At 35.2% G+C, this 57,671-nt stretch carries 49 protein-coding genes, 1 tRNA gene, 1 rRNA gene and 2 pseudogenes (1 of these 53 running past the window's edge); 38 read left to right on the forward strand and 15 right to left on the reverse strand.

Going from position 1 to position 57,671, the window contains the following annotated elements:
• From rrf to csdE, 6 genes and pseudogenes are all read left to right on the forward strand, one after another.
• Positions 1–82: ribosomal RNA gene (gene rrf, locus A9G48_RS12030) — 5S ribosomal RNA — on the forward strand; the annotation flags it as partial.
• A 126-nt stretch (positions 83–208) separates the two neighbouring features.
• A pseudogene (locus tag A9G48_RS12035) lies at positions 209–304 on the forward strand (pseudouridine synthase); the annotation flags it as partial.
• Between the two features lie 482 nt (positions 305–786).
• Complete coding sequence (gene ubiU, locus A9G48_RS00050) at positions 787–1,782, forward strand: ubiquinone anaerobic biosynthesis protein UbiU (protein ID WP_034947751.1); 996 nt, start codon at positions 787–789, stop codon at positions 1,780–1,782.
• Between the two features lie 83 nt (positions 1,783–1,865).
• Positions 1,866–2,744 carry a U32 family peptidase gene (locus A9G48_RS00055; RefSeq protein WP_034947753.1) on the forward strand — a complete coding sequence of 293 codons (879 nt, stop codon included), beginning with the start codon at positions 1,866–1,868 and terminating at the stop codon, positions 2,742–2,744.
• Positions 2,713–3,924, forward strand: a complete 1,212-nt coding sequence (csdA, locus tag A9G48_RS00060; RefSeq protein WP_034947756.1) for a cysteine desulfurase CsdA — start codon at positions 2,713–2,715, stop codon at positions 3,922–3,924. Before A9G48_RS00055 ends, csdA begins: the two co-directional genes overlap by 32 nt.
• Before the next feature lie 68 nt (positions 3,925–3,992).
• Entirely contained in the window at positions 3,993–4,388 is a 396-nt protein-coding gene (gene csdE, locus A9G48_RS00065) for a cysteine desulfurase sulfur acceptor subunit CsdE (RefSeq protein WP_065574133.1), read from the forward strand.
• A gap of 3 nt (positions 4,389–4,391) precedes the next feature.
• Here csdE and dolP read toward each other — a convergent pair whose 3' ends face one another.
• From dolP to xthA, 3 genes are all read right to left on the reverse strand, one after another.
• Complete coding sequence (dolP, locus tag A9G48_RS00070; protein WP_034947761.1) at positions 4,392–4,970, reverse strand: division/outer membrane stress-associated lipid-binding lipoprotein; 579 nt, start codon at positions 4,968–4,970, stop codon at positions 4,392–4,394.
• Between the two features lie 928 nt (positions 4,971–5,898).
• Positions 5,899–7,233: an exodeoxyribonuclease VII large subunit gene (gene xseA / locus A9G48_RS00075; RefSeq protein WP_065575618.1), complete on the reverse strand. Its 1,335-nt coding sequence runs from the start codon at positions 7,231–7,233 to the stop codon at positions 5,899–5,901.
• A 30-nt stretch (positions 7,234–7,263) separates the two neighbouring features.
• Positions 7,264–8,070, reverse strand: coding sequence for an exodeoxyribonuclease III (gene xthA, locus A9G48_RS00080; protein ID WP_034947767.1), 807 nt, complete (start codon positions 8,068–8,070; stop codon positions 7,264–7,266).
• 114 nt (positions 8,071–8,184) lie between these two features.
• Between xthA and tyrA the strand changes: the two genes are divergently transcribed.
• The 24 genes from tyrA to lysS all read left to right on the forward strand — a co-directional run bounded on the left by tyrA (position 8,185) and on the right by lysS (position 34,329).
• Positions 8,185–9,306, forward strand: coding sequence for a bifunctional chorismate mutase/prephenate dehydrogenase (tyrA, locus tag A9G48_RS00085; protein ID WP_034947774.1), 1,122 nt, complete (start codon positions 8,185–8,187; stop codon positions 9,304–9,306).
• 88 nt (positions 9,307–9,394) lie between these two features.
• Positions 9,395–10,726, forward strand: coding sequence for a phosphoglucosamine mutase (glmM, locus tag A9G48_RS00090; protein ID WP_065569297.1), 1,332 nt, complete (start codon positions 9,395–9,397; stop codon positions 10,724–10,726).
• Positions 10,727–10,983: 257 nt separating this feature from the next.
• Entirely contained in the window at positions 10,984–11,766 is a 783-nt protein-coding gene (gene atpB, locus A9G48_RS00095) for a F0F1 ATP synthase subunit A (RefSeq protein ID WP_034947779.1), read from the forward strand.
• A gap of 34 nt (positions 11,767–11,800) precedes the next feature.
• A complete protein-coding gene (gene atpE, locus A9G48_RS00100; RefSeq protein ID WP_442903327.1) occupies positions 11,801–12,028 on the forward strand; it encodes a F0F1 ATP synthase subunit C in 228 nt (75 codons plus the stop codon).
• Positions 12,029–12,052: 24 nt separating this feature from the next.
• A complete protein-coding gene (gene atpF, locus A9G48_RS00105; RefSeq protein ID WP_034911222.1) occupies positions 12,053–12,523 on the forward strand; it encodes a F0F1 ATP synthase subunit B in 471 nt (156 codons plus the stop codon).
• Between the two features lie 13 nt (positions 12,524–12,536).
• Positions 12,537–13,070, forward strand: a complete 534-nt coding sequence (gene atpH, locus A9G48_RS00110) for a F0F1 ATP synthase subunit delta (protein WP_065575620.1) — start codon at positions 12,537–12,539, stop codon at positions 13,068–13,070.
• Positions 13,071–13,081: 11 nt separating this feature from the next.
• A complete protein-coding gene (atpA, locus tag A9G48_RS00115) occupies positions 13,082–14,623 on the forward strand; it encodes a F0F1 ATP synthase subunit alpha (protein WP_034947791.1) in 1,542 nt (513 codons plus the stop codon).
• 14 nt (positions 14,624–14,637) lie between these two features.
• The gene (atpG, locus tag A9G48_RS00120; RefSeq protein WP_034947795.1) at positions 14,638–15,507 is read left to right on the forward strand and encodes a F0F1 ATP synthase subunit gamma; all 870 of its coding nucleotides are present in this window, start codon (positions 14,638–14,640) and stop codon (positions 15,505–15,507) included.
• Between the two features lie 49 nt (positions 15,508–15,556).
• Complete coding sequence (atpD, locus tag A9G48_RS00125) at positions 15,557–16,939, forward strand: F0F1 ATP synthase subunit beta (protein WP_034947797.1); 1,383 nt, start codon at positions 15,557–15,559, stop codon at positions 16,937–16,939.
• Positions 16,940–16,980: 41 nt separating this feature from the next.
• The gene (locus tag A9G48_RS00130) at positions 16,981–17,406 is read left to right on the forward strand and encodes a F0F1 ATP synthase subunit epsilon (RefSeq protein WP_034948095.1); all 426 of its coding nucleotides are present in this window, start codon (positions 16,981–16,983) and stop codon (positions 17,404–17,406) included.
• A gap of 252 nt (positions 17,407–17,658) precedes the next feature.
• The gene (gene recC, locus A9G48_RS00135) at positions 17,659–20,868 is read left to right on the forward strand and encodes an exodeoxyribonuclease V subunit gamma (RefSeq protein WP_065575621.1); all 3,210 of its coding nucleotides are present in this window, start codon (positions 17,659–17,661) and stop codon (positions 20,866–20,868) included.
• A gap of 8 nt (positions 20,869–20,876) precedes the next feature.
• Positions 20,877–21,665: a TatD family hydrolase gene (locus A9G48_RS00140; RefSeq protein WP_065574129.1), complete on the forward strand. Its 789-nt coding sequence runs from the start codon at positions 20,877–20,879 to the stop codon at positions 21,663–21,665.
• Positions 21,666–21,955: 290 nt separating this feature from the next.
• Positions 21,956–23,359 (forward strand): DHA2 family efflux MFS transporter permease subunit, encoded by a 1,404-nt coding sequence (locus A9G48_RS00145; protein WP_051825422.1) that lies wholly within the window; start codon positions 21,956–21,958, stop codon positions 23,357–23,359.
• A gap of 4 nt (positions 23,360–23,363) precedes the next feature.
• Positions 23,364–23,996: an MBL fold metallo-hydrolase gene (locus tag A9G48_RS00150; protein ID WP_065575622.1), complete on the forward strand. Its 633-nt coding sequence runs from the start codon at positions 23,364–23,366 to the stop codon at positions 23,994–23,996.
• Positions 23,997–24,158: 162 nt separating this feature from the next.
• Complete coding sequence (locus A9G48_RS00155) at positions 24,159–24,746, forward strand: biotin transporter BioY (RefSeq protein WP_051825423.1); 588 nt, start codon at positions 24,159–24,161, stop codon at positions 24,744–24,746.
• Entirely contained in the window at positions 24,730–25,311 is a 582-nt protein-coding gene (locus A9G48_RS00160; RefSeq protein WP_034947809.1) for a YiiX/YebB-like N1pC/P60 family cysteine hydrolase, read from the forward strand. The genes A9G48_RS00155 and A9G48_RS00160 overlap by 17 nt, the downstream gene beginning before the upstream one ends.
• Before the next feature lie 80 nt (positions 25,312–25,391).
• Positions 25,392–25,467: transfer RNA gene (locus A9G48_RS00165), tRNA-Asn, on the forward strand.
• Positions 25,468–25,790: 323 nt separating this feature from the next.
• Positions 25,791–27,827, forward strand: a complete 2,037-nt coding sequence (locus A9G48_RS00170; RefSeq protein ID WP_034947812.1) for an HsdM family class I SAM-dependent methyltransferase — start codon at positions 25,791–25,793, stop codon at positions 27,825–27,827.
• A complete protein-coding gene (locus A9G48_RS00175; protein WP_081299214.1) occupies positions 27,767–28,990 on the forward strand; it encodes a restriction endonuclease subunit S in 1,224 nt (407 codons plus the stop codon). Before A9G48_RS00170 ends, A9G48_RS00175 begins: the two co-directional genes overlap by 61 nt.
• Before the next feature lie 172 nt (positions 28,991–29,162).
• A complete protein-coding gene (locus tag A9G48_RS00180; protein WP_065575623.1) occupies positions 29,163–29,891 on the forward strand; it encodes a type 1 glutamine amidotransferase in 729 nt (242 codons plus the stop codon).
• Between the two features lie 34 nt (positions 29,892–29,925).
• Entirely contained in the window at positions 29,926–30,705 is a 780-nt protein-coding gene (locus tag A9G48_RS00185; RefSeq protein ID WP_218057750.1) for a VanW family protein, read from the forward strand.
• Positions 30,706–30,876: 171 nt separating this feature from the next.
• On the forward strand, positions 30,877–31,503 hold the full coding sequence (locus A9G48_RS00190; protein WP_065575624.1) for a Fe-Mn family superoxide dismutase: 627 nt from the start codon (positions 30,877–30,879) through the stop codon (positions 31,501–31,503).
• A 178-nt stretch (positions 31,504–31,681) separates the two neighbouring features.
• Positions 31,682–32,780, forward strand: a protein-coding gene (gene prfB / locus A9G48_RS00195) for a peptide chain release factor 2 (protein ID WP_141672922.1) whose coding sequence is annotated in 2 segments (ribosomal slippage) — positions 31,682–31,756 and positions 31,758–32,780 — 1,098 coding nt in all. Because the reading frame shifts where the segments join, the coding sequence is not laid out codon by codon here.
• A gap of 31 nt (positions 32,781–32,811) precedes the next feature.
• Complete coding sequence (gene lysS / locus A9G48_RS00200) at positions 32,812–34,329, forward strand: lysine--tRNA ligase (protein ID WP_065575625.1); 1,518 nt, start codon at positions 32,812–32,814, stop codon at positions 34,327–34,329.
• Positions 34,330–34,646: 317 nt separating this feature from the next.
• Here lysS and A9G48_RS00205 read toward each other — a convergent pair whose 3' ends face one another.
• Both A9G48_RS00205 and upp read right to left on the reverse strand, forming a co-directional pair.
• Entirely contained in the window at positions 34,647–35,882 is a 1,236-nt protein-coding gene (locus tag A9G48_RS00205) for a uracil-xanthine permease family protein (protein ID WP_065575632.1), read from the reverse strand.
• Between the two features lie 126 nt (positions 35,883–36,008).
• Positions 36,009–36,635: a uracil phosphoribosyltransferase gene (gene upp / locus A9G48_RS00210; protein WP_034947829.1), complete on the reverse strand. Its 627-nt coding sequence runs from the start codon at positions 36,633–36,635 to the stop codon at positions 36,009–36,011.
• 321 nt (positions 36,636–36,956) lie between these two features.
• Here upp and A9G48_RS00215 point away from each other — a divergent pair, with 321 nt between their 5' ends.
• Positions 36,957–37,214, forward strand: coding sequence for a DUF805 domain-containing protein (locus tag A9G48_RS00215; protein ID WP_051825424.1), 258 nt, complete (start codon positions 36,957–36,959; stop codon positions 37,212–37,214).
• Here the strand turns inward: A9G48_RS00215 and A9G48_RS11030 are convergent.
• Positions 37,182–37,439 (reverse strand): annotated as a pseudogene (locus tag A9G48_RS11030) (LacI family DNA-binding transcriptional regulator); the annotation flags it as partial. The gene A9G48_RS00215 and the pseudogene A9G48_RS11030 sit on opposite strands and share 33 nt — an antisense overlap.
• On the reverse strand, positions 37,436–38,125 hold the full coding sequence (gene ung, locus A9G48_RS00220; RefSeq protein ID WP_065575627.1) for a uracil-DNA glycosylase: 690 nt from the start codon (positions 38,123–38,125) through the stop codon (positions 37,436–37,438). The gene ung and the pseudogene A9G48_RS11030, both read right to left, overlap by 4 nt.
• A 432-nt stretch (positions 38,126–38,557) precedes the next feature.
• On the opposite strand from ung, the gene grcA reads away from it, so the two are divergent.
• Positions 38,558–38,941 carry an autonomous glycyl radical cofactor GrcA gene (gene grcA / locus A9G48_RS00225; protein WP_034947838.1) on the forward strand — a complete coding sequence of 128 codons (384 nt, stop codon included), beginning with the start codon at positions 38,558–38,560 and terminating at the stop codon, positions 38,939–38,941.
• 252 nt (positions 38,942–39,193) lie between these two features.
• Here the strand turns inward: grcA and dnaJ are convergent, their stop codons facing one another.
• Positions 39,194–40,327, reverse strand: a complete 1,134-nt coding sequence (gene dnaJ, locus A9G48_RS00230) for a molecular chaperone DnaJ (RefSeq protein ID WP_034947841.1) — start codon at positions 40,325–40,327, stop codon at positions 39,194–39,196.
• Positions 40,328–40,452: 125 nt separating this feature from the next.
• Positions 40,453–42,369, reverse strand: coding sequence for a molecular chaperone DnaK (dnaK, locus tag A9G48_RS00235; RefSeq protein WP_034947844.1), 1,917 nt, complete (start codon positions 42,367–42,369; stop codon positions 40,453–40,455).
• A 232-nt stretch (positions 42,370–42,601) separates the two neighbouring features.
• Here dnaK and satP point away from each other — a divergent pair, with 232 nt between their 5' ends.
• Positions 42,602–43,180: an acetate uptake transporter gene (gene satP / locus A9G48_RS00240; RefSeq protein ID WP_065575628.1), complete on the forward strand. Its 579-nt coding sequence runs from the start codon at positions 42,602–42,604 to the stop codon at positions 43,178–43,180.
• An 80-nt stretch (positions 43,181–43,260) separates the two neighbouring features.
• Here satP and asnB read toward each other — a convergent pair whose 3' ends face one another.
• The 6 genes from asnB to polA all read right to left on the reverse strand — a co-directional run bounded on the left by asnB (position 43,261) and on the right by polA (position 51,943).
• Positions 43,261–44,934, reverse strand: a complete 1,674-nt coding sequence (asnB, locus tag A9G48_RS00245; protein WP_065575629.1) for an asparagine synthase B — start codon at positions 44,932–44,934, stop codon at positions 43,261–43,263.
• A 177-nt stretch (positions 44,935–45,111) separates the two neighbouring features.
• Positions 45,112–45,456 (reverse strand): YdbL family protein, encoded by a 345-nt coding sequence (locus A9G48_RS00250; RefSeq protein ID WP_034947852.1) that lies wholly within the window; start codon positions 45,454–45,456, stop codon positions 45,112–45,114.
• Positions 45,457–45,558: 102 nt separating this feature from the next.
• A complete protein-coding gene (locus A9G48_RS00255; protein ID WP_034947855.1) occupies positions 45,559–45,744 on the reverse strand; it encodes a YnbE family lipoprotein in 186 nt (61 codons plus the stop codon).
• A gap of 11 nt (positions 45,745–45,755) precedes the next feature.
• Positions 45,756–47,381, reverse strand: a complete 1,626-nt coding sequence (locus A9G48_RS00260; protein WP_034947858.1) for an intermembrane phospholipid transport protein YdbH family protein — start codon at positions 47,379–47,381, stop codon at positions 45,756–45,758.
• 78 nt (positions 47,382–47,459) lie between these two features.
• Positions 47,460–48,884, reverse strand: a complete 1,425-nt coding sequence (gltX, locus tag A9G48_RS00265; RefSeq protein WP_034947861.1) for a glutamate--tRNA ligase — start codon at positions 48,882–48,884, stop codon at positions 47,460–47,462.
• A 278-nt stretch (positions 48,885–49,162) separates the two neighbouring features.
• Positions 49,163–51,943: a DNA polymerase I gene (gene polA, locus A9G48_RS00270; protein WP_034948105.1), complete on the reverse strand. Its 2,781-nt coding sequence runs from the start codon at positions 51,941–51,943 to the stop codon at positions 49,163–49,165.
• A 202-nt stretch (positions 51,944–52,145) separates the two neighbouring features.
• Between polA and folE the strand changes: the two genes are divergently transcribed.
• The 5 genes from folE to ispH form a co-directional block, all read left to right on the forward strand.
• On the forward strand, positions 52,146–52,805 hold the full coding sequence (gene folE / locus A9G48_RS00275) for a GTP cyclohydrolase I FolE (protein WP_034947864.1): 660 nt from the start codon (positions 52,146–52,148) through the stop codon (positions 52,803–52,805).
• A gap of 179 nt (positions 52,806–52,984) precedes the next feature.
• Positions 52,985–53,923 carry a bifunctional riboflavin kinase/FAD synthetase gene (gene ribF, locus A9G48_RS00280; RefSeq protein ID WP_065569320.1) on the forward strand — a complete coding sequence of 313 codons (939 nt, stop codon included), beginning with the start codon at positions 52,985–52,987 and terminating at the stop codon, positions 53,921–53,923.
• 37 nt (positions 53,924–53,960) lie between these two features.
• Positions 53,961–56,768, forward strand: a complete 2,808-nt coding sequence (gene ileS, locus A9G48_RS00285; RefSeq protein WP_065575630.1) for an isoleucine--tRNA ligase — start codon at positions 53,961–53,963, stop codon at positions 56,766–56,768.
• 103 nt (positions 56,769–56,871) lie between these two features.
• Positions 56,872–57,342 carry a signal peptidase II gene (lspA, locus tag A9G48_RS00290; RefSeq protein WP_034947870.1) on the forward strand — a complete coding sequence of 157 codons (471 nt, stop codon included), beginning with the start codon at positions 56,872–56,874 and terminating at the stop codon, positions 57,340–57,342.
• A 1-nt stretch (position 57,343) separates the two neighbouring features.
• Positions 57,344–57,671, forward strand: partial view of a 4-hydroxy-3-methylbut-2-enyl diphosphate reductase gene (gene ispH, locus A9G48_RS00295; protein WP_034947872.1) — the 5' end (the start) only. Its footprint extends 620 nt past the window's final position; the window shows 328 of its 948 coding nt (coding positions 1–328); the start codon lies at positions 57,344–57,346; the stop codon falls past the right edge of the window.

Consider the following 57,671-nt stretch of genomic DNA (forward strand, 5'->3'; position numbering starts at 1 on the left):
CCATGCCGAACTCAGAAGTGAAACGCCGTAGTGCCGATGGTAGTGTGGGTATTACCCATGTGAGAGTAGGGTGCCGCCAGACTTTTTAAATTATAGAGAGCCCAGCAGAGATGCTGGGCTTTTTTACGTCTATTAAATAAATTATATAAATGTATGTTAAATAGAATTTATTTAATGTGTAATATGATAAAATCAGTATAGGAATATAATGAAAACATTAATAGCTTTTAATAAACCGTTTAATGTTGTCACTCAATTTTCGCCTCATGAAAAATATCAGACACTAAAAGACTTTATTCCTTTACATAAGTACATGCAATTTCTATTTCTTAGACCTCACCATTAAAGTCATATATTTCATTAATCGTTTTAAAGGTTTACGGTTGCACTCTAAACATTGCAACATCTTATTGAAAATAGAGTTTTATAAAGATTAGATTTCAAAATTCATTTAGTAGAATCTTTTCAAACTACTTTAGTTATTTTTATTAGTTAATATCTGAAGTTTTTAGTCCATTCACTTTTTTCCTCATTTATAAATAGTTGAGTTAGCTATATATGTATGGAATAATTGTTTAATTCTATTCCACTCTTGCTGTTTTTTATATGAATACAATTAATATTCTACATTTTCATATTTAAGTTCTTTTTTATTTTTATTGTGCTATATAATAGAAATTTTCTTATTCATTTTTTAGCATTATCACGGCTTTCTATTCGCATTACACGGTAAATTATTGCATAATACACAATGTATAAAATACTGATTGTAAATTAGGAATAAATATGGAACTTCTTTGTCCTGCTGGTTCATTGCCATCACTTAAAATTGCTATTGATAACGGAGCTGACGCTGTTTATATTGGTTTAAAGGATGATACCAATGCTCGGCATTTTGCTGGTTTAAATTTTAATGAAAAACGATTGATCGAAGCTTCTGATTATGTGCATAAACGGGGTAAAAAACTTCATATTGCGATTAATACTTTCGCACATCCTAATAATTTTCATCGGTGGCAACATGCGGTAGATATAGCAGCCAATATTGGTGCTGATGCCCTTATTATTGCTGATTTAGCTATCCTAGATTATGCTGCTGAAAAGTATCCTAATATCGAGCGCCATGTTTCTGTGCAAGCTTCATCGACCAATGAGGAGTCAATTAAGTTTTACTATAATAATTTTCAGGTACATCGCATTGTTTTACCGCGTGTACTTTCGATGCATCAAGTTAAACAGTTATCACAAGTTTCACCCGTTCCGCTTGAAGTGTTTGCTTTTGGTAGTTTGTGTATTATGGCGGAAGGTCGATGTTATTTGTCATCTTACTTAACTGGCGAATCACCTAATACTGTTGGCGCTTGTTCGCCTGCCAAATTTGTTCGTTGGGAGGAAACAGAGAAAGGACTGGAATCAAGATTGAATAATGTGTTAATTGATTGTCATAAGAAAGGCGAAAATGCAGGCTATCCAACACTATGTAAAGGTCGTTATTTTGTTGGAGATGAGCTTTATCATCCGATCGAGGAGCCAACAAGTTTAAATACCATTGAGCTATTGCCTGAACTGTTTGCCGCAAATATCGCATCGGTTAAAATAGAAGGTCGTCAGCGTAGCCCAGCTTATGTCGAGCAAGTGACAAAAGTATGGAGACAAGCTATCGATCGCTATAAAGCCAATCCGCAATCGTTCCAAGCAGAACAACGTTGGATAGATACGCTAGGTTCGGTGTCAGAAGGCACACAAACAACATTAGGCGCTTATCATCGTAAATGGCAATAAGGTGAGTTAGCTATAGATAATGTGCTAACAGCATCAAGGTAAATCATTGAAAAAGATCTAACATAAATATAGTGAGCAAAACCATGAAATACGCATTAGGACCAGTGCTTTATTATTGGCCTAAAACTGAAACAGAAGCTTTTTATTACTCTGCTAAAGAGAGTCAGGCGGATATTATTTATATGGGTGAAACCGTTTGTACTAAACGTCGTGAAATGAAAGTCGCTAATTGGCTTGAGCTGGCAAAAGAGATCGCAAAATCAGGCAAGCAAGTTGTGCTGTCAACATTGGCTTTGCTTGAGGCTCCATCGGAACTTAATGAGTTGCGGCAATTAATAAATAATGGTGATTTTTTGGTTGAAGCCAACGATTTGGCGGCAATTAACATTGCACAAGAACATAAGTTGCCGTTTGTTGCTGGCCCAGCTATTAACTGTTATAACGCTTTAACTTTAAAATTATTACAAAAACAAGGTATGGTTCGCTGGTGTATGCCGGTTGAGCTTTCTCGTGATTGGTTGAGCAATGTTCTTAAACAGCTTGAGAGTTTAAATATCGCACGAAATTTTGAAATTGAAGTCTTCAGCTATGGTTATTTACCTTTGGCTTATTCCGCTCGCTGTTTCACTGCAAGATCGGAAGATAAGCCTAAAGATAAATGCGAAACTTGTTGTATTAAGTATCCTGTTGGACGTGAGGTGTTTTCGCAAGAACAACAGAAAGTATTTGTGTTAAACGGCATTCAGACTCAAAGCGGTTATTGTTACAATTTGGGAAATAATTTAAAAGAGATGAAAGAATTGGTCGATATTATTAGAATTTCACCGCTTGGTATTGAAACACTTGATATTATTAAGCTGTTCAAAGCTAACGAAGATGGATTAAATCCACTGCAAATTGAACATAACCGAGATTGTAATGGTTACTGGAATGGGATTGCTGGACTTGAACTTACCCAATAAGCATTTTCTGCCTGAACAGTTTCGGGAAAATTTTTCTGCGCTTAGTCATGATAGCGTATATCTTGATTCGGCAGCAACAGCACTTAAACCGCAAGCCTTGGTCGATGCAACACTGGCGTATTATGCTCAAAACACAGCGACAGCAAAACGCAGTTTACACCAAGATGCTTTGCAAGTAACTGCAACAATTGATAAGGCTAGACAAAATGTTGCTGATTTAATTCATGCTAATAGTAGTGCTGAAATTATCTGGACACGGGGTGCAACCGAGTCAATTAATTTAATTACACAAAGCTATGCCCGCTCGTTGTTACAACCTGGTGATGAAATTATTGTGAGTGAATTAGAGCATCATAGTAATTTATTACCTTGGTTGATTGTGGCTAAGCAAACAAGGGCTAAAGTCATAAAATGGTCGTCCGATGTTAATGAATTATCGTCGTTAATGTCAGAGAAGACGAAAATTGTTGCAATCACCCAAATGTCAAATGTAACAGGTTTTTGTCCTGATTTGTCTGCAATTAGTTGTATTGTTCATCAATATGATGCTGTTTTAGTGGTGGATGGTGCGCAAGGTGTTGTTCATCATGCAATTAATGTTAACCAGTTAGATATCGATTTTTATGTCTTTTCTGCCCATAAATTGTATGGTCCAACGGGGCTTGGCGTTTTATATGGTAAAAAGGCATTACTTGAGCACATGTCGGTTTGGCATGGTGGTGGTAAAATGCTAAAAAGCGCTTCGTTTGATGATTTTATTCAAGAAGATATTCCTTATAAATTTGAAGCTGGCACACCTAATATTGCAGGTATTGTTGGTTTTGATGCCGTACTTGAGTGGTTAAAAAGTTGGGATAATAAGCAAACAGAAAACTACACAAAACAGCTAGCTTATTACGCAAAATCAAAACTAAACCAATTTGCAGGTATTCAATTTTATAGTGTGGATGATAGCTCGATAATCACTTTTAATATCAATAATATTTATCATAATGATATTGCTATTTTGTTAAGTGAACAAAATATTGCCATCCGTACTGGTCAGCTTTGTGCACAGCCTTTGATGAATAAATTAGGATGCCACGGAGTGGTTCGTGTTTCATTGATGCCATATAATAATCAGCAAGATGTGGATAAACTTATTTCAGTATTGCAAAATGCAATTGAAATATTAGAGTAATTTTATACTGAAACGTATAGTTTCCTGAAACTTTTTTACAAACAGTTAACCGTAAATAGGTCAATATTATGCTATCACAGCAAAACTTAACCGAATTATTCGCAAAGCAACATAATTGGCAAGATCGTTATCGACAGTTAGTGATGTTAGCAAAGCAATTGCCTGATTTTCCTGAAGAGCAAAAGACAGCGCAAAATCAAGTCAATGGCTGTGAAAACCGAGTTTGGTTGACTTATCAAAAACAGACAGATAATACCTATGTTTTTAGTGGTGATAGTGAGGGGCGAATTGTAAAAGGTTTAATGGCAATTTTAGTGATTATTGCTAATAATAAAACTGCCAAAGAAATTCTCTCAATCAATTTTCAATCCATATTAAATGAATTTAAAATAACAGCTGAACTCAGCCAATCACGATTGCATGGGTTGGTGAAATTAATCGAGCGCATTCAATCTATAGTATAATAATTAATCTTCTGGATAAGTAAATAGCATTATTACTTTTTTAACACCGCTGACTTTGCTTGCAACTTCAGCGGCAACCCTACCTTCTTCTTGCGTGACGATGCCCATTAAAAAAACTTCACTGTTTTCGGTAACTACTTTGATTTTTCTTGCTTTCGTATCTGCATTTAGTATAAGTTGCGATTTAACTTTTGTTGTTATCCATGTGTCATTTGTGATTGTGCCCGCACCAATAATTTTTCCAATACGGATTTGATTAAATATTTTTTTTATACCGTCTACTTCAGCGACTAGACTTTCAGCCTTCATACTTTGCTCATTATTTCCTTGACCAGTTAAAAGGACATTGCTGTCATAAACACTTGTTGAAATCCGTGAACCAACAAATTCTGAGGCATTATCTTTTAGTTTCATACCAATTTTGGAATTAAGTGTCGTATCGTCAACTTGTGTTCCAGCTGTTCGAGGATCGCTAGCAACCTTTGCTGTGGCTGTGGCACCAGCACCAATTACTGCTGCAACACAGCCTTGTAACATTAATGCACTTGACATTAAAATTACTGTTAAGGCAAATTTTTTCATTATAACTCCTTCAATTTATGGCTAAGCAATATGTAGACAAAGATAGAATTACATTTCATTATGCCTTGGGGAAAGTAATTTGCAAAATAATTTTATTGTTATTTTAATGATAATAATTTAATTTCTACCAAAATAAATAGCTTAGAAAATAATGGCACAATTTCTCTTTACAACTACAATATGCTATCTTCTTATATTAAACAATATAGTTGTGTTTATTAGTTTAAGTATGGATCAAGATTTTATTTATTGGCTTTATGGTTTATCTGCACCAATGGCGCAAGCTAGGGAATTGATTCTTGAGAGGCATGCGCCTTTGATATGATTGCTGATGGACATGCTCTCTAGATATTATCTAATGTATTGTCGATTTACTGAATTAGACAGGTATAAATACAAGATAATCATCAAAAAGTGTTACTAGAATTAGTTGAACAAACTTTTTATGTATGTGGCTATAGTGGCTTCGTAACTGGGGTTATGTGCGTATAGGATATGTGTTAAGTATTGGTATTACCAATAAATATATTACCGAATAAAAAACACTATGGATTTTCTTAAGAATTGCTGTTGGTTCTCAATATTTTTATTAATCGTGGATAACTATTTTACTGGTTAGTCGATTGGATTTGAATTTTGGGAAACACTCAATAATAAAGAAAATCTTGAAGCATTATGCGGTGAATTAAGCCGAGTATCATAAACACATACCATGAAAATATTAATTAGAGACAAGGATTCATCTTGATAAACACAAATTAATTGTTTGTGGTGCCTAAATCAATATCGATTGAATAATGCATAAATTCTCTGAATAATATAATAATTGTCTATTGTTTAGATTATATACTAGCGATTACCAGAATTGCAAAAATGATACTAAAGATTAGTAAAATAGGTTTATCTATAATCTTTAAATATAATTATTTTATTCGTTAATTTTTGTAATTTGACTAATAAGTTTACCTTTTTTCAGCCTTGTTACGATAATGTCACCAATAGCAACTTGCTCAGAGCGACGAACTACTGTGTTGTCTTGGTTCGTGGTAACTGAATAACCTCGTTCAAGTGTAGCTAGAGGACTAACATTATTAAGTTGAGAGGTTTGTAAAATAAATTGATGTTGTGATATTGTTAACCTTTGTTTAATTAAATTGATTAGTTGCTGTTTTTTTTGCCATGTAACTTGCCCTAGATAAACAATATTATTTTGTGGAGATACTCGTAATAATCGTTTATCAAGTGCATTATAGCGATTTGACAGTCTGATCAAATATTGCTGAATATTTTTAGATAATGAATGGCGATAAGTTAAGAGTTGACTCAATTGTTTTTCTAGCTTTGTTTGTGGATGTTGAGTTTGCAATTGATGTCGCCATTTATTGAGTTTTTCTCGACACTGCATTAAATAATAATCCATTGCCATGGATAAATGCTGTTCTTGAGTCTGCAAACGTTTCTCTTGTTCTAAGCTATCTTGGCTAACAAGCTCTGCTGCCGCAGATGGCGTTGCTGCTCTTACATCAGCCACAAAATCGGCAATCGTAAAATCAATTTCATGCCCAATGGCACTGACAATAGGTAATTGACTTGCAAAAATAGCTCTTGCCACCACTTCTTCATTAAATGACCATAAATCTTCAATCGACCCCCCACCCCGACCAACTATTAAGATGTCACATTCTTGACGAATGTTGGCAATGTGAATCATTTTAGCAATTTGCTCGGCTGCTTCGATACCTTGTACTTGCGTTGGGTAAATAATTAAATGCAAACTCGGATCTCGGCGTTTTAATATCTGACAAATATCATGTAATGCCGCACCTGTTGATGAAGTGATAATTCCAACTGTGCGAATATTTTTAGGGAGTGGCTTTTTGTAAATAGCATCAAACATTCCCTCATCAGAAAGCCGTTTTTTTAACTGTTCAAATTTTTGTTGTAATAGCCCGGCACCTGCTGGCTGAATTTTATCAATAACCAGTTGATATTCACCACGAGCTTCGTACAAGGTTACTGTTGCTCTAACTAAAACCTGTTGTCCATTTTGTGGAGCAAAACCTACCCGAAAATTACTGTTGCGAAACATCGCACAACGAACTTGTGCGCTATCGTCTTTTAACGAAAAATACCAATGACCTGATGATGGACGTGAAAAGTTAGAAACTTCGCCCACTAACCAGATCTGTCCAATTGCATCAGACAGTAAATCTTTAACGATTTGATTAAGATCTTTGACCGATAAAACCGAGCTGTTTTGCATGTGATGATCCCTTATTGCGATGATACAGATTTATACTAAATCAAATTTAGCCCAAATTGGAGCATGGTCAGAGGGTTTTTCCATTGCTCGAATAGCATAATCAATCCCTGTTTGTTGACAGTGTGCTAGCAATTTTTGACTAGCTAAAATTAAATCAATCCTAAGACCAGTATCTGTTTCAAACCCTTTTGAGCGGTAATCGAACCATGAATATTCTTGCTTTGTTGGATGTTCGTTACGGTAAGTATCAATAAAGCCAAGTGACATTAAATTGTTGATCCATTCACGCTCTTGCGGCAAAAATGAACATTTACCTGTACGAAGCCAACGTTTACGGCTTTCTTCTGAAATACCAATATCTAAATCAGTTGGACTGATGTTCATATCCCCCATAATTAAAGTTAATTGATTATTTAATTGATATTCTTGTAAATAATTATTCAGATCTTGATAAAATTTACGTTTAGCTGGGTATTTAGTTTCATGATGTAAACTTTCACCTTGCGGAAAATAACCATTAATTACGGTTAAATTCCCTTTACTAGTAGGTAATTCGGCCATAATTAAACGGCATTGTGCTTCATCCCCATCGGTTGGAAAACCGCATTGTACCGACAGAGGTTTTTGCTTTGTTAGTAAAGCAACTCCGTAATGTCCTTTTTGCCCATGGTAGTTTAGGTAATAACCAAATGGTTCAAGCTCAGCAATAGGAAACTGGTTGTTATGGACTTTCGTTTCTTGTAAACCAATTACATCAGGCTGGTATTTATCAATAATAGCTGCTAATTGGTGAATTCGGGCACGAAGGCTGTTAATATTAAATGAGATAACATTCATGTTGATTTATTGTCTTGTATTTGATGTTCTAAATACGCATCGTACCAAAAATACGTTATACTGTTAAGCTATTACAGAAAAACAACTCTTTGTGATAATAAGGAACTATCCAATATGTTTAAGGAACTACTTGCCTTACGCGATAAAATTGATGAAGTTGATCAATCTATTTTATCTTTAATTATAAAACGATTAGCGTTAGTTGCCGAAGTTGGCGAAGTAAAAAGCAAGTACGGTATTCCCATCTATGATCCTCAACGCGAAGCCGATATGCTAGCTAAAAGACGGCAAGAGGCTAAAGAGCAAGGTGTTTCTCCTGCTTTAATGGAAGATATTTTACGTCGTTTGATGCGTGAATCTTATATTAGCGAAAATGATAAAGGTTTTAAAAAAGTCTATAGTGGTCAAGGAGCAATAGTGATTGTTGGTGGTGATGGGCAAATGGGGCGATTGTTTGCTCGTTTATTTACCTTATCTGGGTATCAAGTTAAAACATTAGGTTCAAAAACGATGCATCAAGCAGCCGAAGTGGTTACTGATGCAGCGGCAGTTATCATGACGGTACCTATTAACAAAACTTGTGAAATTATTAAACAACTACCGCCATTACCCAAAGATTGTATTTTAACGGATTTTACATCCATAAAGGCTAAACCTCTCCAAGAAATGCTTGATAAGCATCAAGGTCCTGTCGTTGGTTTACATCCAATGTTTGGTCCGGATGTTCCGAATTTAGCAAAACAAATTATTGTTTATTGCCAAGGGCGTGATCCCGCCAAATATCAATGGTTAATTGAGCAAATGCGAATTTGGGGTGCTAATTTATGTGCAATTGATGCTAAAGAACATGACAAATGTATGTCGTTCATCCAAGCATTACGTCATTTCACTTCGTTCTCATATGGTGTCAATTTACAACGAGAACAAGCTGATTTAGAGCAATTGATCGCACTTTCTTCTCCTATTTATCGACTTGAGCTGATGATGATTGGGCGATTGTTTGCTCAAGATCCTGAGCTGTATGCCGATATCATTATGGCATCAGATGATAATATCGAATTAATCAAACGTTATTATGATTGCTTTGGAAAAATGGTTGAGGTTATTGAAGAGCGCGATAAAGCTAAATTTGTTGATAATTTTAATGAAGTTTCCAAATGGTTTGGTAATTATGCCAAGCATTTTATAAAAGAAAGCCAAGCTTTATTGAAATTGGCTAATGATAATCGTGAATAATTCGTATGAAATTTTTTTGAAGGATAATGAAAAAAACTAATTATTGATAAGAGCTGCCTAAAAAGTAGGTCTGAGTATGAGGAAAAAAATGTCTAATCGAAAATATTTTGGTACAGATGGAATTAGAGGTAAAGTTGGGCAGTATCCTATTACGCCTGACTTTGCGCTCAAATTAGGTTGGGCAGCTGGACGAGTTCTTGCTAAAGATGGTGTAAAAAAAGTATTAATCGGTAAAGATACCCGTATTTCTGGCTATATGCTTGAATCAGCACTAGAGGCAGGTTTTGCTTCAGCTGGTGTTGCCGCCGCCTTTACTGGACCAATGCCGACTCCTGCTATCGCTTATTTAACGCGAACATTTAGGGCTGATGCCGGCGTTGTTATTTCTGCATCACACAATCCTTTTTATGATAATGGTATTAAATTTTTTTCAACGGAAGGGAAAAAACTTGATGATGCCATTGAATTAGAAATCGAAGCTCAGCTTGAAAAAGAGATTGACTGCGTCGAATCTAAACAACTTGGACGAGCAAGTCGCATAACCGATGCAGCAGGTCGTTATATCGAATTTTGTAAAAGTACTTTTAATCACGATTTAAGTTTAGCAGGGCTTAAAATAGTTGTTGATTGTGCAAATGGTGCTACCTATCATATTGCGCCAAAAGTATTACGAGAGCTTGGCGCAAAAGTCATTAAAATTGGTTGCGAACCTGATGGTGTAAATATTAATGAAAATTGTGGTGCTACTGATATAAGAGCTCTTGCTAAATGTGTTATTGATGAAAAAGCAGATTTAGGTTTCGCCTTAGATGGTGATGGAGATCGCATCATTATGGTTGACCACAAAGGGAGAAAAATTGATGGTGATTTAATTATTTATATCATTGCACGAGAAGCATTAAGACAAGGACAATTAAAAGGTGGTGTCGTCGGAACGTTGATGAGCAATATGGGGCTTGAAATAGCACTTAAAAATCTTGGTATTCCATTTGTTAGATCAAACGTTGGTGATCGTTATGTCCTTGAAAAATTAATTGAAAAAAATTGGCGCTTAGGTGCTGAAAATTCTGGTCATGTATTATTATTAGATAAAACCACAACCGGTGATGGCATTATAGCTGGTTTACAAGTTTTAACCGCTATGATCCGTAATGATATGTCTTTAGCTGATTTATGCAGTGGCATGACCATGCTGCCTCAAATATTAATTAATGTGCGATTTTCAGCAAAAGATGATCCTTTGATTAAACCAACGGTAAAATCAGCTATTGAACAAGCAGAAAAACAATTAGGTAACCAGGGGCGCGTTTTAATCCGTAAATCGGGAACAGAGCCTCTTATACGTGTTATGGTTGAAGGTATCGATGAACTTGAAGTACAAAAATTAGCTGAATTTATCGCTACTGCTGTTAAAGCTTAAAAAAGGATATATTTCTATCAGCTCATTGAGTGATTAATGGACTTTTTTTTCATAACGTAATGGGGTAAGTTATGTACTCTTAACAAAAAATTAGTAAAAAGTGTCTAAATTCTTAATTTAGTTAATCAAAGGTTGACTTACTATAGGGATTTGGGTTTAAAATAGAAGCTTATGGTTATTACAGCGATTGTTTATACCTTTTAAAGGTATAAAACATAAGTAATATTTTTATATTTAAGAATAGGTAAGAAGGTTATATGGCAGTCTCCTCTCCAGCTTCACCGCAGGCTTATATAAAACACCATCTTGAAAATTTACAAGTGGGGTCAGGATTTTGGACATTTAATCTTGATTCATTATTTTTTTCAATAATACTTGGTGTTATTTTTCTATGGATTTTCCGTTGCGTTGCAAAGAAAGCCACCAGTGGTGTTCCAAGTAAATTGCAATGCGCTGTTGAAATGATTTTCGAGTTTGTTAATAATACAGTAAAAGACATGTTTACAGGGCAAAATAAACTTATTGCGCCTTTAGCTTTAACAGTGTTTATCTGGATCTTCTTAATGAACTTAATGGATCTTATACCCGTTGATTTTCTACCTTATGCGAGTCAATACTTGGGTCTTTCTCATTTAAGAGTAGTACCAACAGCTGATGTCAGCATTACCATGTCAATGGCTTTAGGTGTTTTTTTCTTAATTATCATTTATTCTATCAAGTACAAAGGGATTTCAGGGTTTATTAAAGATTACACACTTCATCCATTTAATCATTGGGCCTTTGCGCCAGTAAACCTTGTACTTGAATTAGTTGGTCTTTTAGCTAAACCGTTATCTTTAGGACTTCGACTTTTCGGTAATATGTATGCAGGTGAACTTATTTTCATTCTAATTGCTGCATTGATACCATGGTGGTCACAGTGGGTATTATCATTACCTTGGGCTATCTTCCATATTTTAATTATTACATTACAAGCATTTATTTTTATGGTGTTGACGATTGTCTATTTAGCAATGGCATCGGCGACGGAAGAACATTAATTTCAATATTTTTTATAGTTAACTGGAGTATATAATGGAAATTTTATATGTAGCCGCAGGCATAATGATGGGGTTAGCTGCTGTTGGTGGTGCAATTGGTATTGGTATTCTAGGTGGTAAATTTTTAGAAGGCGCCGCTCGCCAACCAGAATTAATACCTATGTTACGAACCCAATTTTTCATCGTTATGGGATTAGTTGATGCAATCCCAATGATCTGTGTAGGTATTGCACTTTACGTTATCTTTGCTGTTGCAGGTTAATAAAAATTTAAGAGGAATCGTGTCATGAATATGAACGCAACTCTCCTCGGCCAAGCAATTACATTTGTATTGTTTGTTTGGTTCTGTATGAAGTTTGTTTGGCCTCCTGTTATTGGCGCGATTGAAAAACGCCAAAAAGAGATAGCCGAAGGACTTGCTTCAGCAGAAACAGCAAAAAAAGATTTGGAATTAGCCAAAGCAAATACATCTGACATAATGCAACAGGCTAAGGTTGAGGCTAATGCAATTATTGAGCAAGCGAATAAACGCAAAGCAATCATTCTTGAAGAAGCAAAGCAAGAAGCTTCTCGCGAAAAAGAACGAATTGTTGCTCAAGGGCTTGCCGAAGTAGAAGCTGAACGCAAACGAGCAAGAGAAGAGCTTAAACAGCAAGTCGCTACACTCGCTATTGCTGGTGCAGAAAAAATTATTGAACGTTCTGTTAATGAAGCCGCAAATAGCGACATCATTGATAAACTCGTAGCTGAACTATAAGGAGAATAGAGCAATGGCTGACTTAATTACGATTGCTCGCCCTTATGCTAAAGCCGCTTTCGAATTTGCGATAGAAAAAAATAACATCGAATCATGGCATAAAATGTTAGTGTTAGCATCTAAAGTGAGCAAAGATGCTCAAATAAGAAGTGTTTTAACATCTGACATGAAAGCTGATTCAGTGGCTAACTTACTCATCAACATCTGTAAAGATGTGTTAGATGAGTTTAGCACTAACTTTATTAGGATTATGGCTGAAAACAAACGGTTATCGCTTCTTCCCGAAGTATTAATTTTGTTTGAGCAATATTGTTTAGAAAAAGAGGCCCAAGCAGATGTTGATGTTATTTCTGCCAATGAGCTAACCAATGAACAACTTAATAAAATTTCTGTCGCTGTCGAAAAACGTTTATCACGAAAAGTAAAACTAAAATGTTATATAGATAAATCGCTCATTTCTGGTTTTATTATTCGTACGGGCGATATGGTTATTGATAGTAGTATCAGAGGGCGTTTAAATCGTTTAAATGACGCTCTACAGTCTTAAGGGGACTGATAATGCAGCTAAATTCAACTGAAATAAGTGAACTAATTAAAGAGCGAATAGCTCAGTTCAATATTGTGAGTGATGCTCACAATGAAGGAACTATCATATCTGTAAGTGATGGTATTCTTCGAATTTACGGATTAACCGATGTAATGCAAGGCGAAATGATTGCATTACCAGGGGGCCGATATGCAATGGCATTAAATCTTGAAAGAGATTCAGTCGGTGCAGTGGTCATGGGACCATACGAAGATTTGTCTGAAGGAATGAAAGTGCAATGTACTGGTCGTATTTTACAAGTTCCAGTCGGCGAAGGTTTATTAGGTCGTGTTATTAACACATTAGGTGAGCCAATTGATGGTAAGGGTTCGATTCAGCATGATGGCTTTTCACCAGTTGAAGTCGTTGCCCCTGGTGTTATCGAACGAAAATCTGTTGACCAAGCATTACAAACTGGTTATAAAGCCGTTGACTCAATGATTCCAATTGGACGTGGTCAGCGTGAACTTATCATTGGTGACCGCCAAACGGGTAAAACAGCACTTGCTGTCGATGCAATTATCAACCAACGTGATTCAGGTGTAAAATGTATCTATGTCGCCATTGGTCAAAAACAATCGACCATTGCCAATGTTGTACGCAAACTTGAAGAGCATGGGGCACTTAAAAACACGATTGTGGTTGTGGCATCAGCGTCTGAATCAGCTGCACTACAATACTTAGCACCCTATGCTGGTTGTGCAATGGGTGAGTACTTCCGTGACCGTGGTCAAGATGCGTTAATTGTTTATGATGATTTATCTAAACAAGCTGTTGCTTATCGCCAAATTTCGTTATTACTTCGTCGCCCACCTGGACGTGAAGCTTATCCTGGCGATGTATTTTATCTTCATTCTCGTTTACTTGAACGTGCAGCTCGTGTTAATGAGACCTATGTTGAAGAGTACACTAAAGGTGAAGTTAAAGGGAAAACTGGCTCATTAACAGCATTACCAATTATTGAAACGCAGGCTGGTGACGTTTCAGCATTCGTACCAACTAACGTAATTTCGATTACTGATGGTCAGATTTTCCTTGAAACTAGCCTATTTAATTCAGGTATCCGCCCTGCGGTTAACCCTGGTATTTCGGTTTCACGTGTAGGTGGTGCAGCACAAACTAAGATAATGAAAAAATTATCAGGTGGTATTCGTACTGCGCTTGCTCAGTATCGTGAATTAGCTGCGTTTTCTCAGTTTGCATCAGATTTAGATGAAGCAACAAGAAACCAATTAAGTCACGGCGAAAAAGTAACAGAATTGTTAAAACAAAAACAATACTCACCTATGACTGTTGCTGAGCAATCTATTGTACTTTATGCTGCTGAGCGAGGTTACCTTGAAGATGTAGAATTGGCTAAAGTATTACCGTTTGAAACAGCACTACTTGCTTATGCTCATAGTCAATATGCTGATTTTATCAAATTAATCGATGAAACTGGCAATTACAATGATGAGATTGAAACTAAGCTAAAAGAATTACTTGAAAGCTTTAAATCAACTCAAACATGGTAAGGGTGAGGTAGAAAATGGCTAATGCAAAAGAGATTAGAACAAAAATTGCCAGTATCCAAAGTACGCAAAAAATCACTAAAGCAATGGAAATGGTTGCTAATTCTAAAATGCGTAAAACGCAAGATAGAATGGCTGCTAGTCGACCATATGCTGAAATGATTCGTGAAGTAATTGGACATTTAGCGTTAGCTCAGATAGGAACCAGACATTCTTATTTAGAAGAAAGAGATGTGAAAAGAGTTGGCTATCTTATTATTTCAACCGATCGTGGTTTATGTGGTGGTTTAAATATTAATCTTTTTAAAACTGTCGTTGCTGATATGTCAACATGGCAGGAAGAGGGTGTTGAAACTGATGTGGCTTTAATTGGTTCTCGAGGTGTTTCATTCTTTTCATCTGTAAAAACGAACATCTTAACTCAAGTAACTAACTTAGGGGACGAACCAAATTTATCTGATTTAATTGGTCCAGTAAAAACAATGCTTGAAGCATATGACAACGGAAAAATTGATAGATTATATATTGTTACCAATAGATTTATTAATACCATGTCACAAAAGCCAACAATACAGCAGTTATTACCATTACCACATTCAGAAGATAAAAAACTTAATGCTTCATCATGGGATTATATTTATGAGCCGGATGCTAAATCACTATTAGATGTAATTTTACGTCGCTATATTGAATCACAAGTTTATCAAGCTGTGGTTGAAAATCTAGCGAGTGAACAAGCAGCAAGAATGGTGGCTATGAAAGCGGCAACCGATAACGGTGCAAACTTAATCAATGAATTACAAATTGTGTATAACAAAGCACGTCAAGGTGCAATTACCAATGAGTTGATTGATATTGTATCTGGTGCAGCCGCTGTTTCTGGTTAATGCTAAATATATTGGCTTATAGTTAAGAAAAAGACGTAGAGGAATAAAAATGGCTACTGGAAAGATTGTCCAGATCATCGGTGCGGTGGTTGATGTCGAATTCCCAGAAGATGCAGTACCAAAGGTATATGATGCATTAGAAGTGGAAACTGGCACCGAGAAATTAGTTCTGGAAGTTCAGCAACAATTAGGTGGTGGTGTTGTTTGTTGTATTGCAATGGGATCATCTGATGGCTTAAGACGAGGGCTTAAAGTTGTAAACACTGGTCACGGTATTGAAGTACCTGTAGGTACTAAAACGCTAGGGCGTATTATGAACGTGCTTGGTGAACCTGTTGATAAAGCAGGTCCTATTGGTGAAGAAGAACGTTGGGCGATTCACCGTGCTGCCCCAACCTATGAAGAGCTTGCAAACTCAACTGAATTACTTGAAACAGGTATTAAAGTTATCGACCTAATTTGTCCATTTGCTAAAGGTGGTAAAGTTGGTCTATTTGGTGGTGCTGGTGTAGGTAAAACCGTTAATATGATGGAGTTGATCCGTAATATCGCTATTGAACACTCAGGTTACTCAGTGTTTACTGGTGTGGGTGAACGCACTCGTGAAGGCAATGACTTTTACCACGAAATGAAAGAATCAAACGTGCTTGATAAAGTATCATTAGTTTACGGCCAAATGAATGAGCCACCAGGAAACCGTTTACGTGTTGCGTTAACTGGTTTGACTATGGCTGAAAAATTCCGTGACGAAGGTAAAGATGTTTTATTATTCATCGATAATATTTATCGTTATACCTTAGCTGGTACCGAAGTATCAGCGTTATTAGGTCGTATGCCATCGGCAGTAGGTTATCAACCAACATTAGCTGAAGAAATGGGGTTACTACAAGAACGTATTACTTCAACTAAGACTGGTTCGATTACTTCAATCCAAGCGGTGTATGTGCCAGCAGATGACTTGACTGACCCATCACCAGCAACAACCTTTGCTCACTTAGATGCGACAATCGTATTAAGTCGACAAATTGCTTCTTTAGGTATCTATCCGGCAGTGGATCCATTAGATTCAACTAGTCGTCAATTAGATCCTTTAGTTGTTGGTCAAGAGCACTATGATTGTGCCCGTGGTGTTCAGTCAATTCTACAACGCTACCAAGAATTAAAAGATATTATTGCTATTCTTGGTATGGATGAGTTATCTGAAGATGATAAATTGATTGTTGCTCGTGCACGTAAAATTCAGCGCTTCTTATCTCAACCATTCTTTGTTGCAGAAGTATTTACTGGTTCACCAGGAAAATATGTACCTTTAAAAGATACGATCAGTGCATTTAAAGGAATCATGAATGGTGATTATGACCATATCCCTGAACAAGCATTCTATATGGTTGGTTCAATTGATGAAGCGATTGAGAAGGCAAAATCTCTCTAAGAGATTCATTGAACGAAGATCGTATTAATGGAGATCGTATTATGGCACTAACTTCCTATCAATTAGAAGTTGTTAGTGCTGAATCTCACCTGTTTTCGGGTGATGTTCAGCGAATCAGAGTCACAGGTAAGGAAGGTGAACTTGGGATTTATCCTGGCCATACCCCTTTACTCACAACCATAAAACCAGGCATGGTCGGCATTGTGAAAGCGGATGGTGAAGAAGAGTTTATCTATCTATCTGGTGGCATCTTAGAAGTACAACCTAACATCGTAACTATCTTGGCAGATACTGCAATTCGTGGTGAAGATTTAGATGAAGCAAGAGCACAAGAAGCAGTAAGACAAGCACAAGAACATATTAATCACCCAAGCGATGATATGTCATTTGCACAAGCGTCTGCCGAATTATCTAAAGCCTTGGCAAAAATTCGCGTTATCGAATTAACACGCCGTATTGGTCAATAATCGACTGTTTTTCAAGAGCAGAAAAATTACCGGGCTACAAAGTTTGTTTTGTAGCCTTTTTTAATTCAAATGAACTATTATTAAAATTAATAAATAGTTGGTCTTGTTTGTTACTTAACTATTACAAATCAAACATAAATTCTTCGATACTATTAATATGAGCTATACTTTTTTATTTAAAATAAGAGTCACTAGATTTATTCATGAGTATTAGAGATAATTTTAGATAATTTTATCGTAATTAATGTTGCTATGTTTACTATTTATCATTCAAATCAAATCGAGCTTCTTAAATCATTAGTGAGTGAATTGATGCAAAGACAGCCATTAGAAGATGTATTTACATCGGATATGGTGATTGTACAAAGCCAAGGTATGGCACAATGGTTGCAAATTGCGTTGGCTGATGAAATAGGCATTTCTGCAAATATTAATTTCCCTTTTCCTACACAATTTATTTGGCAACTTTATCAAGTCTTGTTACCTAATGCACCAATTGAAAATAATTATAGTGTTGAAACAATGAGTTGGCGCTTGTATTATCTGCTTCCACAGCTTATTGAACAAAAAGAATTTAGTTCACTCAAGTTTTATTTGAATGTTGACAAAACAGATAGAAAACTATATCAACTGGCAACACGTATTGCCCGTTTATTTGACCAATATTTAGTTTATCGCTCCGATTGGTTAGTAAGATGGGAAGCTAATCAAACAGTAGCTGAGTTAAATCATCATTCTGATGAAACGTGGCAAGCGGAGTTGTGGCGTAAACTTATATCAATTAGCCAACCTTATCATCGAGCAAATATTTATCAACAAATGCTTAAAATTTTACAAGATGATAGATTGGATCGTACGCAATTAAAGCACTTACCAAAGCGTGTTTTTATTTTCGGTATATCTTCACTCCCTCCTATTTATTTATCATTGCTTGCGGCTCTTGGAAAACATATTGATGTTCATTTGATGTTTAATAACCCCTGTAAATGGTATTGGGGAGATATTATTGAAAAGCAATTATCAGATTTACAAAGTACGCCTGATAAAATTCCCAATCCGCTATTAACATCGTGGGGAAAATTAGGTCGAGATAATCTATTTTTACTACAAGACGTTAGCCATAAGCAAGATATTGAAGCCTTTGTTGATCAAGATCGCTTTTGCCTGTTACATGCAATTCAACAAGATATTTTGGAACTTTATCAAAGTGATTCTTGTAATAAACAAATTTTACCTGCGGATCAATCGATTTCATTTCATGCTTGCCATAGTGAACTACGTGAAGTTGAAGTATTATATGATTATCTGTTGTCCATTTTTGATGCCAACTCTGAGCTTGAATTACGTGATTGTATTGTAATGGTTTCAGATATAGACCGTTACGTACCTTATATTCGCGCTGTTTTTGGTAATGCAACTGGCCAACGTTATTTACCTTTTACCATTTCTGACCAAAAAGCACGGAATATTGATCCTATTGTGCAAGGATTCTTCGCTATTTTAAACTTTCCGTACAGTAGATTTACGTCAGAAGAGCTATTTAATTTGTTAGAAATTCCAGCTATTGCTGAAAAGTTTGCCATTAATGAATCACAGTTAACTCTTTTACGAACTTGGATTATTGAATCGGGTATTCGTTTTGGGCTTGAAAGTACGCATAGCTGGTTATTTGGCTTAGAGCGCTTATTGCTTGGTTATACGATGAGCAGTGAGCAAGGAGCTTGGCAACAAATATTACCATATGATGGTGCAACAGGTTTAGATGCCGAATTAATTGGTAAGTTAGCTGAGTTTGTTAGTGTTGTGAGCAAATGGTTAGCAATCTTAAGTGAAGAAAAACCATTAATTGAATGGCAAAGTTGTGTCTTTGAATTAATGAATGATTTTTTTGCGAGTAATCCACAGCGTGAATCTATTTTGTTAATGCTCGAAGAAGAGTGGCAAAAATTGATTAATAGTGGGATGGTGGCCAATTATACGGATAATATCTCTATCACTATTTTGCATGATGCTATGCAATCACGCTTAGAACAAAATCATTTAGTACACCGTTTTTTAATCGGTAAAATAAACTTTTGTACTATGATGCCAATGCGCTCTATTCCATTTAAAGTTGTTTGTTTATTAGGTATGAATGATGGCGATTATCCAAGAACATCACTACCACTTGATTTTGATCTTATTGCCCATCATCCAAGGCGAGGCGATCGTAGCCGTCGTAATGATGATCGCTACCTTTTTTTAGAAGCCATTTTATCGGCGCAAAACCTGCTTTATATTAGCTATATTGGTCGAGATATAAAAGATAATAGTGAACGTTATCCGTCAATACTCGTTGATGAACTTTGGGAATATATTGCTCAATATTATAACATTCCTGTAAACCAGGTTGATAACATTAATAACAACTTAGATTTTTTACGGATAAACCATACACGCACACCATTTAATCCCCTAAACTTTTTACAAAATCCAAAAAGTTATGCCGATGAATGGTTACCAGCTGCATTACAACAAGGAAAAGAGCAAGACTTTATTAGTAAAATACCCGCTATCAGTGTCGATAATATCAGTCTTGATGAATTAAAACGATTTTACCAACATCCAATTAGACTATTTTTACAAAAGCGTTTTAATTTTTATCTTAACTATCTTGACGATACGTTACCAGATGCGGAGAACTTTAATCTTGATAGTTTACAGCGTTACCAATTGAATTTGCAGATTTTAAATCAACTTATTGCCAAAGATCCTCAACAATCAGATGATTTATATCAACGCTTAGCACTAACTGGTGACTTACCTGACGGTGCATTTGGTCAGATTATTTACCATGAGCAAAATGAAACAATGCAATCATTAGCTAATAAAATCTGCCAAGAACGCTTGGATATGACAACACAAGAAGTTAATTTAACCATTTCATCCAATGATCAACATTACCAATTACAAGGTTGGTTAACTCACATTCAAGACGATGGTATATTGACATGGCGACCATCAAAGCTTTCGATTCGCAATGGTATTTCGTTGTGGATTGATCATTTGGTTTATTGCATTTTAAATCCTGATAAAATTGACAGTCAAAGTCGTATGTATGGTCGGGAAGATAATGAATGGCGATTTTCACATTTAAATGCAGATCTAGCCTTAACTATATTAACTAATTTAGTTGAAGGCTATTTGCAGGGTATCAATGAACCATTATTAATGCCATTAAAAAGTTCGTGGAGTTGGCTAATTGCAGCTTATGACAAGAAAACAGGTCAGATTATCGCTAGTGAAAGAGCTATCAATCGACTTTTAAATTCATGGCAAGGCGGATTTAACCAATCCGCCGAGTGTGACAGTTATTATACTCGTCTTTATCCTGAGTTAACCGATACACTGATTGAACAAATTATATTTACCGCTGAGCGATTTTTATTACCAATTTTATTACATCAAACAACAGTAGAATAAGAGGCATTATGTTTATTGATACACATTGTCATTTTGATTTTCCGCCTTTTACTGAATTTTTGGTTGATTCAATAAATAAGATTCGCCAAGCGGGTATTGTTGGGTTAATTATACCCACAGTTAGTGCTAACTATTTTGATACTGTTTTACAACTTACGAATAATTACCATGAACTTTATGCCGCTTTGGGATTACATCCTATCTACCAACATACTATGGCTGATTTAGAACTATTAACCAATAGTGTTAAAACAAAACCTAAAAAATTAGTTGCCATTGGAGAAATCGGGCTCGATCGCTACGGTTTAAGTATCGATTGGCAACAACAATTATTATTTTTTAGGTCGCAATTAACACTTGCCAAACAGTTTGATTTACCCGTTTTAATACATTCACGCAAAGCGCACGATATTATGTACCGCGAATTACACAAGGCCAACTTACCTTGTCGAGGTGTAATACATGGTTTTTCAGGTAGTTATCAACAAGCCATGCAATTTGTTAAGCTGGGTTATTATATTGGTGTAGGTGGCGTAATTAGTTATGAACGTGCGAATAAAACTCGCAATACAATTGCTCAATTACCGCTTGACAGTCTAGTGCTTGAAACAGATGCACCCGATATGCCACTAAGTGGGCGTCAAGGTCAACCAAACCGTCCTGAATACATTACTGAGGTTTTTAAGATCTTAACACAATTACGCAATGAGCCACCAGATTACATACTTAATACAATTTTAACAAACACCTTAATGCTATTTAGCAGAATTAATAATATAAAAAAAACAAAAAATTAATATAATTCTACAATCATTACAGAATTGTTTTATTAACCTCATAGAAAATTTATTATATCTGTTTTTATCGGATCTAACTGCTGACGTGTTTTCAGTTTGGCGCAGTGTTTGTGGCTTGCTCTATGCTAACTACTGGTAAGGTAACGCTGTAAAAATAAGAAAAAACCAATAATTGATAAATAATATTGTAAAATAGTATTTATTATAGCTTCTATCAAACACAACCTAAGTAGGATAGCTTAATTTTTAGTGCTTACCCTGCATTTAAATTAATTTCAGGCTAGATTAAAATGAATAGCGAATTACAGTTACCACCCTTTGTATATCGTATATTACCGTGGATTGCGGCATTTGCATTCTTTATGCAATCACTTGATACCTCGATATTAAACACAGCACTCCCCACTATGGCTAATGATCTTAATGAGTCCCCATTAAATATGCAATCAGCCGTGATAAGTTATGCTTTGACTCTTGCATTATTTATTCCTGTTAGTGGTTTTTTGTCAGATAAATTTGGCACAAGAAATATTTTTGTTATGGCCGTTTCACTATTTACACTAGGATCCTTACTTTGTGCTTTATCTAATTCATTGATTTTTTTAGATGTATCTCGAGTTATTCAAGGTGTTGGTGGCTCGATGATGGTACCTATATCACGTTTAGTATTAATAAAATCTTTTAAACGTAGTGATTTTTTATCTGCTTTAAATACGGCCACAATTCCAGGCTTAATTGGTCCTGTTTTAGGACCAGTATTGGGGGGATATTTGGTTGATATGGTCAGTTGGCATTGGGTATTTTTTATTAATTTACCTATTGGTATTTTAGGCGTGATAATCAGTTGGAAATATATGCCTAATTTAAAAGGTCAACGTATGCCTTTTGACCTATTCGGTTTTATTTTTATCGTTATTAGCTTTATAAGTGCCACATTAAGTGTTGAGATTTTAAGCCAAAATCAGACATATTTGCTTCCATTACTACTTGCAATAATCAGCCTACTTTTTTTATTGATTTATCGTGAGCATGCAAGAAAGAAACTCAACCCTTTATTCCCATTATCACTTTTTAAGATTCGAACGTTCAAAATCGGTATTATTGGCAATCTCGCTTGCCGATTAGGGATATCAGGAGTGCCTTTTCTAATTCCGTTATTATTACAAGTAGGATTTGGCTACTCAGCTATCTTTGCTGGTTTGATGCTAGTGCCAATGGCTATTGCTTCACTTTGTACCCGAATATTTATTCCACATATTTTAGCGCGTTTAGGTTATCGTTTCGTACTCGTTACTAATACAATTTTAGCGGGTGTAATGATTTTTTTAATGTCTCTGTTAAATTTATCAACGCCTCTCATCCTCATTAGCTTATTGCTATTTTGTATTGGTGGCATCAATTCTATGCAATATACTGCCATGAATAGCATAACCTTAGCTAACTTAGAAAATGATAATACAAGTAGTGGTAATAGTTTAATGGCAGTAAATCAGCAATTAGCAATCAGTTTTGGTACTGGTTTTGGAGCTGTTTTACTACGATTGATTAGTAACTCAGCTAGTACGCTTCACGCATTTCAATTAACATTTGTTATACTTGGCGTGGTTACGGTGCTATCCGGCTTCATTTTCGCACAACTAAAAAAACAAGATGGACAAAATCTAATTACTCATCACCAAAAAACAAGGAGATAAATCTATGTTCCAATACCAAATCATCCCAGTTACCACTTTTCAAGAAAATTGTAGCATTATTTGGTGTGATGAAACCATGGAAGGTGCATTTATTGATCCCGGAGGCGAACCCGAACTGCTTATAAAAGCAGTTGAAAAACTAGGCGTTAATATTAAGCAGATTTTATTAACCCATGGGCATTTGGATCATGTTGGTGCTGCAACTATGTTGGCTAAACATTATGATGTGAAGATTATTGGACCAAGCCAAGAAGACGAATTTTTATTAACAAGTTTGCCACAACAAAGTACACAATTCGGTTTTCCTTATACTGATAGCTTTTTGCCTGATCGTTGGTTAAAAGAAGGCGAGCAGATTCAAGTTGGTAATATTAGCCTTGATGTCCTTTTTTGCCCAGGTCACACGCCTGGACATATTGTTTTTATTAACCACTTGGATAAGCTGGCTTTTGTCGGCGATGTATTATTTAAAAGTAGCATAGGAAGAACTGATTTTCCACGAGGCAACCATGCCGATTTAATTTCATCAATCACGAATAAATTATTACCACTTGGAGATAACTTTATTTTTGTACCAGGTCACGGACCAATGTCAAGTTTTGGTCATGAACGAGTTAGTAATCCTTACTTAGTTTAAGTAACACATTGTCTTTAATTATCACACTCTTTATTTTAAAGCGTGATAATTAAAAAAGCCTATTTTTCACTTTCAGATGTAAACCATTTTTCAATAAAAATATTTACAACTGAAACAATTACGCTATTATAGTTCTACTATTTATATAAAAGGTAGAAAATAATGAAACAACAACTGACTTCGTATTATCCAACATTTATCACGACACTGGTAAATTTATCTTCTTGGCAACGTAAATTATTGGTCACTACCAGTGCAGCATTACTTTTAGGATTAGCCGCTAATATTAGCATTCCTACTTACCCTGTTCCATTTACATTACAATCATTGGCAGTATTGTTAATTGGTGCTTTTTTAGGTCGTAAACTAGGCGCATTAGCAATAATTCAATACCTTTTTTTAGGCGCCATGGGACTACCTCTATTCGCTAATGGTAGCGGAGGGATTATGGCACTAGCATCGCCTTCTTCGGGTTACTTGTATGGTTATGTATTTAGCGCCTATTTAGCAGGTTTTGCAGCAGAAAAAGGGTATGATCGTCACTTTATTTTAGGCTTAATTGCATTCGCTTGTGCACACCAATTGTTATTTGTATTTGGTGTCGTCTATTTAATGGGCTATTTAAACATTACACTTATTGATGCTTTAAAAGTGGGTTATTTCCCATTTGTTGGTGTTGATGCGCTTAAATTTATTATTGCAACTTGTGTAATGTTTTCGCTATGGCGCTATCGTGCAAAAAAACAATAATCTCCAATGTGGAGATATTATCTTCCAAAGCCTTAAAAAAAATAATGCTTTTAATGGCGCTGTAAGCCTTTCAGGTGCAGTGCCAAATATAGATGAAATAACCAAAAGCATTAATCATGTTGGTTTATATATTGGAAATAATACTGTTATTGAAGCAACGCAAAGCTATGGCGTGATTGAACAGTCATTGACTAATTTTATTTGTACAGCTAAGCATAACATCATTGGTAGAATCCATGATTTAGTTATTATTCAAAATGCATTAAGGCGGGTAAAGAAATGTTTAGGCTCACCTTACAATCACAGCTTTCATCCCAATGCAGATGGGTTTTATTGCAGCGAGCTAATTACTTATGCCTTTAAAACTGAGCAAGGTAATGATTATTTTGCATTATATCCAATGAATTTTAAAGATTTAACGACAAATGAAATTTTATCTTATTGGGTCGATTATTATCGCGATCTAAATCAGATTATTCCACAACAAGAATTAGGATCTCACCCACAACAGTTACTTAGACAAAACCACTTATTCAAGACCATCCTAACACTTGAATTATTCTAAAAGGAGGTAATTAACACAAAAAAGCATTTTACTATTGACATAGCGTCATTAAATCTATAATATGCGCGCTACATTTCGGTTCCTCCATAGTTCAGTCGGTAGAACGGCGGACTGTTAATCCGTATGTCACAGGTTCAAGTCCTGTTGGAGGAGCCAATATCTATATAATATTAGCAAAAGATTTTCTAAATTCTGATTTTTTTGAAAAATTGATCAGCTGCACAAATTAGTCGAGCTTCTTTCTTTGAGCCATTTCCACATTTAGTCTTATTCACTCCATAATTAGTTAGCTAGCATATCAATTACGTTAAAAAATAATAATTCTAATTTTTTCTTTTAACGGCATATTATATTAAATAATATTTCATCAAAAATGTTAAGATAACCAACTTCTTTAGAAGTTTATATTTACAATATATCTTCATTTCCAAATTTTACTTTGGAATTTGTAAAATTTAAGAACAAAGAGATTAAGAATAATGGTGCAATCAATCGAACCCAATATTGCAGATTTAGCTAACGGTTGGCTTAAATCACATCAATTAGACTATAAATTAGAACAAGAATCATTAAATACTGAAATAGATAAAGCACTTTCCGATTACTTTACTAAAAACGGCGGAAATGGTGCAAATCGCCCCGATGTGAAGTTGTTGCTACAACATGAAAATATGAATTTTTACCCTGTCCTTATTGAATATAAAGGATATAAAAATAAACTCGTAAAACTGGACAATCAAGGACAAGTTGAGAATAGAACAGCAAAAAATGAGCCCCATTTTAAAAATATCAATTCATATGCAGTAAACGGAGCTGTCCATTATGCTAATGCTATACTGCACCATACCAGTTACACCGATATTATCGCTATCGGAATGACCGGTTATAAAGACGAAAATGAAAAAATACAATATCAAATAGGGGTTTATTATGTTTCAAAAAGTAATTTTGGGATAGGTCAAAAAGTTGGCGAATTTTCAGATTTATCTTTTTTAAAAAGAGAAAACTTTTATGCTTTTATCGAGCAAGTAAAATCGTTAAGCCTAACACAAGAAGAGATTGAGAAGCTCAAAGAACAACGTGAAAGAGAAATTAATGCGAGTCTGGTAAAGCTTAATAATGATATATACCAAAATGAAAAAGGATTAGGAGAAAACGATCGAGTTTATCTGGTTGCTGCCTCTATTATTGCAACATTGGGGATACCCGGTAAAGTGGCGCCTCTTGAAAAAGAAGATTTAAAATCGTCTATCGAAAAAGGCAATACAGATGGAGATATAATTGTTCGAAAAATCAAAGCATTTTTAGAGGAAAAGAAATTACCTAATGAGAAAAAAGACCTTATTCTAAGAACTTTGCAAAATACTCTTACCACCGAAAACATCAATAAAGTCAATAATGGGGAATCTCAGTTAAAAAGAGTGTTTACTAAAATTATTGATGATTTAGGTATCTATTACAAAATCGGATTAACGACTGATTTTACGGGAAAACTCTTTAATGAAATGTATTCTTGGTTAGGCTTTACTCAAGATAAACTTAACGACGTAGTACTCACACCTTCGTATGTTGCTACCCTTTTAGTAAAATTGGCACGAATAAATAAAGACTCCTACGTTTGGGATTTTGCAACAGGATCTGCCGGCTTACTTGTTGCCGCAATGAACGAAATGCTGAATGATGCTAAAAACAGCATTACATCGCCGGATGAACTCAAGCAAAAAGAGATTCAAATAAAAGCCGAACAATTGCTGGGTTTAGAAGTCCTTTCCAATGTATATATGTTGGCAATTTTAAATATGATCTTAATGGGAGACGGAAGCTCAAACATTTTAAATAAAGATTCCTTAATCGACTTTGATGGTAATTACGGCTTTGGAAAACCGAACGAAAAATTCCCGGCAGATGCTTTTATACTCAACCCGCCTTATTCTGCAAAAGGTAATGGGATGATTTTTGTAGAAAAAGCGCTTAATATGATGAATAAAGGGTATGCAGCCATCATTATACAAAATTCTGCCGGTTCCGGTAAAGCAAAAGAATACAATCAAAGAATTTTAAAAAAACATACCCTTCTAGCCAGTATAAAAATGCCTATTGATTTATTTATCGGCAAATCAAGCGTGCAAACGAATATCTATGTGTTTAAAATAAATGAAAAGCATGAAAAAGATGAAATGGTGAAGTTTATTGACTTCTCAAACGACGGATACACACGAACTAACCGCAAAAAAGCAAGTAACAATTTAAAAGATACAGGCAGAGCGATAGAACGATATCAAGAATTAGTTAACTTGGTACGTTTTGGTCGAAGTAAACTTAATATTTTTACCGATAAAGAGTATTACGAAAATACCATAGACCCTGAAAATGGCGCTGATTGGAACCAAAGCGCACCAATTGATACCAAACCGACATTACAAGACTTTAAGAAAACAGTCAGCGACTATTTGGCTTGGGAAGTCTCCAATTTACTAAAGCAACAAAACAAAGAAGAGGAAAGCCCGGGAAAGTAGATGCCTCACTTAGCAAAAAGCTGCAAGAAGTTAAGTGGGGTGAATTTAAAATTGGGGATCTATTTGATAAAATCAGAACAAAATCTTTAAGATACAAAACATCTGAGTTACCAAGTAAAGCAACAAAAGAGTTTATTCTACCAGCTTTGACTGCTGGCATACAAAATCAAGGATTAAACAATTTTGTACCAAAGGATAATGCAACTATTTTAAAAAATGTTATTTCAATATCAGCGAATGGAGCAAATACTGGAGCTACTTTTTATCAAAATAAGGAATTTACAATTTTACAAGATGCGTATGCTATCAGGTGGAAATTTACAGATAATTTATTGACTGATAATCATTATCTTTATTTAACTGCTTCTATTTCAAAGGTTATTTTCGGTAACTATGAATGGACAAACAAGGCTGGTTGGGAAAGGATTAAAACTGAAAAAATTCAACTCCCAATAAAAAATGATAAGATTGATTTTGATTTTATGGAAAATTTTATAGCGGAACTGGAAGCAGAGCGTATAGCGGAACTGGAAGCCTATTTATCTGTTACAGGCTTAAAAGATTACACTTTAACAAAAGAAGAGCAACAAGCTTTAGATGATTTTGAAAGTGATCAATTTAGTTTTAGTCAGTTTAGAACTGGATATTTGTTTTATATAAATTCATATAAAAAACGATTTGATGCAAATAAAGTTTATATTTCTGATTTTGGAAAACCTTATGTGGTTAGAACGAATTTATGTAATGGGATACGTGGTTATATAAATGAGGATGAACAATTTTTAAATGAAGCGAACACTTTGTCTTTTGGTCAAGATACGGCAACAATCTTTTATCAGAAAGAACCTTATTTTACTGGTGATAAAATAAAAATTTTGAAATCAAAAGATGATCGTTTTAATAAGTTAAACGGATTATTTTTTGTTTCAACGATGCAAAAATCTTTTAGTTGCTTTAGTTGGGGAAGATCAAGCTTTAATACAAATATTATAGAAAAACAATTCATAAATCTTCCTATAAAAAATGGTCAGCCTAATTATTCAATAATGGAAACATTTATCTCTGCCATTCAAAAATTAGTAATTAAAGATGTTGTTTTATATACTAATAAAAAAATTGCAGCAACAAAAATGGTGGTACAATCAGAAAATAATAAGAATTAAGACTCTCAAATATATAAAAAACATTTTATAGGCGTTTAGTCGTATAGTTTTAAGCTGTGCTTAAATACGTGCTAACCACCTATAATTTTAATGAGTATAATTATCTCCACGAAAATAGTACAACCCCAAAAGTAAAAAATCTGTATTGTAAAAATTAAAGGAACCGTTATTAATGCATATACATTTTATTATTCATGAAGCTTTTGAAGCACCTGGTGCCTATGAGCAATGGGCTATGATGCATCATCACACTATAACTTATTCTCGCGTTTACCTTAATGAACCACTTCCTAATAGCATTGATGATATCGACTTTCTTATTGTTATGGGCGGTCCACAGTCACCATCAACGACCAAACAAGAATGTGCTTATTTTGATTCACAGGCCGAACAAGCTGTTATTTTATCGGCAATAAATGCTGGTAAAATGGTTATTGGTGTGTGTTTAGGAGCACAATTAATTGGTGAGGCATTAGGCGCAAGTCATACTCAAAGTCCCGAAAAAGAAATTGGTAAATTCCCGATTACATTAACGCAAATCGGCAAAGATAATCTTTTATTTACCGATTTTGGACATACTTTAGACGTTGGTCATTGGCACAATGATATGCCAGGTTTAACCAAAGATGCTCAAATTATTGCGTATAGTGAAGGGTGTCCTCGTCAAATCATTGCATACAGTAAATTTGTTTATGGTTTCCAATGCCATATGGAGTTAACACCTGAAGTAGTCGAATTATTAATTACCCATTCACAAAAGGAACTTAGCCAAGCAGAAAAATACCGCTTTGTCGATACACCTGATAAGCTTCGCTCTCATGATTACACTGAAATGAATCAAAAACTTTTCACTTTTCTCGACAAGTTAAGCCAACGCTATCTGTCACCTTTAGAAAAATAACTGATTATATCTTGTCGATAAGGGAATGGAAAATATGCAGGATATTATTATCGATAAACCGATAAAACGCAGTAAATTAAGGCTAAAATTAGGCAAAGAATATTTTATCTTAAAACGAAAATTTGATTGGTGGCGATATCGTAACGCATATTGCACTGTCGACATAAATAATAATACATGTTGTTATTCACACAAAAAACATCAGTCTGTTTTATTAAGACAACTAAAAGATGTTGATATGTATTTACAATATAACAAAATCACTAATCTTAGATTAGCCATTGAAAAACTTGATGGTTCAATCATTAAGCCTAATCAACGTTTTTCGATCTGGCAAAAAGTAGGACGCCCATCCAAAAAACGGGGATTTTTAGAAGGACTATCATTACATAATGGACAGATAGGCAAAGATATTGGTGGAGGATTATGCCAATTAGGTAATTTGATTTATTGGATTGTGTTACATTCTGATCTCACTATTATTGAGCGTTGGCGTCATAGTTTTGATGTTTTTCCCGATATCAATCGTACGATTCCTTTTGCTTGTGGCGCAACCTTGTCCTATAACTATGTTGATTTACAATTAATCAATAAAACCAATAGCACTTACCGGCTTAATCTTTGGCTTGATGATCAATATTTACATGGTGAATTACTTGCTAATATCCTCTTAACTCATCATTATGAAATTCTAGAAACCGATCACCGCATTGAACAAGGCTACACCAGACATAATAAAATATGGCAACGTAAAACACATTTAATTGATAATCATGTCGAAGAAAAGCTCATCAGCGAAAACCAGCAATTATGATGTATACTCCATTTATAGCAAATAATGAAGACGAATTGAAAAAGCAATAGTCATTCTGATAACAGATAGTCACTAACTATCTAAGTGATAGTTTGAGAGCTATACTAATAGCCCGTATACTCAACAACTAAAGTAGTTAATAATACCTAATATATGAAAGGAGCAAATTTCATGGCTTATACTTTACCTCCATTACCTTATGCTTATGATGCATTAGAACCTTATATTGATTCTGAAACTATGCATCTTCATCACGATAAACATCATCAAACCTATGTGAACAATGCAAATGCCATTCTTGAAACTTTGCCAGCTGAATTAAAAGAATTTTGCCCCAGCACTTTGTTAAAAAATTTAGATAAAGTACCTGCTGACAAAATCACGGGTATTAAAAATAACGTAGGTGGTCATGTTAATCACACTCTTTTCTGGGAACTATTAAAAGTCGGCACTGAACTAAAAGGCGACCTAAAAGCGGCTATCGAAAAAGATTTTGGTTCAGTTGATGCATTTAAAGAAAAATTTGCAGCAGCGGCAGCAACTCGATTTGGTTCAGGTTGGGCTTGGTTAGTATTACAAAATGGTAAACTTGAAGTTGTTTCTACAGCCAATCAAGATTCACCTATAATGGGCCAAAAATTTTCTGGTGTTTCTGGTACGCCGATTTTAACACTAGATGTTTGGGAACATGCTTATTATTTGAAATATCAAAATCGACGTGTTGATTACATTGGTGCATTTTGGAATGTAGTTAACTGGGATAAAGTTGCTGAGCTATACGCTGAAGCCAAAAAATAACTTGATTGTATTCATATTCTTTTCACCTTAAAAAGTGGCGCCTTGTGCGCCATCTTTTCTTTTCGATTTACTGAGTCAAAGTCAAAAATAGTAATTGGCAATTGCTAAATTATGCCCAAATCCGCTACAATGGGCGCTTGTTTAATAAATCATAAAACTGAGCAACTCTATTTAAATCATGTTTGAAATTAATCCAGTTAAATCAAAGATAGCAGAACTTACCGAACGCACAGCCGTGATTCGGGGGTATCTTTGACTATGATCTAAAAAAAGAACGGCTCGAAGAAGTCAATGCCGAACTAGAGCAGTCCGAAGTATGGGCCGATCCAGAAAAAGCACAAGCGTTAGGTAAAGAACGCGTTGCACTTGATGAAATAATCAATACCATTCATTCATTAACTCAAGGTCTTGACGATGTTGAAGGCTTGCTTGAACTTGCTATTGAAGCTGAAGATCAAGATACTTTCGATGAAGCTAATTTTGAACTTGAACAGTTAGAGAAAAAACTGGCTGGACTTGAATTCCGACGAATGTTTTCTGGTAAATATGATAGTGCAGATTGTTATTTAGATATCCAATCAGGCTCAGGGGGAACTGAAGCACAAGATTGGGCAGAAATGTTACTTAGGATGTATTTACGCTGGGCTGAATCAAAAGGTTTTGCAACTGAAGTGATGGAAGTATCGGATGGTGATGTTGCTGGTATCAAATCGGCAACGATTAAAGTATCGGGTGATTATGCTTACGGTTGGTTACGCACAGAAACTGGAGTACACCGCCTAGTTCGCAAAAGTCCATTTGACTCAGGCAATCGACGTCATACCTCGTTTGCTTCTGTATTTGTTTATCCTGAAATTGATGATGATATTGATATCGACATTAACCCTGCCGATCTCCGTATCGATGTATACCGTGCGTCAGGTGCTGGTGGTCAACATGTAAATAAAACTGAGTCTGCTGTACGAATCACTCATATTCCTACGGGTATTGTTACTCAATGTCAAAATAACCGTTCACAACATAGCAATAAAGATCAAGCAATGAAACAGTTAAAAGCGAAACTGTATGAGCTTGAAATGCAAAAAAAGAATGCCGAAAAACAACAAATGGAAGAAAACAAATCTGACATTGGTTGGGGAAGCCAAATTCGCTCTTACGTACTTGATGATTCGCGTATCAAAGATTTGCGTACTGGCGTTGAAACTCGTAATACACAGGCAGTATTAGATGGCGATTTAGATCAATTTATTGAAGAAAGCTTAAAAGCAGGTTTATAAACCCGCTTGGTTATAAATAAAAGGTAAAACTATGTCAACAGAGCAGCAAGATCAACAAAACCAAATTGAAGAGTTAAATAATGAACTAAAAGTACGTCGCGAAAAGCTCGCTCACATTCGCGAACAAGGTATTGCTTTCCCTAATGATTTTCGCCGTGATGCGATTTCTAGTGATCTTCATAAACAATATGGCGATAAAACTAACGAAGAACTGATTGCAAAGAAAATTATTGTAACTGTGGCTGGCCGTATGATGATGCGTCGTATTATGGGGAAAGCCTCGTTTGTTTCTCTACAAGATGTTGCTGGACAAATCCAACTTTATGTTACTCGTGATGATCTCCCTGAAGGTTTTTATAACGAGCAATTTAAAAAATGGGATTTGGGAGATATTGTCGGCGCTAAAGGTTATCTATTTAAGACTAAAACTGGTGAGCTTTCAATTCACTGTGAAGAAATTTGTTTATTAACCAAAGCTCTTCGCCCATTACCTGATAAGTTTCATGGACTTGCCGATCAAGAAATGCGTTACCGTCAACGTTACTTGGATCTTATCACAAATCAAGAATCAAGAGAGACTTTTAAAGCGCGTTCCAAAGTTGTCAGTGAAATCCGCAACTTTATGATTGAAAACCACTTTATGGAAGTCGAAACGCCAATGATGCAGGTTATTCCGGGTGGTGCATCAGCTAAACCATTTATTACGCATCACAATGCGCTTGATTTAGATATGTATATGCGTATTGCGCCAGAACTTTATCTAAAAAGATTGGTTGTTGGTGGCTTTGAGCGTGTATTTGAAATTAATCGTAACTTCCGAAATGAAGGCGTATCGCCAAGACATAATCCAGAATTTACCATGATGGAAATGTACATGGCTTATGCAGATTACAAAGATCTTATCGTATTAACAGAAACATTATTCCGCCGTTTAGCGATTGCGGTAACGGGTGATGCGGTTGTGCAATATGGCGATCATACTTTTGATTTTGGTAAACCATTTATCAAAATGACCATGCGTGAAGCCATTTGTCATTACCGCCCTGAAACCAATAATGCTGATTTGGATGATTTTGATAAAGCTTGTGCCATAGCACAATCAGTTGGTATAAAAATTGAAAAAAATTGGGGACTTGGTCGTGTTGTGACGGAAATTTTTGAAGAAGTGGCTGAATCAAACTTAATTCAACCAACCTTTATTACTGAATATCCAGCTGAAGTATCCCCGCTTGCTCGCCGTAATGATGAAAACCCATTTGTGACTGATCGATTTGAATTTTTTATTGGTGGTCGTGAAATTGGTAATGGATTCTCAGAGCTTAATGATGCTGAAGATCAAGCTCAACGCTTTGCTGATCAAGTATCGCAAAAAGATGCGGGTGATGATGAAGCGATGTTTTATGATGAAGATTATATTACAGCGCTGGAGCACGGTTTACCGCCTACAGCAGGACTTGGAATCGGTATTGATCGTACTGTGATGCTATTTACCAACAGCCATACGATTCGTGACGTAATTTTATTCCCAACCATGCGTCCAATCAAATAAAACGGTTTATCATTAAAAACACACTTATTTTTTGATAAGTGTGTTTTTATACTGAAATACATACTTACCTGAAACTTTTTGACAAAAAACAGCGATAAGCATATAAAAAGAAACAATCCATCCATTGATTATAAAACTGCATAATTCTATACATAGATTTTGTGCTAGCTATGAAGTGTGATAACCACCATATTGATTAAAAATGCAAAAATAGGTTTGCCACAAAAAAATAGAAAGGCTAAAAAGAGTGATAGGTTAATACAGTTATATTATAAATATCGTTGGCTATAAAAATAACCAACGATATAACAGTTAATTTAGTGGCTATCAATCGATTTGACTTGATGTGGCAAGATAAGATTTAACACAATAGCTAAAATACCGCATAAACTAATACCTTGCAGTGTATAAGAGCCAAAATCAAAGATCATCCCTCCAATACCAAAAACTAAAACTAATGAAACAATACACATATTACGCGGTACAGATAGATCGACTTTATGTTTCACTAAGATATTAATGCCCACTGATGCAATAGAACCAAACAGTAACACCATAATCCCACCCATTACTACAGTTGGAATTGAACTTAAAAATGCACCAATTTTTCCGATAAAAGACATTAAAATTGCCCAAACAGCAGCCCATATCATTACTCGAGTTTTGAAATTGCGAGTTAGCGTCACTGCACCAATCACTTCTGCATAAGTAATACACGGTGGTCCACCAAAAAATCCTGCCATCGAAGTTGCTAGCCCATCACCAAGTAATGTACGCTGTAAACCGGGATCGCGTGTATAGTCTTTACCTGTTACCGAACCAATCGCCATAATATCACCAACATGTTCAATGGTTGGCGCAATGACAATTGGGATCATATACAAAATGGCTTGCCAGTGAAATTCAGGAAAAGTGAAATCGGGAACTTTAAACCATGGTGCGTCAATAATTGGCTGGAAATTGACAATACCAAACACGCAAGATAGCGTATAACCAACTACAATACCCGAAATAATAGGTAATAATTTTAAAAAACCTTTTGCCCAAATAGCAACCACTAAAGTTGTTAATAATGATGCCATTGAAATAATAATTAATTGATAATTTTCAGCTTGCAGTCCACTATCTTTACCCGTTGCCATGCCTATAGTAACAGGTGCCAATGATAAACCAATAACCATAATAATTGGTCCAGTTACAACTGGCGGTAAAATACGATCAATAACATGTTTACCATTTATTTTTACTAAAAAAGCAAAAAACATAAATACAAATCCCGCAGCTATTAAACCGCCTAAAGTAGCAGGAATCCCCCAATGAGCAACACCAAATGAGATAGGAGCAATAAAAGCAAATGATGACGCTAAAAATACAGGAACTTTACCTTTAGTTGTCAATTGAAATAATAAAGTACCTACTCCAGCAGTAAAAAGCGCTACATTGGGATTTAACCCCGTTAACAACGGTACTAATACCAATGCACCAAATGCGACAAATAACATTTGCGCTCCAGTAAAAATATCTTGCCATGAATGCTTATGCTGTGATGTTATATTTTTTGTTTTATCTGTTGTGATATTGCTCACATCTCGCCTCTCTTACTTAACGAAGTTTATTGTATAACTTGCCTGATTAACAGGCATAAAAAAACCGGATTAACCGGTCTAAATTTTGAGATTTTATTTTGTGCCGAAGATTTTGTCTCCAGCATCACCCAGTCCAGGTAATATGTAGCCTTTTTCGTTCAACCTCTCATCAATCGATGCCGTATAAAGTTCAACATCAGGGTGAGCTTGTTCAAGCACTTTAATACCTTCTGGTGCAGCAACTAAAACTAATACTTTAATATTTTTACAACCTGCTTTTTTAAGTAAATCGATTGTCGCCACCATTGACCCACCTGTTGCTAACATTGGATCAACAACTAAAGCCATTCGCTCTTCAATATCCGAGGTTAATTTTTGGAAATAAGGAACAGGTTCTAACGTTTCTTCGTTACGGTAAAAACCCACAACACTAATACGGGCACTTGGCACATGCTCAAGCACACCATCCATCATACCTAAGCCTGCACGCAAAATAGGTACAACCGTAATTTTTTTACCCTTAATACGTTCTACTTGAACAGGTCCACACCAACCGTCTATTGTTACTGTTTCGGTAGGTAGATCAGCCGTTGCTTCATAAGTTAATAAACTGCCAACTTCGCTGGCAAGATTACGAAAGTCTTTGGTACTAATATCGTGTTCACGCATTAATCCAATTTTATGACGTACAAGAGGGTGTTTTACTTCAACTATTTTCATGGAGGGCCTCAGTGTTATTTTCTATAATCTGTTAGCTGGTATAAATAACCACTGAGCGGTAATTCTAACATAGTTATCACTTTATGAAAACCTGAAATCAACAGCCTTATAGGCAATGTAAATATTGATAAAAAATAAAAATAAAAAAATTTAACGATAAAAATCAGTTTTATTTTCGTTTTTTTCATTAAAATAGCCGTCCCAAATAATTTATTTCAGTAATTAATTTAAAAAAGGAATATAGGAAAGAATTGGTTTATTGATTGTATTACAATAAATTATGCAAATTTTAATGGACGAGCTTGCCGTGAAGAATATTGGATGTTCTCTTCGATCTATATTGTTCTAATTATTTTGATGATAATTATTGATAATATGATGAAAAATAACCTCGTTTTAACTTTGAGCTTGACATTGACTTTATTTGTTCCTAATTGCGCAGTTACAGTACGCCGTTTGCATGATGTTGATAAACCGGGTTGGTACTTTTTGACTGCAATACCTTATACGCTATTAAAGCTTATGTGTACCGATTCAACTCCTGGTCCTAACCAATATGGCGAAAACCTGATTGGTTAAAGAAGGGAACACAATGCCAATGGCATTACTTTTAGCGTTAGGCAGCATATCGGGAGCTTTATTGGGAATATATCCTAGCTTATCTATTGCGGCTGAAATTTGTAATTGAAGTGGTTTTGATACAAGATTGGGATCACGTAAGAAACGACTCACAGTCATTTTACTAATCCCGATTAGATTTGCAATTTCCTGCAAACTTGTTCGACGTCTTTTATTATTACTCATGTTTGTTTTTCCGCTAGTCTTGGTTGCCAATCTATTGCTTTTTTACCTTGTTGCATAATAAGATCATTCGCTTTGGAAAAGTGCTTACAGCCAAAAAATCCACGATGAGCTGATAACGGTGATGGATGCACCGATGTTAATACATGATGTTTTTGGCGATTAATAAACTGCCCTTTTTTTTGTGCAGGAGATCCCCACAATAAAAAAACCACACCTTCAAGATACTCATCGATTGTCGCTATCACATTATCAGTAAAAGTTTCCCAACCTATTTTTGCATGAGAATGCGCTTGCCCCGCTTCAACAGTCAACACATTATTTAATAGTAATACACCTTGAGCAGCCCAAGAAGCTAAATAGCCATGAGAAGGAATTGTAAAACCATCAATATCGGTTGCCAGTTCTTTATAAATATTAACTAACGATGGTGGTGTCTTAACTCCGGGTAAAACAGAAAAAGAAAGACCGTGAGCTTGATTGGGACCATGATAAGGATCTTGCCCTAAAATCACCACTTTGATTTGATCAAACGGTGTAAAACGAAATGCATTAAACACATCATGCTGTGGTGGGTACACAATCTTACCATTAGTACGTTCAGATGCTACAAATTGCATTATATTCTGAAAATAGGGCTTTTCTTTTTCATTGCCTATAACATCATGCCATGTTAATTGATTACTCATACAATACCTATATTATTATTTCATATGACTCAACAACATTATTTGCTGATTAAATAATTATACCTAAAAAAAATAATAAACCTAATGTTAATCAGCTTGGCTTTCGCTAAACCAATATTCTTAAATGTTTACTTAGATATAAAATGGAAACTGATTATTCAAACTTTCAATGTTTAACTGATATTTTTATAATATTTTAGGGCTCCTATCGACATTGTACTAAATAAAATATTTGGTTAAGTTCTTTTAATTTTAAATAAAGTGATAAATTCAAAATAATTAATATAAATAACTTTTATAGCCATAACTAAAATAGCAATCAAAGGTATTGATTATTGAATTGATAGTTTTTTTTGACTTTAATCAAATTTTCAAAGTGCTATATTATCCTTAATAATTTTAGGGTAATAAAACCCCGTAGGAGGGCTCAAAATGATTACAGGTATTCAAATTACTAAAGCTGACAATGCTGCATTACTTAATTCTTTTTGGTTATTAGATGACTCAACAAAAGAAGCTCGTTGTGTAGCCGCTAAATCAGTTTATAAAGAAGATCAGGTTATTCCAACAGCTGAATTGGGTCAATTCGAATATCGTGAGATTCCATTAGATGTAGCACCAACAATCAAAGTTGAAGGTGGTCAACATTTAAATGTAAACGTTCTTCGACGCGAAACTTTAGAAGATGCTGTTCAACATCCTGAAAAATACCCACAATTAACCATTCGAGTTTCTGGTTATGCAGTTCGCTTTAACTCGTTAACTGCTGAACAACAACGTGATGTTATCGCACGTACATTTACGACAAAAATGTAATTTGTATACTAATAATTTTATTCGAACACTCTGTTTTTTCTGAGTGTTCGAAAGTATTGTTTTGATGTCATATTAATTTTTAATTCATCCTTTTCATTTTCTTTTCACTTAATAGATTGTATATATTTTTATACTTTGAATCATTTCTCTTTTTAATGCATCTAATTATGTAAGGAAAATAATTTTTACCTTATCTAGTAATAATAAAAAGCGAGATTGATAATACCTATCTCGCTTAGTTAATTTCTTATATTACCCAAAAAATTTCTTTACTTTATCAAAAAAGCTTTTTTCTTTTGGACTGTGTTTTGAATTTTTATCTGCTTTAAAACTTTCGCCTAATTCTTTCAGTAGATCTTTTTGCTTACTAGTTAAATTAACCGGTGTTTCCACCACAACATGACAGTAAAGATCACCCATAGTGCTAGTGCGTAATGATTTAACGCCTTTACCACGTAGCCTAAACATTTTACCTGTTTGTGTTTCGGCAGGAATTGTTAAGCTGACCTTGCCATTAAGTGTTGGCACTTCAACTTCGCCACCAAGTGATGCTAATGCAATATTAATCGGGATTTCGCAATGCAGATTTATGCCATCTCGCTCAAAAATAGCATGCTGTTTAACTTGCACTTGTACATATAAATCACCAGCAGGAGCTCCATTTAAGCCCGCTTCACCTTCACCAGAAAGTCGAATTCGGTTTCCTGTATCAACACCAGCAGGAATAGTGACAGACAATGTTTTTGTTTTTTGTATTCGACCTTCACCATGACATTTTTTACATGGATTTTTAACGACTTTACCACGACCATGACAAGTTGGACACTCTTGTTGTACGGCAAAAAAGCCTTGGCGCATTTGTACAACACCAGCACCATGACATGTATTACACGTTACCACATCAGAAGACTTTTCAGTTCCTTGCCCATGGCAAATATCACAACTTACCCAAGTTGGTACCTTAATTTCTTTACTTACACCTGCGGCAGCTTCTTCTAATGTTAGTGTGATATTGTATTGTAAGTCATTGCCGCGAGATGCAGTTTGTCCACGTCCACGACCACCACCACCACCAAAGAAATCACTGAATATATCATCAAATGCAGAACCACCACCAAATCCACTAAAACCACTAGCACCAGCTCCACCATAGCCTTGTTCAAAAGCAGCATGTCCATATTGATCATAAGCCGCTTTCTTTTGTGTATCAGTTAAAATTTCATAAGCTTCTTTGACTTCTTTAAATTTTGCTTCTGCTTCTGCTTTATTATCCTGATTTTTATCGGGATGATATTTCATGGCTAGTCGTTTATAGGCTTTTTTTATCTCGCTTTCACTGGCACTTTTACTTACGCCTAATATTTCATAATAATCTTTCTTCGCCATAATTAACCTTTATTTTTATCATTGTATAAACAACTAAACGGGCTTGAGTTACCTCACGCCCGTTTAATGTGTTACATGTTTAAAACTTGTTGAAATAACGCATTAAAAAACATACTAATTAATGATTATTTTTTATCATCATCAACTTCTTTAAAATCGGCATCAACAACATCATCTTGCGCACCAGTGGCATTATTTGATTGTCCCGCACTTTGAGCTGCTTGGGCTTGTTGTTGCGCTAATTCAAGTAATTTTTTAGAAGCATCCATTAATGCATTAATTTTAGCTTCAATTTCTGCTTTATCTTCACCACGAGTGGCAACTTCTAAAGCATTGACTGCATCTTCAATGGCTTTTTTATCATCAGCTGATAACTGATCACCCGCTTCAGTTATTTGTTTACGAGTTGAATGAACAAGATGATCTGCTTGGTTACGTATTTGTGCTAACTCTTCAAATTTACGGTCAGCATCGGCATTTGCTTCAGCATCGTTTACCATTTTCTGAATTTCTTCTTCACTTAGGCCAGAAGAAGCTTTAATGGTGATATTTTGTTCACGACCTGTATTTTTATCTTTTGCCGATACATGTAAGATACCGTCAGCATCAATATCAAAAGTAACTTCAATTTGTGGCATACCGCGAGGTGCAGCTTGAATACCATCAAGATTAAATTGCCCTAGTGATTTATTATCACTTGCACGTTTACGTTCACCTTGTAAAACATGAATAGTTACGGCTGATTGGTTATCCTCAGCGGTTGAAAACACTTGGCTATGTTTAGTTGGGATTGTAGTATTCTTTTCAATTAACGCTGTCATAACGCCACCCATAGTCTCAATACCTAAAGACAATGGTGTAACATCAAGTAATAAAACATCTTTAACATCACCACCAAGTACACCACCTTGAACTGCAGCACCAACAGCAACCGCTTCATCAGGGTTTACATCTTTACGGGGTTCTTTACCAAAGAAGTCAGCAACCGCTTTTTGAACCATTGGCATACGAGTTTGTCCACCAACAAGAATAACGTCTTTAATGTCAGAAACAGAAAGACCTGCATCTTGTAAGGCTGTTTTTACTGGATCCATAGAACGTTTAACTAAATCTTCAACTAAAGACTCAAGTTTTGCACGTGTTACTTTAATATTTAAATGTTTTGGACCTGTTGCATCAGCAGTAATGTACGGTAAATTAATATCTGTTTGTTGAGCTGATGATAATTCAATTTTCGCTTTTTCTGCTGCTTCTTTCAAACGTTGCATTGCTAATGGATCGTTTTTTAAATCAAAGTTTTGTTCACGTTTAAATTCATCAACTAAATAATTGATTAAACGTGAGTCAAAGTCTTCACCACCTAAGTGAGTATCCCCATTTGTTGCTAATACTTCAAAGGTTTTTTCGCCATCAACGTCGTCGATTTCGATAATGGAGATATCAAATGTACCACCACCAAGGTCATAAACAGCTATAGTTCGGTTACCTACATCTTTATCTAAACCATAGGCAAGCGCTGCAGCTGTAGGTTCGTTGATGATACGTTTTACATCAAGTCCTGCAATACGACCAGCATCTTTAGTTGCTTGACGTTGCGCATCGTTAAAATAAGCAGGTACAGTAATAACCGCTTCAGTCACTGCTTCCCCAAGATAATCTTCTGCTGTTTTTTTCATTTTTTTCAATACTTCAGCAGAAATTTGTGGTGGTGCAATTTTTTGACCTTTAACATCAACCCATGCATCGCCATTGTCAGCTTTTACGATCTTATATGGCATGATGCTAACGTCGCGTTGTACTTCGGCATCTTCAAAACGACGACCAATTAAACGTTTAATTGCAAATAGTGTATTTTGTGGATTGGTTACTGCCTGACGTTTTGCAGGTTGACCAACTAAGATTTCTCCATCTTGTGTGTAAGCAATAATAGAAGGGGTTGTACGATCGCCTTCAGCGTTTTCTAATACTTTTGCTTGACCATTGTCCATTACTGCAATACATGAATTTGTTGTACCTAAATCGATACCAATAATTTTACCCATAATCTTTTCTCCTCAAAACCTGTTTATTATTTCTTGTATATAGGTCTTAAATCTGTAATTTCAAGCCCTTAATTTACACAATGAAATGTTTTTGTTTCCACATAAAATGGGAACATTCTTGGCAATATCAAGGGGTAAAAAAAAATAATTTTGCTTAAATCTTGATTGTAAAGTTTTCTACACTTATTATTGCTGCTCTTTTTAATCATAATATTTAATTTATAGGATTTTTATGGAACAAACTAAACTTGCAAATCCAGGCCCACTTGGGCTAATGGGATTTGGTATGACAACAATTTTATTAAATATCCATAATGCAGGATTTTTTCCTGTTATGACAGTAATAGTTTCAATGGGTATTTTTTACGGTGGACTTGCACAAGTCATTGCTGGCATTTTAGAATTTAGAAAAGGTAATACGTTTGGTACTACTGCATTTACTTCTTATGGTTTCTTTTGGATTGCGTTAGTGGGTATTTGGTATTTACCAACTTCATCAGCGACAGCGCCATCTGATGCGACTTTTGTTGGTATTTTCCTTGCGTTATGGGGGATTTTTACTGGCTTTATGTTTATTGGTACATTAAAAGGTAACCGCGCATTACAATTTGTTTTTGCTAGTTTAACCATTTTATTTGCTTTATTAGCTATTGGTAATATTTCAGGTAATCATAGTATTATTCATATTGCTGGTTTTGAAGGCATTATTTGTGGAGCAAGTGCTGTTTATTTGGCAATGGCAGAAGTGATTAATGAGCAATTTGGTCGTACTATTTTACCGATTGGTGCACCAAAAGGCGTTGCGCATTAATAATTTAATTTAGTCTATCGTTAATAAAAAAACGGGAAATATTTCCCGTTTTTTTATCAAATAATTATCGCTAAAACCAATTATTTTTTATAAGCGTCGTTATGAACACCAACCGCTGCACGCCCAGATGGATCATTTAAGTTCTTAAATGATTCATCCCATTCAATTGCTTTAGCAGTTGAACATGCAACAGTTGGACCGCCAGGTACACAATGAGCCGCACTTTCAACTGGAAATAGTTCATTGAAAATTTCACGGTACATATAAGCTTCTTTCGAAGTTGGCGTATTATATGGGAAGCGGAATTTTGCATTTTCTAATTGCTGATCAGTAATTTTACTTTCTGCAATTTCTTTTAATGTATCAATCCAACTATAACCAACACCATCAGAAAATTGTTCTTTTTGACGCCAAACAACAGATGCTGGTAAGTAAGACTCAAATGCTTCACGGACAATATGTTTTTCCATTTTGCCATTGCTACCACACATTTTATCATTTGGATTGATGCGCATTGCGACATCTAAGAATTTTTTATCAAGGAATGGTACTCGAGCTTCAACGCCCCAAGCCGCCATTGCTTTATTCGCACGTGCACAATCATACATATGTAGTGCAGCTAATTTACGTACAGTTTCTTCATGGAATTCTTTAGCATTTGGCGCTTTGTGGAAATAGAGGTAACCGCCGAACACTTCATCAGCACCTTCACCAGAAAGTACCATTTTTATTCCCATTGCTTTGATTTTTCGTGCCATTAAATACATTGGTGTTGATGCACGGATTGTGGTTACATCATAAGTTTCAATGAAATAAATTACGTCACGAATCGCATCAATACCTTCTTGAATGGTAAAGTTAATTTCATGGTGAACTGTACCTAGATGATCAGCAACCGCTTGTGCAGCTTTAAGATCTGGAGCACCTTTTAAACCTACAGCAAATGAGTGCAACTGTGGCCACCATGCTTCTGATTTTTCGTGATCTTCAACACGACGTGCTGAGAATTTTTTAGTGATCGCTGAAATGACGGAAGAATCAAGTCCACCTGACAATAAAACACCATATGGCACGTCAGACATTAAATGACTTTTTACAGACTCTTCTAATGCAACACGCAGTGCATTAATATCCGTCTTATTATCTTTCACATTTTCGTAATCTATCCAGTCACGTTTGTAATACGTTTTGATTTCACCTTCGGTACTAGATAGATAGCATCCCGGAGGGAAAGCTTCAATTGTTTTACAAACAGGAACTAATGCTTTCATTTCAGAGGCAACATAAAATGTGCCATTTTCATCATGACCTGTATACATTGGAATAATACCAATATGGTCACGGCCAATAAAATAGCTCCCTTTATTGATATCATAAAGGATAAAAGCAAACATACCTTGTAATTCATCAAGGCAATCAATACCTTTTTCTTGATATAAAGCAAGAATCACTTCACAGTCAGAGCCTGTTTGAAACTCATAACGATCTTTGTACTGATTTCGGAGTTCTTGATGATTATAAATTTCGCCATTTACTGCTAAAACTAATGTTTTATCTTTATTATAAAGCGGCTGAGATCCTGTATTAACATCTACAATTGATAAACGTTCATGAGCAAGAATTGCTTTATCAGAAGCAAAAATACCAGACCAATCAGGACCACGATGACGTTGTAGGCATGATAGTTCTAATGCTTTTGTTCGTAATTGTTCTGGATCTGATTTAATATCAAGAATACCTAAAATCGAACACATTGATTTTCTCCATTTCAAATCGCATAAGCGATACTGTTACAAGTAAAAACTAACTAGATAAATTTTTTTATTTTGTTAAACATAAAACAAATATTTAAACAAACAGAATACACATTATTTATACACAATTAAAGCATAATGTGATTATACTTTTCTTACTACTGAAAAAAGTAGCAATTATTTTTTTAACCATTGACCTTGTCGCTTGATATATTGCCCTGTTGGGGTTTTTTCTTGTGCTTTAGTGCCTGCTTTTTTTTCTACTTCACTTAAAGGAATATTACTTTCGGCTGATACTTTTTGATATTGCTCTTTACGAGCCTGATTAATTAATTGCGCAATTTCAGAAGCGTTACCTTCGTTTTTCACTACACCTAAATAACCATCAGCCTGTTCACCAACTATCCCTTGAGCTTTGGCTTGACTTAATGAATCCATTGCTTGATCCAAATTCAATGCAAGCACAGAAAAAGATAACATAACTGAAAATAATGCCAAGGTTGCTTTTTTACAGATATTCATAACAGACTCCTTAATAAATACATCATATTTTATTTATTTAAATGTGAGTATGGGTTTTTAATACTTATAATCAAAAAGACAGATAAAAATAAAATCTATCAATTAGTATAATCCAGATTTATTGATTATATTATCTAACGCTTTATCAACCTTAATATTAATTTCATGGTCTATCTTAACATTTAAATTGATATTAATTGGTTCACTCGGTGCTTGAACTTTAACTGTTGGTGAACATCCGATTAATGTTCCAACTAATACCATAATTACCATAACATTTCGTACCATAAAATAACCTCTTATTTTGAAGATTTCTTTTTTAAATATGCTTCAATACGTTTACGAATAGGCTCACTAACTTCATCAGATAGCTGTAAGCTCATAAGTAATTTAGTGATATTTTCTTCAAGATTGATATTTAAATTAACTGCTTTGCCATTTTCAACATTTAAATTGTTACCTTGAATATTTAATCCTAGTCTGGCAATTTCATTGGCATAGTCAACAGTACCTGTTAGCTTAGTATAATGAAAATTTTTAATAATATCAGCGAGTATTTTCATATTGGGGTTATTTTGCCCATAGCTTTTGAGGGCAGAATTTTCAAATTGTAAATAACCCTCGTTGATCGTAACTAACTTGCCATTTTTAATGACAAATTTTAAAGCTGTTTCACCCTTTTTCTTTATCTCTGATAACGTAATAGGTAAAACACCATCAATTACACCATCACCAGCAAGCCCTTCAGAAGGATATTGCTTAAAAATATCTTTTAGTTGTATCTGTTTTAACCTTAAATTAAATCGTTGGGGTAATTTAGCTAAATTAAGCTTGTTTTTATCAAGAAAAATAATTCCAGAAAAAATATTTGCTTGTGCTTTAGTCCAACTGATGATTCCTTTATCAGGGGCATTAATTGAAGCAAAATACTCTCCAGTTAATTTGATCTTTTCAAGAGATAGTCCCATATTGACTTCTTGTATACTCAGTGCTGGACTTGAAAGAGTAAACTGATTATTCTTGACAACAAGATTAATATTACCTGTCACAGATTTTATTTCGCTATTTTTATAAATACCATTGAGTTTATTAATAGCAAGCTGTGTTGTGGCAGATAATTGATTATTGTCAAATGGAATGGCAGACTCAACTTGAAATATTAAATTACCAACTGAATCCGCTAACATTAGATCATCAGAAAGGTTAGCTTTAGTTAAACTAATAGAAGCATTACTTAAACTGAATAAATTTAGCTGGTTACGAGTAACCCAACCATTGAACGGCAAAGTTAGTTGCCCATTTTCAATACCAAATTGGTTTACCGTTGTGGTAAAAAGCCCATTTTGTATATCGATACGTGAATCAGTTGTATTAAATTGCAAATTAGCCGACAGTTTCGCAATATATTGGCTATTGGTTGACATGGCCAACTGTATTGCTTCTTGCTGTTTGGTGATATCAACTTTTACGTTAAATTGTTCGTTATTTTGTGCATAAAATCTTAACGAATTAATATAAATTTTTGATGGTAACCAGTAAAGTATCGTTGAAAGGAATGACGAATCAATATCGGATTTGCTAGTGTCTTGGTTGAAATTTTGATCAAGCGTTTCAACCATTTCCTTTTGAGCTACATCTATTACTTTTTTGTCGCCTGATTGCCAATGAATATCGAGTTCATCAACCGATAACTGCGACAATGAGATCAGTAATTTTTTTGCTATTAGTGAGTATTGCGATGTTTGAGAGACAGTTATTTCATCAATAGCTAAGCCATTAAAGTTCACACTGACGCCATGGCAATCTGCTGATAGGTGATATTTATCTTTAAATGATAGCCAATATTGTCGCACACCTAAGCTCAATAGCATAATGATTAGTGCAATACTAAGTAAAACCCAATAGCATTTTTTTAAGCGAGCCATATCTAAACTCTCAACTAATCAAAGGAAAGATATTGCCAGATTACAATATCATCCGGCAATAAAATGATACTGTTCTTATTATGCTTGTTCTCGTTGAGCAATATAAACTAGTGCTTTATCAATTCGATCAAGAGTACGGGTTTTACCAACCGCAAAAACAGTAGCATCAACCGATGGCGATTGCCCGATACCTGTTACAGCAACGCGTAATGGCATACCAACTTTACCCATACCAACATTAAGTTCGGTTGCAGTTGCTTCAATCGCATGGTGAATTTTATCAATTTGCCAATCAAAGTCAGCAATAGCTTCAATTTTTGCTTTAATTGTTTCTAATGGCTCTTTGGCGACTGGGCGCAAATGTTTTTTAGCCGCATCGACATCAAAATCTTCAAAATCTCGATAGCAATAAGCACATGATTCAGCCATCTCTTTAAGCGTTTTACAACGTTCACCAAATAACTTAATAATAGTGATAAGATCTGGACCTTTTGATAAATCATATCTTTGTTGGTTCATATGCCAAATTAAATGTTGAGCAACATAATCCGCATCAAGATGATTGATATAATGGTGATTTAACCAAAGTAATTTTTCAGTATTAAAGGCACTGGCTGATTTACTAACCGCATCTAATGAAAAATAGCTAATCATTTCAGGAACAGAGAATATCTCTTGATCACCGTGTGACCAACCAAGACGCACTAAATAGTTAAGTAATGCTTCGGGCAAGTAACCATCATCACGATATTGCATGACACTAACCGCTCCGTGACGTTTAGATAGTTTTTGTCCATCATCTCCTAAAATCATCGATACATGACCATATTTAGGAATTGGTGCACCTAATGCTTCTAGGATATTGATCTGGCGAGGTGTGTTGTTAATGTGATCTTCACCACGAATAACATGGGTAATTTCCATATCCCAATCATCGACAACAACACAGAAATTATAAGTTGGTGAACCATCAGTGCGGCGAATAATAAGATCATCAAGCTCTTTATTAGCAATCTCAATTGGACCACGGATTAAATCATTAAAAATAACAGTGCCATCAGTAGGGTTAGCAAAACGAACAACATGTGGCTCATCATGAGTATGCTCTTGTTGTACTGAAGCACAACGGCAATGCCCATCGTAGCGCGCTTTTTCACCTTTGGCCATTTGCTCTTCACGCAATTTTTCAAGACGTTCTTTAGAACAGTAGCAGCGATAAGCTGTACCTTTGGCTAACATTTCATCAATGACTTGATTATAACGATCAAAACGTTTAGTTTGATAATAAGGACCTTCGTCCCATGATAATTTTAACCAATTCATACCTTCCATTATTGCTTCAATCGCTTCAGGCGTTGAGCGCTCAAGATCGGTATCTTCTATGCGCAGTACAAACGAGCCTTTTGCATGACGAGTATATAGCCAAGAATAAAGTGCTGTTCGTGCACCACCTACATGCAAATAGCCAGTTGGGCTTGGAGCAAAACGGGTTTTAATTTTCATGAAATAATCCTAATAAAAACAGAAACGAAGCTGATACCACAAAGCGGTGATTTGCGCTCTTTTTTAATTCGAAAATATCAATCAATAGGATAACATTTTGATATTCACTCATTTTAGTTGCCTATTCTAACACGCCTAAAGGTTTCGGCAATAGTTCGATTCATGTTAGAAAGTTAATATATAATTTGTAAAAAGTTTTATTAAAGCAATTGGTTAAGTATAAAATCAGCCTTTAGTTATTTTTTAAGGCTGATTTATTTGGCACGGGTTTAGTATGATTAATGCGCTTCATCCCAATTATTACCCACACCGACATCCACTTTTAATGGTACAGATAGGTGATAGCAATTTTCCATGATTGATTTTATCTGAGCTTTATATTGCTCAACTAATTCTTCTTTTACTTCAAATACTAACTCATCGTGTACTTGCATAACCATTCTAATATTACCTACAGGTAAGCTTTTTATCCATTCGCTTACCTTAATCATGGCTGTTTTAATAATATCGGCTGCAGTTCCTTGCATTGGTGCATTAATAGCTGCTCGCTCAGCGCTACGTTTTTCAATATTATTTGTTGAAGTAATTTTTGGAAGATATAAACGTCGACCTGATAAAGTTTCAACATAACCTTGTTCCGCTGCACATTGGCGAGTTTCTTCCATATATTTCTGAACACCGGGGTAACGCTCAAAATAACGATCAATATAAAACTGCGCTTCTTTACGGGCTATATTAATCTGTTTTGATAAGCCAAAAGCACTCATTCCATAAATCAAACCAAAATTAACTGCTTTAGCACGCCGCCTCTCTTCAGAGCTGATTTCTGATTCTGGTTTGCTTAATATTTCACTAGCGGTTACGCGGTGAACGTCTTTATCATGGGCAAAAGCGTTAAGTAAGCTTTTATCTTGTGATAGATGTGCCATGATACGTAGTTCAATTTGTGAATAATCAGCTGAAATAATTTTATAACCTTTTGGCGCAATAAATGCTTGGCGAATTCGCCGTCCTTCTTCATTACGAACTGGAATATTTTGTAAATTCGGATCATTCGACGATAACCTTCCAGTTACTGTACCAATTTGATTATAATTAGTATGAATACGATGATCGATTGGACTTATCATCAATGGTAATTTATCGGTATAAGTATTTTTTAATTTGGCTAATCCACGATAAAACAGAATCATGCGTGGGAGTTCGTACTGATTAGCCAGTTCACTTAATACTTCTTCACTGGTTGAAGGATCTCCTTTTGGCGTCTTTTTCAAGATCGGTAAATTGTGTTTATCAAATAGAATAGTTTGTATCTGTTTAGGTGAGGCAGGATTAAATTTTTCACCAGCTAGAAACTGTAATTCTGCTTCAATTTGCAATAGCTTTTTAGCTAATTCATTAGAATAGTCATTTAGTTGTTTAGCATCGACCAGTACACCGGTTCTTTCCATTTCGGCAAGCACAATCGCAAGTGGCATTTCAATGTCAGAAAATAACTTTGTTAATTCTTGGTATTTTTCTAGCTCTGGCCATAATTTTTCATGCAATTGCAAAGTAATATCAGCATCTTCAGCTGCATATTGCGTGGTTTTTTCCACATCAATCTCGTCAATAGTGAGTTGTTTTTTATCTAACTTAGTCAATTCATTAAAGGTAATTGTTTTATAATTTAAGTAATGGTTTGCCATACTGTCCATATCGTGACGTTCTGTGCTATTTAGTACGTAAGATTCAAGCATAGTGTCAAAAGCAATCCCTTGTACTTTAATACCATAATTCGCCAATACACTATAATCGTACTTGGCATTTTGGGCGATTTTTTTGATTTTGGGATTTTCAAATACTGGTTTTAATTTAGCTAATACCTGATCTAACGATAGCTGCTTGGGTGCACCTAAGTATTGGTGTGCAAGTGGAATATAAGCTGCTTGATGAGGTATAACACTTAGTGATATGCCAACTAATTTAGCATGCACATGATCTATACTATCGGTCTCGGTATCAAAAGAAAATTGCTTACAATTAGTTAATTTTGTAACCCATTCATCTAACCGTTCATTAGTTAATATACATTGATAATCAGCCTCTTTGTTTTTCTGAAAAGCTAGCTGTTCATCTACCGAAAATAGTGATAAATTATCGGTGGTATTTACTACGGCATTTTTCTGCTGTTTTAAAAAAGTACCTGTAGTTAACTCTTTTCGCCAACGATGAAATCCATAATTATCAAATAATTCAGCAAGTGCATTAATATCAATATTACTCACCATCAGTTGGTCATTAGTAAAATCTAATTTAACATCAGTTTTTATCGTTGCTAGTAAATAAGAAAGTTCAGCTTCTTTCTGATTATCAATTAATTTTTGTTTTAATGATTTCGCACCTCGGATCGATAATTTTTCAATATCATCTAATCGATTATAAATATCTTTTATACTATCAAACTCAGCTAATAAACTCTGAGCAGTTTTTTCACCGACACCAGGTACACCTGGAATGTTATCGGATGAATCGCCTCTTAAAGCTAAATAATCAATAATCTTTTCAGGAGGAACACCAAATTTATTTATCACCCCTTGTGGATCAAGTACCACATTATTCATAGTATTAATTAGTGTAATTTTATCACTGACCAATTGCGCCATATCTTTATCACCAGTGCTAATTAATACTTCTAAATTCTCTTTTTCTGCTTGCCTAGCTAATGTCCCAATTACATCATCAGCTTCAACTCCTTCAATACAAAGTAGAGGTAAGCCCATAGCTTTTAATATAGTATGAATGGGCTCAATTTGAGGGCGAAGGTTTTCAGGCATTGCTTCACGCGTTGCTTTATACTCAGAATAAATCTCGTTACGGAAGGAGCCACCTTTAGCGTCAAAAACCACGGCAATATGCGTAGGGTTGTATTGGTTAAGCAAGCTACGAATCATATTAATCACACCAAAAATAGCCCCTGTTGGTTCACCTTTGGCATTAGTTAACGGTGGGCATGCAAAAAAAGCACGGTAAAGATAAGAAGATCCATCAATTAAGATAATCGGCGTTTTGTTTGACATCATAGTTACTCAATCATTATTCAACACGATAGTGAACAGTATAACCTATATTTAGCCATAATATTCTTATCATCACTAATAATATAGTGTAAAAAAGTTTCAGATTACTATACGTTCCAATATAAAACCACAAGTAAAAACTATATCTTGCCCTATAACTGTTATATAATATTCCATCTATTTTTGCTTGAGTATTTAATAAATGACAGAATTAAGTCTTGCTGCGCAAAAAGTCAAAGAAGCACTCGCTGATAAAAATCTTGAAACTCCATCCTGCCGTTTAGTAATGGATAGTCATGAGCGTAAAAGCAAAATTGAAGCTCATTTTCGTGAAATTATGAAGCTCATGGAACTTGATTTGAATGATGACAGCTTGGCAGAAACCCCGCATCGAGTATCCAAAATGTATGTTGATGAGATCTTTTCAGGTCTTTATTATGAAAATTTCCCAAAAATCACGTTAATCGAAAATAAAATGCAAGTAGACGAAATGATAACCGTTCGTGACATCACTTTAACCAGTGTTTGTGAGCATCATTTTGTCACAATTGATGGTAAAGCAACGGTTTCTTATATTCCGAAAGATAAAGTGATTGGATTGTCTAAAATTAATCGTATTGTTGAGTTCTTTTCACAACGACCACAAGTACAAGAAAGGTTAACTCAGCAAATTTTAATTGCACTACAAACTTTACTCGGAACAGTTAATGTTGCTGTTTCAATTGACGCAACTCACTATTGTGTAAAAGCACGTGGTATTAAGGATTCTAGCAGTATTACCACCACAACAGCCCTTGGTGGCGGATTTAAAACTAATCCAAGTACCCGACAAGAATTCTTACGAGCTTTAAATCATTATTAAGCAGTTAACGATTGTTTACCTGTTGTAATTATGGCACTTTTTAAAACTAGATATATTTTTATAACAAAAGTAAAACATTAATATAAACTATCTTTATAGTACGTGCATCTTCAAGAAAGATTGGTATAATTCTCGGCTATTTAAGATAAATATAACCATTGATAAACAGCATTTTTTTCATGAAGATTATCCGAGGCATTGCAAATTTAAAAAATCAATTTACTCAATGTGTACTGACACTGGGCAATTTTGATGGCATACATTTAGGACATCAGCAATTAATTCATCATCTTATTAAACAAGGGAAAAAATTAAATTTACCCTCAGTTGTGATGTTATTTGAGCCGCAGCCACTAGAGTTTTTTGCCCAAGATAATGCGCCGTCACGCTTAACTTCATTTTATGAAAAAGTTATTTTTATTGAAAAATTAGGTATTGACTATATTATTGCTATTCCATTTACCCAAACTTTTGCCAATATGTCTGCCGATCATTTTATTCAAGATTGGTTGATTAATAAGTTAAAAGCTAAATATATTACAATTGGAGATGATTTTCGGTTCGGATCTGAACGTAAAGGGGATATCAATCTTCTCGAACAATATTCTCGTAATCATGATTTTGTAGTAGAAAGCATACCAACATTTGTTTGGAATAATTTTCGTATAAGTAGTACTGCTGTTCGTCAAGCACTTTTGAATAGTGATTTTGAATTGGCTCATTGCCTATTAGGCCGCAATTATACAATTCAAGGTCGTGTAGTCCATGGCAATGCTTTAGCAAGGGAATTGGGATTTCCAACGGCAAATATTCACTTGCATCGAAAAAAGCCTGCACTGCAAGGAGTCTATTTCGTTAAAGTCAAAAATATCTGCAATAATCAGCATTATCACGGTATTGCCAATATTGGGATAAGACCAACTATTAACGGAAAAACCGCAATACTTGAAGTAAACCTTTTTGACTTTTCGGGTAATATATATGGACAATATTTAGACATAACGTTCATCAAAAAATTACGCGATGAGAAAAAATTTGACTCATTAGCAGAATTAAAACAACAAATTGCACTAGATGTTTGCACTGCGAAAAAGATCAGTGCACAATTAACTAATTAAAAACTAGTATCAACAAAATTAACTGGAATAAATCAGCATGACAGACTATAAAAACACATTGAATTTACCGGAAACTGGATTCCCGATGCGAGGTGATCTTGCTAAACGTGAACCAGCTATGTTGCAAAACTGGTACGATAAAGAACTTTATCAAAAGATCCGACAAGTAAAAAAAGGCAAAAAAGCTTTTATTTTGCATGATGGTCCTCCTTATGCAAACGGAAAACTTCATATAGGTCATGCAGTTAATAAAATAATTAAAGATATTATTATCAAATCAAAAAGCTTAAGTGGCTATGATTCCCCGTATATTCCAGGATGGGATTGTCATGGCCTACCTATTGAGCAAAAAGTGGAAGAGCAAGTTGGTAAACCAGGTGTAAAAGTAACATCTGCTGAATTTCGTCAAATTTGCCGCGATTACGCAGCTTCACAAGTTGAACTACAAAAAGCTGATTTTATTCGCATGGGTGTGCTTGGTGATTGGCAAAACCCTTACCTTACAATGAATTACGATACCGAAGCCAATATTATTCGTGCTTTAGGTAAAGTAATTAAAAATGGTCACTTAGTTAAAGGAGCTAAACCTGTCTATTGGTGTACCGATTGTATGTCATCATTAGCCGAAGCCGAAGTAGAATATTATGACAAATCATCGCCAGCCATTGATGTAAAATTTAAAGCGGTTGATAATCAAGCCGTAGCAAACAAATTTGGCATCACAACAAACTTAACTATTTATGCCGTTATTTGGACAACAACCCCTTGGACATTACCTGCTAGCCGAGGGATTGCTTTAAATGCTGAATTTGAATATCAATTAGTTCAAATCAATGATAAAGAGTGCTTAATTTTAGCTGCTGATTTAGTTGAAGCTGTGATGAAACGCGCAAATATCAGTGATTGGAAAATCTTAGGTAGTTGCCAAGGTGATGCACTTGAATTATTACGCTTCAAACACCCATTTCTTGATTTTGATGAACCTATTGTACTTGGCGATCACGTCACAATTGATGCGGGTACTGGCGCAGTGCACACCGCACCAGGCCATGGTACAGAAGACTTTATGGTAGGTCAAAAATATGGTCTAGAAGTGGCAAATCCTGTTGGTGGTAATGGTTGCTACTTACCGGGAACTGGCGCAGGGTTAGATGGTCTATTTGTATTCAAAGCCAATAAAGTGGTAGTTGAAATATTAAAAGAACACAATGCATTATTACATTTTGAAAATATTGAACACAGTTACCCATGCTGTTGGCGACATAAAACACCGGTGATTTACCGTGCAACACCACAATGGTTTATCAGCATGGATAAACAAGGTTTAAGGGCGCAATCATTAAAAGAGATTAAGCAAGTTCGTTGGATTCCAGATTGGGGACAAGCGCGTATTGAAACCATGGTAGCAAATCGCCCTGATTGGTGTATTTCTCGACAACGTACATGGGGCGTTCCAATGACATTATTTGTCCACAAAGAGACCGAAGAACTGCACCCAAATACGCTAGAACTGGTTGAAAAAGTTGCCAAATTAGTCGAACAAAAAGGAATTCAAGCATGGTGGGATGCCGATATCAAAGAGCTACTTGGTTCGGATGCAGAAAATTATCGCAAAGTGCCTGACACGCTAGACGTTTGGTTTGATTCAGGATCGACATTTTCGTCAGTGGTTCGTGCTCGACCTGAATTTGAAGGACACGAAGCTGACATGTACTTAGAAGGATCAGATCAACATCGTGGTTGGTTTATGTCTTCATTAATGTTATCAACAGCAATTGATAATAAAGCCCCTTATAAACAAGTATTAACACATGGTTTTGTTGTCGATGGACAAGGACGTAAAATGTCAAAATCGCTTGGTAATATTGTTACTCCACAAGATGTAATGAATAAACTTGGTGCCGATATTTTACGTTTATGGATTGCTTCAACAGATTATTCTGGAGAAATGAACTATTCTGATGAAATCATCAAACGAGCTGCCGATAGTTATCGCCGTATTCGTAATACTGCACGCTTTTTATTAGCGAATTTAAATGGCTTTGATCCAGCTAAAGATATGGTAAAACCAGAAGATATGGTTGTCCTTGATCGCTGGGCGGTTAGTATGGCAAAAGAAGCACAAGAGCAAATTGTTCAAGCTTATGAAAATTATGATTTCCATAAAGTCGTACAACGTATTATGCAATTTTGCTCAATCGAAATGGGATCATTCTATTTAGATATCATTAAAGATCGTCAATACACAGCAAAAAGTGATAGTATTGCCCGTCACAGTTGCCAAACCGCTTTATATCATATTGCGCAAGCAATGGTTCGTTGGATTGCACCTATTTTATCATTCACTGCTGATGAAATTTGGCAATATTTACCAATGGCTGATAAACAAGAATTTGTTTTTGAAGATGAGTGGTATACAGCACTATTTACATTGCCAGAAAGCGAAGCATTAAATAGTGAATATTGGGCGCAAATTTTGGCGATTCGTAGTGAAGTAAATAAAGTCCTAGAACAAGGTCGTAACGATAAAGTAATTGGTGGAGCGCTTGAAGCAGCAGTTACGCTTTATGCTGATGAAGCGATTGCTAACGCCTTAACTAAGTTAGAAAACGAATTACGTTTTGTTTTACTCACCTCGCAAGCGAGTGTAAAACCGTTACAAACAGCACCAGAAAACGCCGTGCAAAGTGATATTCAAGGTCTTAAAATTGAATTAGCTAAAGCGCAAGGTGATAAATGTCCTCGTTGCTGGCATTATACAACAGACAATGAGCCAACAACGCATTTATGTAAACGTTGTGAACAAAACATTCACGGTAATGGTGAAGTTAGACATTTTGCATAATAAAAATCAAAACAGATAATAGTGCTAAGATTTAGCGCTGTAAGAAATATCCCTATTTTCCGCCGGCAATTCGTCGGCGGAAATATAATAATGAGCAGACTATATGAAAAAAGATAATGGGCTTTACTGGTTACTTGTTACAATTGTGATTTTTGTGATTGATATTGCAAGCAAATTTTTAATTATAGATCAATTCTCACTATTTGAATCATTAAACCTTTTACCCTTCTTCTCTATCACTTATGTACGTAACATTGGTGCGGCATTTAGTATTTTTGAAGGGCAACGTGAGATGCTTGTTACTATTGCCTTAATTATTAGTACCGCAATTATACATATGCTATATCGTAATTCGTGTAGCAAAAAATTGGAAAATTTTTCATTATCACTTATTTTAGGTGGTGCATTAGGTAATCTATTCGATCGCCTGTATCATGGCTTTGTAATTGACTTTTTTGATGTCAATTTTGGTCATTGGCACTATCCAACTTTTAATATTGCAGACTGTGCAATTTGTATTGGTATTGGATTATTTATCCTTAGTAGTTTTAGAAAAAACAAAAAGACTGAGTAATATGAAAATTATTTTAGCTAATCCGCGTGGTTTTTGTGCCGGTGTTGATCGTGCTATTACTATCGTTGAGCGAGCATTAGAACTCTTTGGGGCCCCGGTTTATGTCCGCCATGAAGTTGTACATAACCGCTATGTGGTCAATCGCTTAAAAAAATTAGGGGCAATTTTTATCGAGGATATTAGTGAAGTTCCTGATGATACTATTCTTATCTTCTCAGCGCATGGTGTATCTAAAGCGGTCCGAGACGATGCCAAACAACGTAAACTCCGTGTTTTTGATGCCACGTGTCCCCTTGTAACCAAAGTACATATGGAAGTGGCTAGATCCA

Source organism: Gilliamella sp. wkB18 (assembly GCF_001690875.1).
Lineage (GTDB): Bacteria > Pseudomonadota > Gammaproteobacteria > Enterobacterales > Orbaceae > Gilliamella > Gilliamella apicola_A.

Bases quoted from the DNA above. Each gene is read 5' to 3' on its own strand.
- atpG (WP_034947795.1), top strand. From the start codon at position 14,638: ATGGCTAATGCAAAAGAGATTAGAACAAAAATTGCCAGTATCCAAAGT.
- gltX (WP_034947861.1), bottom strand. From the start codon at position 48,884: ATGAAAATTAAAACCCGTTTTGCTCCAAGCCCAACTGGCTATTTGCAT.
- A9G48_RS00155 (WP_051825423.1), top strand. From the start codon at position 24,159: ATGAAACAACAACTGACTTCGTATTATCCAACATTTATCACGACACTG.
- xthA (WP_034947767.1), bottom strand. From the start codon at position 8,070: ATGAATGTTATCTCATTTAATATTAACAGCCTTCGTGCCCGAATTCAC.
- polA (WP_034948105.1), bottom strand. From the start codon at position 51,943: ATGTCAAACAAAACGCCGATTATCTTAATTGATGGATCTTCTTATCTT.
- A9G48_RS00250 (WP_034947852.1), bottom strand. From the start codon at position 45,456: ATGAATATCTGTAAAAAAGCAACCTTGGCATTATTTTCAGTTATGTTA.
- grcA (WP_034947838.1), top strand. From the start codon at position 38,558: ATGATTACAGGTATTCAAATTACTAAAGCTGACAATGCTGCATTACTT.
- A9G48_RS00180 (WP_065575623.1), top strand. From the start codon at position 29,163: ATGCATATACATTTTATTATTCATGAAGCTTTTGAAGCACCTGGTGCC.
- atpB (WP_034947779.1), top strand. From the start codon at position 10,984: ATGGCAGTCTCCTCTCCAGCTTCACCGCAGGCTTATATAAAACACCAT.
- satP (WP_065575628.1), top strand. From the start codon at position 42,602: ATGGAACAAACTAAACTTGCAAATCCAGGCCCACTTGGGCTAATGGGA.
- ileS (WP_065575630.1), top strand. From the start codon at position 53,961: ATGACAGACTATAAAAACACATTGAATTTACCGGAAACTGGATTCCCG.
- A9G48_RS00140 (WP_065574129.1), top strand. From the start codon at position 20,877: ATGTTTATTGATACACATTGTCATTTTGATTTTCCGCCTTTTACTGAA.
- dolP (WP_034947761.1), bottom strand. From the start codon at position 4,970: ATGAAAAAATTTGCCTTAACAGTAATTTTAATGTCAAGTGCATTAATG.
- asnB (WP_065575629.1), bottom strand. From the start codon at position 44,934: ATGTGTTCGATTTTAGGTATTCTTGATATTAAATCAGATCCAGAACAA.
- lspA (WP_034947870.1), top strand. From the start codon at position 56,872: ATGAAAAAAGATAATGGGCTTTACTGGTTACTTGTTACAATTGTGATT.
- A9G48_RS00145 (WP_051825422.1), top strand. From the start codon at position 21,956: ATGAATAGCGAATTACAGTTACCACCCTTTGTATATCGTATATTACCG.
- folE (WP_034947864.1), top strand. From the start codon at position 52,146: ATGACAGAATTAAGTCTTGCTGCGCAAAAAGTCAAAGAAGCACTCGCT.
- atpE (WP_442903327.1), top strand. From the start codon at position 11,801: ATGGAAATTTTATATGTAGCCGCAGGCATAATGATGGGGTTAGCTGCT.
- ribF (WP_065569320.1), top strand. From the start codon at position 52,985: ATGAAGATTATCCGAGGCATTGCAAATTTAAAAAATCAATTTACTCAA.
- lysS (WP_065575625.1), top strand. From the start codon at position 32,812: ATGTCAACAGAGCAGCAAGATCAACAAAACCAAATTGAAGAGTTAAAT.
- upp (WP_034947829.1), bottom strand. From the start codon at position 36,635: ATGAAAATAGTTGAAGTAAAACACCCTCTTGTACGTCATAAAATTGGA.
- atpD (WP_034947797.1), top strand. From the start codon at position 15,557: ATGGCTACTGGAAAGATTGTCCAGATCATCGGTGCGGTGGTTGATGTC.
- A9G48_RS00260 (WP_034947858.1), bottom strand. From the start codon at position 47,381: ATGGCTCGCTTAAAAAAATGCTATTGGGTTTTACTTAGTATTGCACTA.
- A9G48_RS00185 (WP_218057750.1), top strand. From the start codon at position 29,926: ATGCAGGATATTATTATCGATAAACCGATAAAACGCAGTAAATTAAGG.
- A9G48_RS00055 (WP_034947753.1), top strand. From the start codon at position 1,866: ATGAAATACGCATTAGGACCAGTGCTTTATTATTGGCCTAAAACTGAA.
- A9G48_RS00215 (WP_051825424.1), top strand. From the start codon at position 36,957: ATGTTCTCTTCGATCTATATTGTTCTAATTATTTTGATGATAATTATT.
- atpA (WP_034947791.1), top strand. From the start codon at position 13,082: ATGCAGCTAAATTCAACTGAAATAAGTGAACTAATTAAAGAGCGAATA.
- atpF (WP_034911222.1), top strand. From the start codon at position 12,053: ATGAATATGAACGCAACTCTCCTCGGCCAAGCAATTACATTTGTATTG.
- A9G48_RS00130 (WP_034948095.1), top strand. From the start codon at position 16,981: ATGGCACTAACTTCCTATCAATTAGAAGTTGTTAGTGCTGAATCTCAC.
- ung (WP_065575627.1), bottom strand. From the start codon at position 38,125: ATGAGTAATCAATTAACATGGCATGATGTTATAGGCAATGAAAAAGAA.
- A9G48_RS00170 (WP_034947812.1), top strand. From the start codon at position 25,791: ATGGTGCAATCAATCGAACCCAATATTGCAGATTTAGCTAACGGTTGG.
- glmM (WP_065569297.1), top strand. From the start codon at position 9,395: ATGTCTAATCGAAAATATTTTGGTACAGATGGAATTAGAGGTAAAGTT.
- tyrA (WP_034947774.1), top strand. From the start codon at position 8,185: ATGTTTAAGGAACTACTTGCCTTACGCGATAAAATTGATGAAGTTGAT.
- dnaJ (WP_034947841.1), bottom strand. From the start codon at position 40,327: ATGGCGAAGAAAGATTATTATGAAATATTAGGCGTAAGTAAAAGTGCC.
- recC (WP_065575621.1), top strand. From the start codon at position 17,659: ATGTTTACTATTTATCATTCAAATCAAATCGAGCTTCTTAAATCATTA.
- csdE (WP_065574133.1), top strand. From the start codon at position 3,993: ATGCTATCACAGCAAAACTTAACCGAATTATTCGCAAAGCAACATAAT.
- A9G48_RS00255 (WP_034947855.1), bottom strand. From the start codon at position 45,744: ATGGTACGAAATGTTATGGTAATTATGGTATTAGTTGGAACATTAATC.
- A9G48_RS00190 (WP_065575624.1), top strand. From the start codon at position 30,877: ATGGCTTATACTTTACCTCCATTACCTTATGCTTATGATGCATTAGAA.
- atpH (WP_065575620.1), top strand. From the start codon at position 12,537: ATGGCTGACTTAATTACGATTGCTCGCCCTTATGCTAAAGCCGCTTTC.
- csdA (WP_034947756.1), top strand. From the start codon at position 2,713: ATGGGATTGCTGGACTTGAACTTACCCAATAAGCATTTTCTGCCTGAA.
- dnaK (WP_034947844.1), bottom strand. From the start codon at position 42,369: ATGGGTAAAATTATTGGTATCGATTTAGGTACAACAAATTCATGTATT.
- A9G48_RS00150 (WP_065575622.1), top strand. From the start codon at position 23,364: ATGTTCCAATACCAAATCATCCCAGTTACCACTTTTCAAGAAAATTGT.
- ubiU (WP_034947751.1), top strand. From the start codon at position 787: ATGGAACTTCTTTGTCCTGCTGGTTCATTGCCATCACTTAAAATTGCT.
- xseA (WP_065575618.1), bottom strand. From the start codon at position 7,233: ATGCAAAACAGCTCGGTTTTATCGGTCAAAGATCTTAATCAAATCGTT.